We start from the raw sequence: 57,671 nt of genomic DNA on the forward strand, positions 1-57,671 counted from the left end.
TGAGCCGGCTCGGATAGCTCTGCAGCCCGCCCAGCTCGCGCAACCTCGGCAGATAGGAGACATCGAGGTCGTCCAGCAGGTAGTTGATCGCGTGCAGCACCGGCGAGGCGTGCGGTTTGACGGAGACCTGGTCGAGGTGGGTCAGCTCGGAGAAGTACAGCGAGACCATGATGTCGACCATCGAGGCGCTGGAGGCCTGGTGACCGCCGACTTTCACACCGGTGTCGTTGGGCCGTCCGCGGTTGGCGGCGTCGACGATGGCCGCGGAGAGCCAGAGCACCCGCTGCGCGATCTGCCGCAGCACCTCGGTCTGAGCGGATGCCCTCGCACGCTCGTCGGCGGGTGGGGTCAGGTGGATCGCCATCATCTGTCTCTTTCCTGCGGAGACGTTCATTGCACCCGGAGGTGCCTCACAGGGCAAGAAAGACGCAGGAACCCGCCCCCTATCGCGTGTTCAAGCGGTCAGGCGGCCTGGGGTGCGCATCTTTCCACCCTCTCGGCGCTACCATCCACTCATGCCTCCGAACGCCGAACTGGACTCGACCGACCGCCGGATTCTGGACCTGCTCGTCGAGAACGGGCGTCGGAGCGTGCGCGACATCGCCATCCGGGTGCGGCTCTCGCCGAGCCCGGTCAAGCGGCGGATCGAACGGCTGGAGCGGCTCGGCGTCATCGTCGGCTACACCACACTGGTCGACGAGGGCCTGCTCGGTGACACTATCGAGGCCTTCGCGGAGGTCCGCTTCAGCGGCAACACGGACGTCGAGTCGATCACCGCCTCGGCCAGCCGCATCCCCGGGGTCACCGAGGTGTTCACGGTGGCCGGCGACCCCGATGCCCTGGTGCACTTCCGGGTCGACAGCCTCCAGCACCTGCACCGGTTGATCGACCAGATCCGCCGCGACGAAAACGTCATCGGCACCAAGACCCTCATGGTGCTGGACTCCTGGCGCCGGGTCGAGCGACCGTTCTGACCCGCGCGGTCGTCTTCCCCGTGTCACCGGCCGGTGCACGGTTGGCCATCTGTACGGCGCGATCAGCTTCATCAACGCCAGCACATCAGCGGCGTTGTCCCGCCCCTCGGCCCCGATCTCCAGCTGAATGTTGATCTCTGCCTTACCTCGCACCAGCGTGGAGAACGCGGCGTTGTCCTCGCCACTGGGACGCCTGAAGTAGTAGCCGGTGACCCCGGGGAGGATCTCCGGCAGCGGTGTGGCACCGCCTTCGATCTGCTCCTCGACCGGCCCCGGATATCCTCCCGGCGTGAGGTTGATCAGCAGCACATTCAGCCGCTCGCCCTCTCGCTGGGAGACCACACAGCCTCCAATTTCTCCGCTGCGGATGCCTGTCAGGAAGTTGTTCCAGGCCATCGGGGAGAAGGTCAGCATCGGGCCGGATGGGTTCTTGCTGTCGCGTACGGCGATGAGGCCCGGAAGGTTCGTGGCTACTTCCACACAGTCGTCTCCGTTGGGGCCGCTGTAGCTGGACTCGCGGAACTCGGCGCCGGACAGGTCAGGGGAAATCATACTCACTCCTCACAAGGAGCCGATCGGCTACTTAGAGTGACAGAAGTACAAGGGTGTCCGACCGGCATCGCAGCCATCCATTGGTTACCTGCGGTGTGGTTCCTTAGCTCAAGGTGAGGATGTCATGACACTTGCGGACCGATCCACGCAACGGTTCCACCTGTTCAAGAAGGTCACAGTGGGCTCGGCCCGCATGAACCTCTCAGAGAGCTGATCAGTCGGCAGGCGGAACGTCTTCCGGACGCGAGGGTTCTGCTTGCGGGTCGATGTACGTCCCTCTTCCGACCACGGTCCTGATCAGGCCGCGCCCACGTAGTTCCCGCATCGCGCGCCGCACTGTCAGGTATGCCACCCCGTATTCGGAAGCAAGATCACGCTCTGCTGGGAGTCGCTGACCCGGCCGTAGGTCGCCGGCATCGATCAACGCCTGGATGTGATTGGCCAGCCGGACATACATGTATTCCGGGCTGTCCTCTTCTGGATCGAACGGCGAGACGCTGCTCATGACTTCACCGTATGGCTATGGTGACCTGCTGAAATCTATGGAAAGCCATGCATCGCTATACATGGCTATGCTCAATCGCGTAGCCTCTGGCCAAGTACAAAGTGGACGTCGGTACGCCGTCACGACGTTGCTGGAACCGGTCGCCGGACATCCCGCGCCGAAGGTTCGTTGACTGTTTTAGTTGATTGCTGGAAGTCGTTTCGAACTTTTTGCCGAGAATGGCAGGATATCGGCCATGCTTCCCCTTTATCGCATCGCGGCCGGATTCCTCATCACGTCCCTCGCGCTGAGGATCAACGGGTTCGACCTCCTCGTTGATGTCATTGGATGGGTTCTCGTGGTCTTCGGGCTGTCACGCATGGAGGCATCGGTCGATCCCGCCTTCCGCAGGGCCCGGGTAAGCGCCATCGTCACGGGGGTGATCTCATGTGCCGTACCCATCGGACTGACTGTGAACTCCGTGATCGGCCTGCTCTATACGCTCAGCACCCAGGTCACGATATGGCTGATCGCGGAGGGCATCATCGCCCGGGCGCGAAATGCCGGCGATGCCTCCACGGCCTCGACCTTCAACGTTCTCCGCTGGATTCTGGCCACGGTCATCGCCGTGGGATGGCTGGTGAGCTACGCGGTGACCTCGCCACAAGGCCTGGGAACCATCGCACTCATCCTTGCGGTCGTCGGATTCGTTGCGACCATCTGGTTCATCATCCGCCTCTACCGGTCGGCACGCCTGCCTTACCTTGCTTGACCTCTCAGTCACGTGCTGACACGAAGTCGGCTCTACCCTCGGGAGCCGGCCTGTGATCACGGTCCTCCGTGCTCCGTCATCCACACCCCGCGGGAACGGCTGCCGAAGGTGTTCGCCGAGTTTCACCGGGTGCCGGCGCCGGGTGGCCATGTGCTGCTCGCCTTCCAGGTCGGTGACGAGCCGCTGCACCTGGATCGGCCGTTCGGCCACCCGGTGTCGCTCGACTTCCACCGGCTGCAGCCGGACCACATCGCCGGCCTGTTGAGCCAGGCCGGGCTGGTCATGCGTGCCCGGCTGCTGCGCGAGCCCAATGAGAGCACGGATACAACACAGCAGGCCTACCTGCCGGCCCACCGACCGGCATAGCTCAGCCGAACGTCGTGAACAACCAATCGGGTGGTCACCGGCTCTTGGGGGGGTCTCCTTCCAGCGCGCTCCTGATCATGGCGAAGCTCTCCGTGATCTTCCCGGCGAGGCTGCGCGGAATCTCAAGGAAACCCACCGTGTCGGCGTCGGCCCAGTAGCAGTAGGTCCCGTCGTCGGTGTTCCGGCAGGAGGCCGCGCCGCGGAGCGGGCCGGTTCCCACGTAGACCCAGTCCGTCTGCGGGTTCTCCCTCTCACGGTCCTGAGCGGTCAGCCAGTCCACGGCGGCCTTGGGGTCGGTCACCTCGGCCTGCGCCCCGGTGGCGTAGAAGGATTTCAGACGCGGGGTGTCCTGGTAGAGCGTGGTGAGCTGGGTGCCGAGGATCTTGTGGTGCGGCCCGTCCGGGAGCTTGAAACGTTCCTCGGCGGGGGTCGCCGATACCAGGTCCAGCGCCCCGATCGCGGTGGGGAAGGGGGTCGCGAAGGTTCCCGGGGGTTTCGGTGGGTTCTGGGCCGATGAGGCATTCTCCTGATCCGCTTCGACGGTGAAGGTGCATCCCGCGAGAACGCCGGCCGCGAGCGTCATGAGGGAGATTCTTGCGATGTTCATGACGTGAAGATGATCCAGTGCACTTGTGCACTGGTTGGATCTCCCTGAGAGCCGCCACACTCAGGTGCCTCACATCTGCGGTCGGGAACGGAATTTCCCACTCTCCTGGCGAACGCAGGATGGAGCAGGACGTTCGGACCAAAGAGATCCACGTCCTGCTGTTACATTTGTGGGCTTTCGCCCAGATATCGATTCCCCGCTTACCTGGGTGCCGGGGAGAACCGGGTGGAGGCCAAGAGACCTACGGCCGAGACCCGAAGCCCGCAGGGCCTTGCGGGTGATGGTCGGATTTCTGAGCGGGATTCCAGGGCCGCGCCGCAAGGATCGCTCTATCCGCATGACCGGCCTCGCACAGCAGGAGGACCGCCCATATCAGGGCGTGGATGTCACCGGCCTCGGTACGGGCCCGCAGCCAGGTGATTGCCTCCTGGGCACGGCCTGTCTCGTACATCAGGTCGACCGCGTGCGCCAGGGCGTCGGGGTAACCCGCCTCGGCACGGGTCCGCAGCCAGGTGATCGCCTCCTCGGCCCGATCCAGCTGGTACAGCAGGACGGTGAGCCGCCTGAGGGCGTGGGTGTCGCCGGCCTCGGCGCGGGTCCGCAGCCAGGTGATCGCCTCCTCGGCACGCTCGGACTCCTGGAGCAACTCGACCGCCTTCCACAGGGCGTCGATGTCGCCGGTCTCCGCCCGGGTCCGCAGCCAGGTGATCGCCTCCTCGGTCCGGCCCACCCGCTGGAACAACTCGACCAGCCGCCAGCGGGCGTCGGTGTTCCCGGCTTCCGCGGCGTGCCGGTAGGCGGCGATCGCCTCCTCGGTCCTGCTCGTCTCCTGGAGCGGTTCGACCAGCCGGCGGCCGTCGCGGGTGTGTCCGGCCCCGGCGGCGCGGTTGTGCGCGGCGGGGTCCTCTCCGTGCTGTCCCGCCCCATCGGGGAAAGCAGCGGTCCAGTTGGAGATGTCGGGCGGCCGCCGGAGCTGACCGCCGCTCTCATCGCGGCTCATCACTCATTGCCACTCGTCGCAACATCATCACTCCGTATGGAGCCTGCGGACGGCGAAAATAGACAATATTAAGGTGGCATAAGTAATTCCACCATCTCGTGAAGATTGGTTTTCTGCCTCCCTTTTGGGGGGCAATAATAGATATTTAGGTGTTGTCTAATATGATTTAGGCGATATTCCCGGGATTAGCGGGTGGTTTTGTGGGTCTGCCGGGCCCGTCAAGTTGGCCGAACGCCCGCTTCACGACGCCACCCGAACCGAACACCCCCTACGGCGTGGTCGGGATCCGCGCGGCGCGGGCACGCTGACCGTCCTGGCGGGCTGCTCGAATCGTGGATCCCTGACCCGTGCCCGGGCGCCGGTTCGAGCAGCCTCGATCACGCAGAGCCAGTGACAGGGCCAGTGACGGGGCCGGTAACGGGGCCGGTGACGGAGACGAACCCGGAACCGGGACGGTAGTCGGGGGACTGGTGCCTGAAGTAGGTGTTGTAGACCTGGCAGTAGTGACCACCGCGAGCCAGCAGCGTGCTGTGGTCACCCTCCTCGACGATCCGGCCGTGATCCAGCACGATGATGCGATCGACGTGCTCGATCGTGGACAACCGGTGTGCGATGACGATGGAGGTGCGGTCGGCCAGCACCCGGTCCAGGCCCTCCTGGATCTGGGCCTCGGTCAGCGGATCGACACTGGCGGTGGCCTCGTCCAGGACCACGATCGCCGGATCCTGGATGAGCAGGCGGGCCAGCGCGACGAGCTGGCGCTGACCCATGGACAGGGCGCGGCCGTGTTCGCCGACGTCGGTCCGCAGGCCGTCGGGCAGGGCGTCGATCCAGTCGCCGCCGCCGACCGCCGTGGCGGAGGCGAGCACCTCCTCGTCGCCGGCCTCCGGCCTCGGGTATCTGATGTTGTCGGCGACAGTGCCGCTGAACAGGAACGGAACCTGCGGAACCGCGCCGATCTGCCGCCGGTACCCGGCCAGATCCAGCGTGCGGATGTCCCGATCGTCGATGTTCAACCGGCCGTCCTGGAACTCGTAGAACCGGGTGATCAGCTTGCTGAGCGTCGACTTGCCCGCACCGGTGTGACCGACCAGCGCGACGCTCTCGCCCGCCTCGATGGTGAGGTTGAAGTCCCGCAGGACGGTGCTGCCGGCTTCGTAGCCGAACCGGATGTCGCGAAACTCGATGCGGCCCGTCAGCCTGCCGACCGGCTGAGGGTCGGTCTGCACGACCCGGGATGGCGCGTCGATCAGGGCGAAGACCCGCTCCGACGCGGACAGGCCCTGCTGGAACTGGGACCAGAACGCGGCGATGGAGGTCAGCGGGAACCAGAAGAGCGCGACGCCCTGGAGGAAGAGGTACCAGTCGCCGGCGGACAGACCGCCGCCGAGCACCGTGGTACCGCCCAGTTGGATGAGCGCGACCGTGGCAAGCCCGGCGACGAGAAAGAGCACCGGGAAGATGCCGGAGAAGACGAAACCCTGCCTGAGCGTCACCTGGTAGCTCTGCTCGTTGATGGGCCGGAACTCGTCGTATACCCGCTGCTCCTGGCGGAAGTTCTTGGCGACGGTGATTCCGCCCATGGTCTCCTGCAGGGTGGTGTTCACCCGGCTCAGCGAGCGTTGCGCCCTGCGGGTGCTGCTGCGGGCGACCCGCCGGAACAGCAGTGCGATGCCCACCACCACCGGCACCACGAGAAGGGTCAGCAGGGCGAGCTCGACGCTGCGCAGGAAGAGCAGAATCGTGACGAAGCCAACCATCAACACCTGGCTGATCAGGTCCATCGTCAGGGTGGAGACGGTCGCGAAGTCATCGGTGTCGGAGGTGACCCGGCTGACGATCTTGCCCGACGGGTTCTCGTCGTAGAACGACAGGTCACGCTTGAGCACGGCGTCGAACGCGTCCTCGCGAAGACGCAGCACGATGTCTCCGGTGACCCTCGCGCTGTACCACTGGCGGATGAAATTGAACAGCCAGCCGAGCACCCCGGCGAGCAGCAGGCCGACGGTGAGCTGTCGGCTCACGTCGGCGATCGTGCCGTCCTCGATCCCGTCCACGCCCCAGCTGACCAGCAACGGCATGGCCGCCTGGGTCAGTGAGAAGAGCACGATCATGATCGCGACCAGGACCATCGCGCCCAGCTTCGGCCGGAAGTAGGAAAGGATCCGGCGGAGTAGATCACGATCGTTGTAGGTGCGGTCGTAGTCCTCGGCGTCGAGGCCGTCCATGATGAAGCCCATCAGCCCTGCCCTCCCTGCTCGCCCGCGAGGACCACGCCCGGGTCGGTGGTGCCTGTCAGGTCGACCTCGTCGTAGTGGGCGAAGATCCGCCGGTAGAGGCGACTGCGGGTGAGCAGTTCGTCGTGCGTGCCGTAGTCGACCAGCTCGCCTCGGCGGAGCAGCAGAACCTTGTCGGCCCAGCGGATCTGGGAGAGCCGGTGGGTGATCAGGAGCGTGGTGCGCCCGTCGAGAACGCGGTCGACGGCCTGTTGGATCCTGTCCTCCGTGGCGGAGTCGATCGCACTCGTCGAGTCGTCGAGCACGAGGATCGCCGGATCCGTCAGCAGTGCCCGTGCGATGGCCAGGCGCTGGCGCTGGCCGCCGGAGAGGGTGATGCCGCGCTCACCGATGACCGTGTCGTAGCCGTCGTCGAGCTCGCCGATGAACTCGGCGGCCTGGGCCTCCTCCGCAGCCTTCACGACGGCGCCCCGCTCCACCTGCTGGCCGACTCCGAAGGCGATGTTCTCGGCCACCGACCTGGAGAACAGCACGATGTCCTGCTCGATGGTGGAGATCTGGGAGCGCAGCGAGTCGAGGTCCCACTCGCGCACGTCCACGCCGTCCACCAGGATCCGGCCGGCGGTGACGTCGTAGATCCGGGGGACCAGCTTCGTCAGGGTGCTCTTGCCCGAGCCGGTCTCGCCGACGATCGCCACGGTCTCGCCCGGTTGCACGGTGAACGTCACCCCGCGCAACACCGGATCGTCCTCCCCGTAGCCGAACGTCACGTTCTCGAAGTGGATCGCCCCGCTGATCGGTGCGGCGTGGCCGTCGGCGCGCCGCCCGAATTCGGTCTCGGCGTTCATGATGCTCAGGATCCGGCGGGCGGACACGATGCCGAGCTGGACCAGCGAGAAGGTGAAGATCGACATACTGGTCGGGAAACCGATCATGCTCATCAGGCTCATGAAGGCGACCAGTTCGCCGATCGTGATGTCGCCCGCGGCCCGGAGGTAGAGGCCGTGCCAGAGCGACCCGGCCATCGCGAAGGCGAAGAGCAGGGTCGGCAGGTAACGGGCCTGGACCAGGCCGTTGTGGACGAAGGAGTCGCGATAGCGTCGCGCGCGTGCCCGGAACCGTCGCCGCTCCTGGTCCTCCTGCGCGGACACCTTGATCACCTCGATGCCGCGGACCGCCTCGTTCAGCCCGGCGTTGAGATCGCCGAACTGCTCACGCATGCGGGTCGCCACCGGGTTGAGCTGCCTCATGTAGTGCCAGAGCGCGAGAACGAAGACGACCGCGAAGACGCCGGGCACCAGCAGCAGCCGCGGGTCGATCGCGGCGATGAAGACCAGGGGCACGAGGCCGGTCAAACCGGAGTCGACGATCAGGTCGATGCCCGGGGAGATCATGATGGAGAGCTGCCGGATGTCGTTGGCCGCCCGCGCCATCAGGTCGCCGACCCGCTGTCTGTTGTGGAAGGCCTGGCTCTTGCCGAGCAGGCTGACGTAGAGCTCGTCCCTGGTGTCCCGCTCCAGCCGCTTGGCCAGAACCTCGCCGGCCAGGCGCGCGATGAGGTCGAAGGCGCCGCGGGCCAGCACGATCGCCAGTAGTCCCAGCGAGATCAGGCCCAGTTCCCGTGCCCCGCCGCCGTCCTCGCCCAGCACGGCGTCGAAGGCCGCGCCGGTGAGCCCGGGGACCGTGGCGTTGAGCACGACCATGATCAGCGATGCGCCGAGGAATCCGGTCAGCTGGAGCGGATGGCGGCGAACATGGGACCAGAACCAGCGCACCGGACCCCGCCTGTCATGCGGGCGGCCGGAGATGGAGAACTCCGAACTGCTGGTGGTCACAGGCCCGCTCCCGAGCAGGTCAAGGATGAAAGTCGAACTTGCTTTCTATCATCGGGCGCCGACACTTTCCCACGCATTTTCTCGGCCCCGCCCTGCTCGTCACGGGCGGACGCGCGGGCCGACCCGGATATCGGGAGGCCGTCAGGCGAAATCGGCGGGGGCGCCGCTCGGCCTGTTCCGGGACCGCCGCCTGCCGCCGAGCCGGCTCCTCGTTGCTGGAGGATGCCGCACTGCGCACTCGGGGGCGTCGGGTTGACTCTCCCCCGGGGGGAGAAGCGACGGTGGGTGGACCAAAGTGTGTGATTGGGGTTGGCGATGGCTCAGCTTGTGTTGATCGGTACGTTCTCGACCATGACCCGGCTGTCGGTCAAGGCATTGCGCCGCTACGACGAGCTGGGTCTGTTGCGGCCGGCGAAGGTCGACGCCTCCAGCGGCTATCGCTACTACGCGCTCAGCCAAGCAGGCAGGGCGGAATCGATCCGCAGGCTACGGGCACTCGATATGCCGATCGAGGAGATCAAGCGAGTGCTGGCCGCGTCCCCAGCGGACGTCTCCGGCTTGTTGGCCGAACACCGGCGACGCCTGCGGGTGGAGCGCGACCGCCACGATCACATGCTGGCCGTCATAACCCGATTGATCAACGGCGAGGAGAGCCTCATGCACTACGCGATCACTGTCGAAGCCCTGCCCACGCAGACCGTGGCCTCGGTGCGCTGCCATACCGACCTGGCCGGTATCAGCGCAACGATCGCCGAGGGCTTCGGCACCCTGATGGGGGTTCTCACGGAAGCCGGCCGGCACCCGGCCGGTTCCCCCTTCCTGGTGTTCCACGATGTCATCGACGCGGACAACGACGGCGACATCGATGTCTGCATACCGATCGAGTCGCCTGTTGCCGCGCCCCCTCCTGTGCAGGTCGGCCAGATGGCTGCGGCCACCGCTGCGGTCACCACCCACAGGGGCCGCTACGACGAGATCGCTTCCGCCTATCACGCCCTGACCACCTGGATCGCCGAGCACGGTCACGAGATCGCCGGTCCGCCCCGGGAAACCTACCTCAACGATCCGGCCGTGACCGCCGAGGCCGACCTGCTCACTCAAGTGGCATGGCCAATCCGATGACCAACGGAGTGATCATGCAAATCGACCGCTTCGCCGGAGGGGCTCATCGCCCCGGCTGAGCAGGCCGCGGGGCAGGTGCCGGGGGCCGAGATCGCTCGGCGCTGTGAGAATCCGCGCGGTGCGGTGTTCGTTCGGGCCCGTGCGGGGTGCGGCATGGCTGCGCCGTACGGGACCGCTCGGGCATGGCCGCCTGGTGTCGGGGCGTGAGCCAGATCCCAGGTCAAATGAACGACCGTGCCGCACGCCGGCCTGTGCACCGGCCATGACCTCTACGTTCGGTAAAGAACCGGTCTGGCGCGGGCCGGCCGGGGTGTCTACTCGGATGTCGGTCGTGGGTCCGTGATCTGCTGGTTTTTAATCCCGTCAAATGTCGGTGATTGATGTGCGATCTGCCGGTTTTAAGTGCCGCCAAGTGTCGGTTTGGATTTATGCTGGACTTAACCGTCGCAGAGGGGAGCCGCAGTGCCCGAGCTGGTCTCACGTCGTGTAACCGGTCATGCCGAGGAGTTCCTCGACGCCTTCAGGGTAGTGATCGTCAACGGACCGAGGCAGTCGGGCAAGACCACCCTGCTTCGGCAGCTCAACGGGGGAAGAGAGGGGACGTATCTCACCCTGGATGACGGCTCGTTGAGATCGGCGGCGCAGGCCGATCCCGCTGTCTTCATCGCCGACGGTGCGCGTCCGATGATGATCGACGAGATTCAGCGGGGAGGAGACGAGCTGATCCTGGCGATCAAGGCGGAGGTCGATCGGAAGACCGAGCGAGGGCAGTTCGTTCTGGCGGGTTCCACGAGGTTTCTGTCCACGCCGTCGTTGAGCGAGTCGCTTGCCGGGCGCGCGGGCATCCTTGAGGTCTGGCCCTTCGCCCAGGAGGAGCTTGCCGGAACGGGGGAGTCCTTTCTTGTGACGGCCTTCAACGATCCTGAGGCGCTGCGGTCCTCATCGCTCAGTGACTACGGCCGAAGGGACTACTTCGAACTGGTCTGCCGAGGTTTCTATCCGGAGGCGGTCGCGATGAGGTCGGAGTTCACCCGGGACAGGTGGTACCGGACCTATGTTCAGTCGGTCATCGACACCGACATCAGGGAGATGGCGCGAGTCGACGAGCCGAGTAGTCTCCGGCAACTGCTCAACCTCGCCGCGGCGAATACGGCGCAAGAGCCGAACACGGTCAAGATCGGCAGTGATCTCCAGCTCCATCGGAGTACGGTCAACCGTTATGTCGGCCTGCTGGAGACCGTCTTCCTGATCCGTCAGGTTCCAGCGTGGTCTCGGAACCTTGTGGCCCGGGCGGTTCGCCGTCCCAAGCTGCACGTCACCGATACCGGCCTCGCCGCTCATCTGATCGGTGTCGACGCGGACGGCCTGGCTGCCAGGGTCTCGCCCGCACGAGGCCCTCTCGTCGAGTCGTTCATCGTCAACGAGATCGCGAAGCAGGCCACGTGGGCGCCGTTCCGAGTCGGACTCCATCACTGGAGGGTCAGCCAGGGCGCTGAGGTCGACCTCGTACTCGAACGGAACAACGGACGGATCGTCGGTGTGGAGGCCAAAGCCACCGACTCTGTCAACAAGGACGACTTCAAGGGCCTGGTGGCTCTACGCGAGAGCCTCGGCGAAGATTTCGTTCACGGGTTCGTCTTCTACACCGGAGTGAGATCGCTCTCTTTCGGAGACCGGCTGACCGCGTTGCCCCTCAGTGCGCTCTGGGACAGGTAGTGCTTCGGGGGTGACCATGTGGGCCCCACGTCATACCGCGGTGAGGGGGCGCGGGGAAGGCTGCTCTGCGGTGAGGAAGGGGATCGAGTTCGGTGTCGGCGCCCTCGACCGTGACGCCCCCGGACGACGGCGTTCATGACCTGCCGGTGGCGGCGGGTGGTCGATCTCGGAGGCGGCTGCCGCGGCACCCTATGTCACTCCGTACCGGGGGAAATCGGAGTGCCCAGGAGAGAGAACAGCGGGTACCCTGCGCGAGGACCTGCGGAAGGGAATTGTCGTGGGGCACGTTGAGGTTGGCCAGCCCACTTGCAAACCGTGACCCCCATGAACCCCAGTGGTTTATCAACCTGATATGGGCTTCGTCCTTTCCAGCCGCGCGAGCCCTGTATTCCGCACGTGACCCCGATTGACCTGGGGTGATTACCCGCTGCACTGGATCATATATAGCTGCTGACCTGCGACGACGCGGCACGTGCGGAAAACGAGGCGAGCCGCCGTCTACTCGGTGGCGGTAATCCTGTGTCCGGCCGTAACAGGGTCGTACACTGCGGCTATGAGCGCGATGCGTGAGGAACTCCATCTGCTGGTGGACGAGTTGCCGGAGAGCCGGGTGTTGCCGGTGCTCGCGCTCGTCAGGGAGAACGTGTCGTCATCCCGTCGGCGGGAGAAGGCCGCGGTGGCTCTGGAAGCCATCCGTAACCGGATGCGAGGGGTGACCGAGGTGGACGAGGAGTTGGACCGGCTCCGGGACGAGTCACGTGGCTGACGCCTACATCGTTGACACCGGCGTCTTTCTGCGCTGGTTCGTCGATCAGCCTGGGTTCGAACATGCTCGCGAGATCCAGGAGGCCTTCTTGGGCGATCTCGTCGGGTTGGAGACAGCGGACTTCGCCCGGATCGAGGTGGCCGGAGTGCTGCGGAAGAAGGGGCTTCTGGCGGGCCGCCTGACAGCGGAGGAGTTCGCGATGGCCGTACGCGTCATCGACGATCTCGGTGTGACGGTTCACCCGATCGGTGCCGACCATCTGGAGCGGGCTGCCGGTCTGGCCGTACGGCTGACGTTGCGCATGTACGACGCCGTCTTCGCCCAACTGGCACTTGACCGGGGAGTCCCCCTGCTCACGACGGATGCCAAGCTCTGTCACGCGGTCGAAGGCGTGGTGAAGACCGAACTGCTCCGAGGCATGGGAGAGGTCTGATCTCGTCTGGTCACTGAGGCTGGTCGCGGAGCATGGGCTGGAGCGATCGCAGACTTTGGCGCCTCGTCGGCCGCGGGCTCCGGTCTGGTGTGAACGCGCGGTGCCGTGACGGCGGGAAACGAAGCGTTCTCGCTCCTCCTCCATGCGAACGGTTAGGCATTAACCGTTCGTATGGAGGTTCTGTGTGAACTCCTTGGGGTTGAGAGCGAATCAGCAGCGGGCAGTTCGGCTCACGTCGCCGGGTTACACCATGTCTCGCCCTACTCATGTCATGTTAGGAATTTCATCCCCGCATGTCCCGCTTGAGCTTGACGCAGAGGGTGACGGCGAAAATCGAAATGTCCGAGAGACCGGCTGGCGGGTACCCTGCGCGAGGACCTAGGAAGGGAATCGCAGTGGGGCACGTTGAGGTTGGGCATCTGACGTACGTTCTGCCGGACGGGCGGCCGTTGCTGGACGATGTGTCCTTCCGGGTCGGCGAAGGGGTCAAGGCGGCACTCGTCGGGCCCAACGGGGCGGGCAAGACGACGCTGATGCGGCTGATCGCGGGTGACCTGCAGCCGGTCGACGGGAGCGTCGCCAGTTCCGGGGGCCTGGGGATCATGCGGCAGTTCATCGGCAGCATCCGCGACGGCAGGTCCGTGCACGACCTGCTGGTCAGCGTCGCCCCTCAGCGGGTGCGGGAGGCGGCGGCGAAACTTGAGGCCGCCGAGCTCGTGATGATGGAGCGCGAGGACGAGAAGGCCCAGATGCGCTACGCGCAGGCCATCACCGACTACAGCGACGCCGGCGGTTACGACATCGAGGTGCTCTGGGACACCTGCACGATGGCCGCGCTCGGCATGCCGTACGACGGCTGCAAGTACCGCGAGGTCAACACGCTCTCCGGCGGCGAGCAGAAGCGGCTGGTGCTGGAGGCGCTGCTGCGCGGTCCCGACCAGACGTTGCTGCTCGACGAGCCGGACAACTATCTCGACGTGCCGGGCAAGCTCTGGCTGGAGCAGGCGCTCCGGGAGACTCCCAAGACGGTGGTGCTGGTCAGCCACGACCGGCAGCTCCTGGCCAACGCGGCAGATCGGATCATCACCGTCGAGTCCGGCAACATCTGGGTCCACGGCGGAGGGTTCGGCGGCTACGCCCAGGCGCGCAGGGAACGCAACGAGCGCCTCGACGAGCTGAAGAAGCGCTGGGACGAGGAGCACGCCAAGATCAAGCGGCTGGTCCTGATGCTCAAGCAGAAGGCCAAGTACATGGACACCATGGCCGCCGCCTACCATTCGGCCCAGACCCGGCTGCGCAGGTTCGAGGAGGCCGGACCGCCGGAGGCGGCGCCCAAGGAGCAGTTCATCAGCATGCGGCTCAAAGGTGGCCGGACCGCCAAGCGGGCGGTGATCTGCGAGCGGCTTGAGCTCACCGGCCTGATGAAGCCGTTCGACCTGGAGATCTGGTACGGCGAGCGGGTCGCGGTGCTGGGTTCCAACGGCTCGGGCAAGTCGCACTTCCTGCGCCTGATCGCCGGGGAGGAGGTCGGGCACACCGGCGTGGCCAGGCTCGGTGCCCGGGTCGTCCCGGGGCACTTCGCCCAGACGCACGCCCGCCCGGAGCTCATCGGCCGGACGCCCTGCGAGATCGTCATGACCGAGCACGCCCGGCTCAAGAACGAGGCGATGAAGGCGCTGTCCCGCTATGAGCTGGCCGGAACCATCGCCGAGCAGCGCTTCGAGACGCTCTCCGGCGGGCAGCAGGCCCGGCTGCAGATCCTGCTGCTCGAACTGTCGGGCACCACCCTGCTGCTGCTGGACGAGCCGACGGACAACCTCGACCTGGCCAGCGCCGAGGCTCTCCAGGAGGGGCTGGACGCCTTCGACGGGACCGTGGTCGCGGTAACCCATGACCGCTGGTTCGCCGATGACTTCGACCGGTATCTGGTCTTCGGGGCCGATGGAAAGGTCTACGAATCATCCGAACCGGTATGGGATGAGGCCAGGGTGGTCCGCCAGAGGTAAAGACTCGGGTCGTTCCCGGCGCGTCGGAGTGGGAGGGGGAGCGCCACCGGTTATCACGGCTAGGTGACGCACAGCACTCGAATCGTCGGCGCCCTCGCCCTCCTTCTCCTCATCGGAAGTGCCGGATGCACCGAGGATGAGGTGGAGAAGAAGCGGGCCGCCGCTCTCCAGCCGATCGCGGTCAGGGAACAGGCATCGTCCATCATCAAGGGTGACGATGGGTATGTGGTGAACTGGGCAGGAGTGCTGGCCAACACCAACCCGTGGCACTTCGGCGAGCACATCATGGCCACCGTGGTGGCCAAGAACGCCGAGGGCCGGGAGCTGGTCCGGCTGGAACAGCCGCTGGACGCGGTGCCTCCCGCCGGAACCCTGCCCTTCACGGGGCAGGTGGTGACCCAGGACAAGCCCGCCAACGTGAGCATCGCGTACCGCCCGGCACGCTGGCACCTGGCCGGCCGGATCGTCTCGGCCTTCCAGCCCTTCCCGGTCCGCGGTGTGCTGACCGACCGCACCGCCGACGGCAACTATCTCGTCACCGGCTACGTCGGCACCCCGTACGTGATGCCGACCCGGAGCCTGGCCGTCACCGCGCTCCTGCGCGACAAGCGGGGCAAGCTGCTCGGCGGTGGGAGCACGTTCGTGGACAACATCCAGGCGGGCGAGAACCGCCGGTTCATCCTGCAGATCAAGAGCGTCCAGAACACCCGTGACATCGCCTCCGCCGAGGTGACCGCGCGCACCTGGGGGTCGAGCAGCCGCCCCTTCGAGCAGCTCGCCCTCGGTGGCGCCCTGCCTCTGCACACGGTCAAGCCGAGGATGCCCCCGTTCGCCAAGGACCGGGGCAGGCAGGCCCCGCTCGCGAGCGTCGTCCGCCCGTGATCGGGACCCTTTCCCCGACATACCGGTAAGCGCAATTAATTCGACTAAATAGCCATTCTTTAGCATTTATGATTACGGATCGCGAGGGGCTGTTTACAGGATTGATTGACTCTGTGGAGACAGTTGCTGTCACCATGGAGAAAAGGCTGGAACTTATGGTCGCCAAGCGCTTACCTTCGGTCACATGACTGACGGTGTCCTGGTCGAAGCGCTGCGCGCGAGGGAACCTGCGGCTCTTTCCGGCCTCTACGACTCGTACGCGGAAAGCGTCTACCGATACTGCCATTCAATGCTCGGCGTCCCGGCGGGCGCGGAACTGGCGCTCCTTGACACCTTCGCCGCCGCCGAGGCCCATGTTCACGCGCTCGCCGACTCCCGTCGGCTGGAGGCGTGGCTGTACGCACTCGCTCGGGGGGAGTGCGTACGGCGCCGTCTCGCCGGGGAGTTCGACCCGCAGGTCGCCGTCCCGGTGGTCACCGGCGAGGTGGACCTGCGGGTGATGGCGTGGAACGCCACCCGGAGCCTGTCGCCCGAGGACCGGGAGGTCCTCGACCTGAGCTGCCGACACGGGTTCGGGCCCGTCGACCTCGCCGCGGTCCTGGGCGTCACCACCAAGGTCGCGGGCGCGCTGTACGAATCGGCGAGAGAGCACCTGCGCGACGTCGTCACCGTGGAGGTCCTCGTCCGCAAGGGGCCCCACGACTGCGCGAGCCGAGCCCGCATGCTGGCCGGCTTCACCGGCGAGCTCACCGCACAGACGCGCGAGCGGATGATCCGCCACGTGAACCGGTGCGACACCTGCGCTCCGCACCGGGTCAGGCAGGTCTCCGCGGCCAAGGTCTTCGACCTGCTCCCGGAGGCCACGCTGCCGCCGACGCTGCGCGCGCGGGTGATGGGCTGCTTCACCGACCCCGAGCGGATCCCCTACCGGCATGAAGTCGCCCACCGGGCCGGCCCTCTCGACAGTGCCGGGTTCCCCGCCGGTACGGCTCGCGGAGGTCGGCGCCGGCCCTACGCGACGGCCGGTACGGCGGCCGCGGTCGCCGCGGCGGCGGCGCTCGTTCTGCTCCTCACCCAGACCACGCTCGTCCCCGAAGGGGCGGGTCCCGGTGTCGCCTCGGAGGTGTTCTCGACGGCGGCGGAGCCCCCGGTCGCCCAGAGGCCGGATGAGCACCGGAGATCAGAGGAGCCTGGTCGGCTGGAGGAGCCTGGTCGGTCGGGGGAGCCTGGTCGGTTGGGGGAACTCGGTCGGTCGGGGGAGCCTCGACGGGGGGACCTGCCGCCGACGCCGGAGCCCGTCGGGCGGATCGGTTCGCTCGGGTCGACGGAGCCGGTCAGCGTCACCGGACCCGGCTCCGTGATCGACCGGCGGATGCCGGTGCCGGGCCCGACCGGTCACCCGGCGGAGACCCCGCCCCTACCGCCGGGCAACGGACCTTCGGGGCGTGGACCGGCCGGCAGGCCGGCTGTTCCCGCGGAGAGTCCGCCCCTGCCGGTGCTGCCGGGGGCCGGCGCGCCGGACCGGCACCCTCCGCACCGCGACCACCACGGACAGCGGTCCTTCCGCCCCTGCCGTGGCACACACCGATCGACGGACCCGGGCACTCCGCAGGCGATCCCGACGCCCTGGCGGGGGAGTCAGAGGCCTCCGAGAGAAGAGCACAGGCCACCCCGAGCGAACCCCCGGCCCCCGCAAGGCGACCCGAGCCCCCCGCGGGCGAATCCTCGGCCGTCGCTTGCCGACCCGCGGATTCCGTCCACCGGTTCCAGGCCGTCGCGGGGAGACCTGAGGCCTCCGTACCCCGGGCCGCGGAGAAACCTCAGCCATCTGATGCCCAGCCATCCGAGGCCCGGTCAGGGGTGGTCCCCGGACACTTCCCGACCGGCTTTCACCGGATCGAACACCGCCCCACCCCCAACGCCCGGCTCTCCCGCGTTCTCCGGGCCGTCCGCCTCCTCCGAAGGGCCGGTCGCGCCCCTCGCCGAGCGGCGGCCTCCAGGCGGTGACGGGACGCCGGCCGCCTGAGCGTCGAGACGCTTTCGGTATCCCGTCGACGGTAGGGGCCGAGCCCTTCGCGAGCGGCGGTATTGTGGCGGGCGATGACTACGTGGCGTGAGTGTCATGTGTGCGTAGAGTGACGAATGGGAATGTTGAGATAGGCCGCCTGGCAGGCGGCGACGCGCCGCGTTCTGCGGTGAGACCGCGGCAAGCGGTGTTTCACGGGGGACTCCGGGGGGAGACGCATGCATTCAGTCAGACGGCGCCGTCATGCCGCCGCGGTGGCGGGCCTGGCCTGCTGCCTGATCGCCGGTCAGGGGCTCCCCGCCGGCGCCGTGCCCGGCCGGTCGGGGCCGGCCGACGACGCCGCGCCTGGCGGCGTGTCGGGCCCGTCGGCCGAGGAGGTCGCCGAGGCGAGGGCCATGGCCCGCGAGCGTGGTGAGAGGCTCGGCGCGACCACGGTCCTGGTCGCCGAGGCACGGGCCAGGCTGGAGGAGCTCGTCGCCGACGCGGAGAGGCTCGTCGAGGCGTACAACGGTGAGCTGGTCAGGACGGCTCGCGCCAAGGAGTTCTCCGGGCAGGCGGCCGAGCGGGCGAAGATCGCCGGCTTCCAGGTCGGCAAGGCGCGTGAGGCGGTGGCCGCGATCACGGTCCGGAGCTACGGCGGGCTGGACATCGCCCAGCCCATGATGGCCATGATGACCGGCAACGGGGGACCCGCGGACGACGGCTACCTGCGCAGGGCCAGCATTCTGGCCCATATGGGCGGGGGGCAGGCGGAGACGCTCAAGCAGCTGCGGGAGTCCCAGGAGGTGCTCGCCATCCTCCAGGCGCAGGCGGATGACGCGTACGCCAAGCAGCGGGAGGCACAGGCGGAGGCCGAGGAGGCGAAGCAGGCCGCGGAGGAGGCCGTCGCCAGGCAGGTCGACGAGACTCGGCGGATCGAGGAGGAGCAGGCGCGGCTGGAGAAGCTGGCCGACGAGGCACGGAGCACGGCCGAGAAGCTCGCCAGGGAGCGCGAGGTGGCTCTGGAGCAGGCCAGGATCGCCAGGGAGAACGCCGAGCGGGCCCGGTTCCAGGCGGCCGCGATGCGCCGCGAGGCGGCCCGGATGGGGGTGGCCTCAGGGGAGCCCGCGTCGCGCTGGGCGCTCAACATGACCGCCGAGTCGGCCAGGGGCGACATCGCCGCCGACTGGGCGCTCACCCAGCTCGACAAGCCGTACGTGTGGGCGGCAGACGGGCCGGCCGCCTACGACTGCTCGGGGCTGACCATGCGGGCCTGGGAGAGGGTCGGGATCGTCATGGACCACTGGACCGGCACCCAGTGGACCTCGGGCCCGCACGTGCGGCTCAGCGAGCTCCGCCGGGGCGACCTGCTCTTCTACGGCCAGGCCACGGGGAATCCCGGCGACATCCACCATGTGGGGATCTACGTCGGCCGGGGGCTGATGGTGCACGCCCCGCAGACGGGGGACGTGGTCCGGGTCGCGCCGATGTGGCGCAGCGACCTCATCGGCGCGACCCGTCCCACGTGACGGCGTGAAAGGACCGACCCGTCCCGCGTGGTGGCTCAAGGGTGTTGAGCCATCCCGTGTGACGGCGTGAAAGGACCGACCCGTCCCGCGTGGTGGCTCAAGGGTGTTGAGCCATCCCGTGTGACGGGCGGAAGACCGGCCTGTCCGGTGGTGACGGCCCGGCAAGCACTGAGCCGTCACCCGTGACGGCTCAGTGCTTGCCGGGGTCCTCGTCCTGGGCGCGCTTGATGGAACGGACGATCTCCTCCTCGGCCTCCACCCTGCCGACCCAGTTGGCGCCCTCGACCGACTTGCCGGGCTCCAGCTCCTTGTAGACCTCGAAGAAGTGCTGGATCTCCAGGCGGTCGAACTCCGGCACGTGATGGATGTCGCGGATGTGCTCCATCCGGGGGTCGGTGGCGGGGACGCACAAGACCTTGTCGTCGCCGCCCTTCTCGTCGGTCATGCGGAACATGCCGACCGCCCGGCACTTGATCAGGCAGCCGGGGAAGGTCGGCTCCTGGAGCAGCACCAGGGCGTCGAGCGGGTCACCGTCCTCGCCGAGGGTGTTTTCGATGAAGCCGTAGTCGGCGGGGTACTGCGTGGAGGTGAAGAGCATCCGGTCGAGCCTGATGCGGCCTGACTCGTGGTCCACCTCGTACTTGTTCCGTTGCCCTTTGGGAATCTCAACGAGAACGTCGAACTCCACCGCGGTTCCTCCACTCAAGGCCCCCCGGGCACCCCCGGCTGGGCGTTAATGTCTCGTAGGCGCTTTATGCCTGATGGATACGATGATGAAAGGTCGACGAGATCATGCGGCGTGAGCAGTGGGTGGCCTTGGTCACTCTCTTCCTGCTGCAGATTTTCGTCGTCGCGGCCGGGGCACACCTGCTCACCAGTGATGTGCTGGTCAAAGGTGAATCCGCCGAGCGTGCCATGTCAGCGGCGCCGCCCCCCGTCCCGGTCATCACCGCGGGTCCGGTGCTGGCCGCTGGGGGGAACGGACCTCTCCCCGCCAAGGGTACTTTGGCAGGGCGGTTAACCGAAGCGTTGGGTGACCCCGCCTTGGGGGGAAATGTCGGGGCCACGGTCATCGACGCCGAGACGGGCGCCGTGCTGTTCGGCAGCCACGGGACCAAGGGCATCACCCCCGCCTCCACCACCAAGGTCGTCACCGCTGTCGCGTCGCTGGCCTCGCTGGGGCCCGACGCCAGGCTCAGCACCCGGGTGGTGCGGGGCTCCGCGCCAGGCTCGATCATCCTCGTCGGCGGCGGTGACCCCACCCTGGCGAGTCCGAGGACGGCGGCGAGCCAGGTCTATCCCAAGCCCGCATCTCTCGCCACCCTCGCCTCGCGCACCGCCAGGGCGCTGGCGGCGGCGGGGACGTCCAAGGTGACGGTGGCCTACGACGACTCCCTCTATATGGGGCCGCGCACCGCGGTGTCGTGGAAGCCCGGCTACGTACCCGAGGGCAGCGTCGCCCCCGTCACGGCGCTCATGGTCGACGAGGGCAGGATCTCCCGCGGCGGCCAGAGAGCCTCCGACCCCTCCCGTGCGGCGCACGCCGCGTTCGTGTCGCTGCTGTCGAAGTACGGCGTCACGGTTTCCAAGTCCGCCAAGCGGTCCAAGGCGCCGGCCGGTGCCAAGGAGATCGCCCGGGTCGAATCCGCGCCGGTCTACGCCCTGGCCGAGCGGGCACTCACGCTCAGCGACAACGACCTCTCCGAGGCGCTGGCCAGGCACGTGGCGATCAAGGAGGGTGAGCCCGCCTCCTTCGACGGCGGCGCCGCGGCCGTCGGCAAGGTGCTGGCCAGGCTCGGCGCGGAGAAGGGCGTGCTGGTCTTCGACGGCAGTGGGTTGTCACCCAGAAACCGCATCACCCCCCAGGCCCTGGCCCACCTGGTCGCGGTGGCGGCCTCCCCGGCCAACCCCGGCCTGAACCCGATCGCCAGCGGCATGCCGGTCGCCGGCTTCAGCGGCACCCTCGGGCACAGGTTCGACAAGATCCGCTCCGCCCACGGGCTCGTCCGCGCAAAGACGGGCACCCTGGACGGGGTCAACACGCTGGCGGGTATGGCCACCACGCGTGGCGGGCGCCTGCTGACCTTCGCCTTCATGGCGGACGAAGTCCCACCCGGCTGGGGCAAGGCGGAGGCGGCCCTCGACAGGCTCGCCGCGGTGGTGGCCGCTAGTTGATCATGGGTTCCGGGTGCGCGGCCCGGGAAGGGAGCACGTACGGTGGACGGTATGCAGGTGATCGACTGGGATCTTGCCGTAGCGACCGGAACGCGCCTGGTGCGCCCCGGGCCGCAAGTGAGCCGAGAGGAGGCCCGGCAGGCCGTCGCTGATTTGCGGCGGCTCTCGCGCGAGGCCGAAGGGCACGTCCGAGAGTTCACCCGAATCGACACCGAGACCGCGCCGCAGCCCGCGACCGTCGTCGACAGGCCCGGCTGGATCAAGGCCAACGTCGATGGGTTCCGGGTGGTGCTGGAGCCGCTCACCGAGCGGATGGCCGCCCGCGGGATCCAGACGCCGGCGATCGTGGGCGCGGTGGGCTCGCGCATCACCGGTGTCGAGGTGGGTGCGGTGCTGGCCTTCCTCGCCTCTCGCGTCCTTGGGCAGTACGAGCTGTTCCTGCCGCCGGATCCGACCGGCCAGGCGGCCACGGGACGCCTCACCCTGGTGGCGCCCAACATCGTCCACGCCGAGCACGAGCTCAACGTCAACCCGGGTGACTTCCGCCTCTGGGTCTGCCTGCACGAGGAGACCCACCGGGTGCAGTTCACCGGCGTCCACTGGCTGCGCGAGTACGTCAGGACGCAGACGACGGACTTCCTGCTGGCCTCCGACATCGATCTGCCCACCCTGCTGGAGCGGCTTCGCTCGGCCGCCGGCACGTTCACGGACGTCGTCAGGGGCGGCGAGGGCAATCTGATCGACGCGATCCAGACGCCCGAGCAGAGGGTGATCCTCGACCGGCTCACCGCGGTGATGACCCTGGTCGAGGGGCACGGCGACTACGTCATGGACGCGGTCGGCCCCTCGGTGGTCCCCTCGGTCGCCGACATCCGGGCCAAGTTCCACCATCGCCGTGAGGGTGGTTCCCGCTTCGACCGCACCATCCGCAGACTGCTCGGCCTCGACCTCAAGATGAAGCAGTACGCCGAGGGGTCGGCCTTCGTCCGCACGGTCGTCGGCCAGGTGGGCATCGACGGTTTCAACAAGGTCTGGACCTCGCCCGATACCCTTCCCACCCAGGGTGAGATCTCCAAGCCCGAGCGCTGGATCGCCAGGGTGATCGACGCCCCGGCCATCCCCAAGGTCGGCGGAACCGCCGGCTGATCGCGACCGGCTGAGGCGTCCGGCCCCCGCGACAACACGCGGGGGCCTTCTCCTCCTGGGGTCACGGTGCCGTGGCCCTGTCCGAGGCCGTACGACGGCGGGCAGCCGACCTTCACGGCGCATGCCGTCACGGCGGTCACGGTGCCGTGGCCCCGTCCGAGGCCGGACAATGGCGGGCATGGGTCCGCATCCCGCCGTCGCCGATGTCCGCCGTGCCGTACGGCACGTGCTGAGCGACCTGGAACCGGGCGAGCTGGTGCTGGCCGCGTGCAGCGGCGGCGCCGACTCCCTGGCCCTGGCCGCGGCGCTGGGTTTCACCGCGCCCAGGGCCGGGCTTCGGGCCGGCCTGCTGACCGTCGACCACGGCCTGCAGGCGGGTTCCGGGGAGCGTGCGGCCGACGTCGTGCGGCTGGCTTCAGCTCTGGGGCTCGATCCGGCCGAGGCGCTCGCCGTCTCCGTCGGCGTCTCGGGAGGCCCTGAGGCGGCGGCCAGAGCGGCCAGGTACGCGGCTCTGTCACAGGCGGCCGAGCGCCTCGGGGCGGCGGCCGTGCTGCTCGGGCACACCAGGGACGACCAGGCGGAGACCGTGCTGCTCGGGCTGGCCAGGGGGAGCGGCCCCCGGTCGCTGGCCGGGATGCCCGCGCGGACCGGGATCTACCGGCGGCCGCTGCTGGGGCTCGGTCGCGCGACGACGCTGGCCGCCTGCGCGGCGCTCGGACTCACCCCGTGGGACGACCCGCACAACCTCGACACTCGCTACACCCGGGTCCGGGTTCGCGAGCGGCTGCTCCCCGCCCTGGAGGACGAGCTGGGCCCCGGTGTCGCCGAGGCGCTCGCCAGGACCGCGGACCTCTGCCGTGACGACGCCGACGCGCTCGACGCCTGGGCCGCGGAGGCCTACGCCCGCATCGCGGTACGAGATTGCGCTCTTAGCGATATCGGCGCGGTGACGATGGCCGTCCGGGACCTGGAGGGCCTTCCTGCCGCCGTACGTCGCAGGGTGCTGCGGAGAGCGGCGATCGACGCGGGGGCGCCACCTGGCACTCTCGCGGCCTCGCACGTCCTCCAGATGGACCGTTTGGTCACGGCATGGCGGGGACAGCGGCGGATAGAGGTGCCCGGGGGGGTGGGGGCGATCCGACGGTATGACACCCTGATACTCGCCAGACAGTCAGTCAGCCCCGTTTCGTAAGGAAAATCCCAGGTGGACGCAGCCGACATGGGCAAAGACCTCTCGAAGGTCCTCATCCCCGAGGAAGAGCTCCAGGCCAAGATCAAGGAGCTCGCGGGCCGGATAGACGAGGACTACGCGGGCAAGGACCTGCTGATCGTGGGCGTGCTCAAGGGCGCGGTCATGGTGATGGCGGACCTGGCGAGGGCCCTGCACGTACCGGTGCAGATGGACTGGATGGCCGTGTCGTCCTACGGAGCGGGCACCAGGTCGTCGGGCGTCGTGCGCGTGCTCAAGGATCTCGACACCGACATCGCCGGGCGCCACGTGCTGGTCGTCGAGGACATCATCGACTCGGGCCTGACCCTGTCGTGGCTGGTGCACAACCTGAAGTCGCGCAACCCCGCCTCGGTGGAGATCTGCGCCGCGCTGCGTAAGCCGGAGGCGGTCAAGGTGCCGATCGACGTCAAGTACATCGGCTTCGACATTCCCAACGAGTTCGTCATCGGTTACGGCCTCGATTACGCCGAGCGCTACCGAAACCTCCCCTTCATCGGAACTCTCGCCCCGCACGTGTATGGAGCGGGCTGAAAAGTACGCCCTGCGCGAAGAGTGTCATTCACAAACGCGACATTGCCCATAGCGGCGGGGAACACGGACCTACCTGACGTACGTTGGTAGGGAAAGCCGGTGCTGTCCGCGCGGTGACCCCGCACGCCACGCCGGTGTACCTTCGGACGACCGAAGAGGTGGCCTCCGCCACTTTCGGACAGTCAGTTGGAGCGGTTAGGGATACCGCGAACCCCGGGTCCGCCCGGGGTTGCCAGGTTCTGGTCAGGAAGGGACGGGCCCGCCGGGGTTCCGCATCGGATGGATCTCAAGCGATTTACACGTGGGCCACTGCTGTGGATCCTGGGCATCGTCGTTCTGCTGCTTCTCGTCACCACCATGTGGGGCGGCGACGGCAACTTCGAGAAGAGAGACACCTCTCAGGTCATCAGCTGGATCGACGAGGGCAAGGTCTCCAACGCGAAGATCATCGACAAGGAACAGCGCATCGAGGTCACGCTGACCGACGGCAAGCGCTACTACTCCTCGTGGGTGACCGGCCAGGGCGTTCAGCTCGCCGACCAGCTCCAGACCGCCGTCGAGGCGAAGAAGCTGGCCAAGGGCTACACCGTCGACGTGCCCAAGGAGAACTTCCTCCTCAGCCTCCTGGTGAGCTTCCTGCCGATCGTCATCATCGTGCTGATCTTCCTGTTCATCATGAATCAGATGCAGGGCGGCGGCTCCCGGGTGATGAACTTCGGCAAGTCGAAGGCCAAACTCATCACCAAGGACACTCCGAAGACCACCTTCGCCGACGTCGCGGGTGCCGACGAGGCCATTGAGGAACTCCAGGAGATCAAGGAGTTCCTGCAGGCCCCGGCCAAGTTCCAGGCGATCGGTGCCAAGATCCCCAAGGGTGTGCTGCTCTACGGCCCGCCGGGAACCGGTAAGACCCTGCTCGCCAGGGCCGTCGCCGGTGAGGCCGGGGTGCCGTTCTACTCCATCTCCGGCTCCGACTTCGTGGAGATGTTCGTCGGCGTCGGCGCCTCGCGAGTCCGCGACCTGTTCGAGCAGGCCAAGGCGAACGCCCCGGCGATCATCTTCATCGACGAGATCGACGCGGTGGGCCGCCACCGCGGCGCCGGTCTCGGTGGCGGTCACGACGAGCGTGAGCAGACGCTGAACCAGCTCCTCGTCGAGATGGACGGCTTCGACGTCAAGGGCGGCGTGATCCTGATCGCCGCGACCAACCGGCCGGACATCCTCGACCCGGCGCTGCTGCGCCCCGGTCGTTTCGACCGCCAGGTCACCGTCGACCGCCCCGACCTGGAGGGCCGCAAGGGCATCCTCAAGGTGCACGGTCGCGGCAAGCCGTTCGCCGAGGGCGTCGACCTCGACATCATCGCCCGCAGGACACCCGGTTTCACCGGTGCCGACCTGGCCAACGTGATCAACGAGGCCGCGCTGCTCACCGCGCGGGCCGACGAGAAGCTGATCACGATGGAGCTCCTTGAGGAGTCCATCGACCGTGTGATGGCCGGCCCCGAGCGCAAGTCCCGCGTCATGTCGGACCAGGAAAAGAAGATCATCGCGTACCACGAGGGTGGTCACGCCCTGGTCGCGCACGCGCTGCCCAACTCCGACCCGGTCCACAAGATCACGATCCTGTCCCGCGGACGCGCCCTCGGCTACACGATGACGCTGCCGATGGAGGACAAGTTCCTCGCGACCCGCTCGGAGATGCTGGACCAGCTCGCGATGCTGCTCGGTGGCCGCACGGCCGAGGAGCTCGTCTTCCACGAGCCCACCACCGGCGCCTCCAACGACATCGAGAAGGCCACCTCCATCGCCCGCCGCATGGTCACCGAGTACGGCATGAGCGAGCAGCTCGGCGCCCGTAAGTTCGGCAGCGGCAACGGCGAGGTCTTCCTCGGACGTGAGATGGGCCACGAGCGTGACTACTCCGAGAAGATCGCCTCCACGATCGACGAGGAGGTCCGCCGCCTCATCGAGTCGGGCCACGACCAGGCATGGGAGATCCTCGTCGAGTACCGCGACGTGCTCGACAACCTGGTGCTGGAGCTGATGGAGAAGGAGACCCTCTCCCGCGAGCAGGTCCTGCGGATCTTCGCCCCGGTCGTCGTCAAGGAGAAGAGGCCCTCCTACTCCGGCTACGGCAAGCGGCTGCCCTCCAGTCGCCCGCCGATCCTGTCCCGCAAGGAGCAGTCGGGCAACGGCTCGCTCCCTCCCGGTGAGCAGGTTACCGAGGGTAACGGCATTCTCCCGAACGGATCGGGCCGGCCTGACTCCGTGCAGAGGGATGGGAACTGAGCGTGGGTGTCAAGCCGCTTCAGCTCGACACGGTCCGGCTGGAGAGTGCGGTCCGTGAGATCCTCATCGCCATCGGCGAGGATCCCGACCGCGACGGTCTCCGGGACACCCCGGCCCGCGTCGCCCGCGCCTACGCGGAGCAGTTCGCCGGACTGGGGCAGACCCCCGAGGACGTCCTGACCACGGTCTTCGACGTCGACCACGACGAGATGGTGCTCGTCCGCGACATCGAGGTCTACTCGACCTGCGAGCACCACCTCGTGCCGTTCCACGGCGTCGCCCACGTCGGCTACATCCCAAATGAGAAGGGGCAGGTCACCGGCCTGTCCAAGCTCGCCCGCCTGGTCGACGTCTACGCCAGACGTCCCCAGGTGCAGGAGCGGATGACCTCCCAGATCGCCGACGCGCTCATGGACGTGCTGGAGCCGCGCGGGGTCATCGTCGTGATCGAGTGCGAGCACCTCTGCATGACCATGCGGGGTGTCCGCAAGCCCGGCGCCAAGACGATCACCTCGGCCGTGCGCGGGGACTTCCGTAGCAGTGACAGGACCCGCGCCGAGGCGATGGCCCTGATCATCCGCTGATCTCGCAGAGCATCAACGAAACCCCGTCCGGACCTGGCCCGGACGGGGTTTCGCGCTGTCGCCCGGAGAAATCCCCCAAGCTGACCTTGATCCGGCTAATATCGCCATACCCGGCAGGGCCGGGTGCTCTGTGATCTTCGGATCGCGGCGGACACGCCCCAGGGTCCCCCCGGAGGAGGACGCATGCAGGCCGGACACCCCGACCGAAGGCCGTCCGCTCCGTGACGGGTGTACGGATTCGTGGTGGCACAAGCCGGACCCGCGAGACGGGCGGACGGTACGCAACGCCTAGGCTTGTCCGCATGACTACGTGGAGTGTGCCCGGACTGCCGGACGCGGGCCGGTGTCTCGTGATGGGCGTGGTCAACGTGACTCCTGACTCCTTCTCCGACGGCGGCCGATGGTTCGACCCCGCGGAGGCCGTGCGTCACGGCCTGGAGTTGGTCGAGCAGGGGGCCGACATCATCGATGTGGGGGGCGAGTCCACCAGGCCGGGCGCCGCGAGGGTGCCGCTTGAAGAGGAGATGGCCAGGGTCGAGCCGGTCATCAGGGAGCTGAGCCGCGCGGGGGTCGCCGTCAGCGTCGACACCATGCGGGCCGAGGTCGCCCAGGTGGCGGTGGAGGCCGGGGCGAAGCTGGTCAACGACGTCAGCGGGGGGCTGGCCGACCCGGCGATGCCCCGGGTCGTGGCCGCCTCCGGTGTGCCGTACGTGGTGATGCACTGGCGGGGGCACAGTCACGCCATGGCGGATCGGGCCGTGTACGGCGACGTGGTGAGCGAGGTCTGTGACGAGCTCACCGGGCGGGTCGCCTCCGTGCTGGCAGAAGGGGTGGCGAAGGAACAGATCGTGCTCGATCCCGGGCTGGGGTTCTCCAAGAACCCCGACCACAACTGGGCTCTGATCGCGGGCCTCGACAGGCTCGCAGAGCTGGGCTATCCGCTGCTCGTCGGGGCCTCGCGGAAACGTTTCCTGGGCCGCCTGCTGGCCGCCCCGGACGGCACGCCACGTCCTTTCAGCCGTAGTGACGATGCCACGCTCGCCGTTACCGCCCTGGCCGCGCAGGCGGGGGCCTGGTGCGTGCGCGTGCACGATGTCCGCCCGAACGCGGACGCCGTCCGTGTGGCTGCCGCAGTTCAGAGAGCGAGACCATGAGCGTCGACACCACCGCCGTCGAGACGGTCAACCAGGCGTTCTACACCGCCATCGAGGACGCCGACCTCGACAAGATGACCGAGATCTGGGCCGAGGACATCGAGGGCGAGCAGGTGAGCTGCGTGCACCCCGGGTGGCCGATCGTGAACGGGCGGCAGGAGGTGCTGCGCTCATGGGCGCTCATCATGGCCAACACGCCCTACATCCAGTTCGTGCTGACCGACGTCCGCGTCATGGTCCTGGGCGACGTCGCCATCCTCACCTGTGAGGAGAACATCCTCACCGCGGGAGACGAGGGTGATTCCAGCTTCGCCGCGGGCAAGGTGGTGGCGAGCAACACCTTCGTGCGCACGTCCGCGGGGTGGCGGCTCTGGCTGCATCACGGCTCGCCCGTGCTGCAGGGTGACGACGACGAAGAGGAAGAGGAGGTGGCGTGAGCGAGCGCACCGGCGAATGGCCCGACGGGAACGGTTCCCGGGTGGCCGAGGGGCGGGCCGGTGACGGATCCCACGGCCAGGAGCCGCTGCGGATCCACGACGGCGTCGCCGACCTGATCGGCGATTCGCTCCAGGATCGGCCGGCGGATCCGGCCGGTGCGGCGGCGTACGGCCTGCCGTCGGGCCAGGTGGCGGACCGGATCAGCCTGAAGGGGCTGCGGGTGCGCGGGCGGCACGGCGTGCTGGCGGCGGAGCGGGAGCTCGGCCAGGAGTTCGTCGTCGACGTCACGCTCTTCCTCGACACGGCGCCCGCGGCGGCCGGTGACGACCTCGGCAAGACGGTCCACTACGGCGAGCTCGCCGAGGATCTGGCGAGGGTCGTGGCGGGCGAGCCGGTCGACCTGATCGAGACCCTGGCCCAGCGCCTGGCCGATGTCTGCCTGGCCCGCGAGCTCGTCCGGTCGGCGGAGGTGAGCGTGCACAAGCCCGCCGCGCCGATCCCGATGCCGTTCGACGACGTGATCGTGACGATCACCCGGAGCAGGGCATGAGGGCGGTCCTGGCACTCGGCAGCAACCTGGGTGACCGCTTCGGCACCCTGCGGGGCGGGCTCGACGCCCTCTTCGCCAAGCCGGGGCTCACGCTCGTCGCGGTGTCGCCGGTCTACGAGACCGACCCGGTCGGCGGCCCGGAGCAGGGCGCCTATCTCAACGCGGTGGTGATCGCCGAGAGCACGCTGGAACCCCGGGCGCTCCTCGATCGTGCTCAAGGTGTGGAGAACGCCTTCGGCCGGGTCCGGGTGGAGCACTGGGGAGCGCGCACCCTGGACGTCGATCTGATCACCGTGGGAGATGTCGTCATGGACGACCCAGACCTGACCCTGCCGCATCCCAGGGCGCACGAGCGGGCGTTCGTGCTGGTCCCGTGGGTGCGGGCCGATCCGGACGCCGTCCTGTCCGGGCGTCGAGTGGCCGATCTGCTGGCCGGTCTCGACCAGGACCGTGTACGGCCCCGTCCCGAGTCGCTCCTCCAGGGGCCCGGGTGAGGCCCAGCCGTCCCGGCGTCCTCGTCGGGCTCTTCATCGTGGTCACGATCCTCACCTGGGCACTGCTCAAGCCGCTCTACGTGTCCCTGCCGACCATGCCGTGGACGGCGATCCCGACGGTGCTGGTGCTGGCGATCGGCGAGGCCTACAGCGGGTGGATGACGAAGGCCAGGATCGAGCGCAGGCCCGACACCAAGCCCGTCGAACCCCTGGCCGTGGCCCGGCTGGCGGCCCTGGCCAAGGCCTCCGCGTACGCCGGGGCGGCCTTCGCGGGCCTCTTCGCCGGATTCACCCTCTACACCGCCGAACTGCTTGACCAGAGGGTCCCCCGCCAGGACTTCTTCATCACCGGAGGGTCGCTGCTGGTGTGCGTGCTGCTGGTCTGCTCGGCCCTGTACCTGGAGTACTGCTGCAAGGTGCCCAAGGACTCCGGGGACGACGACCGCTGAGAGTTCCGGCCGCGTCGGGGTGTACCGCGCCGCGTGTGCCCAAGGACTCCGGGGACGACGACCGCCGAGAGTTCCGGCCGCGTCGGGGTGTACCGCGCCGCGCGTGTGCCCGGTTCTCCGTGGCGATGATCGTTCAGGGGGTGCGTCAGCGTCCTCTCGCACTCCACTTCCGGCCGAAGAGCATGATGACCGGGAGGGTGCACACCAGCGCCCCGGCGACGGTCAGGGGTCGTTCCAGCCACCAGAGCAGGTCGGGCCGGACCCGGCTGCCCGGCCCGCTGCCCGCCAGCCACCAGGTCAGTGCCACCCAGATGGCCATGCCGGTCGTGTGGAACAGGAAGAGCGGAAGCGCGAACCGGTTGACCGTCTCGTTCACACGCTGCCACCTGGGGCGATCGAGCAGGCGTTCCATGGACGGCCTCAGCGCCTCCACCAGGCCGATCTGGAAGATCAGCAACGCCACGATGACAAAGGTGGGCGGCGCCATGTTGGACAGCTTGTCACCCGGCACGCCCACCATCGAGCCCGGGTAGATGCCCGAGTAGACCAGGCCGAAGAGTGCGAAAAGCCCGGTCCACAGGATGGCGACGTCGAAGCGGCGGGGAAGCGCCACCACCCGGGCGTAGAAGAACCCGGCCTGGTGGGCCAGCCCCCAGACGATGATCATGTTGAGCCAGCCCACGGCCTCGTACCCGTAGCGCAGTCGCAGCACGTCGACGACGAGCGCCGCCCCCGCCAGCCAGATCAGGATCAGCACGTCGTAGTGCCGGTGCAGCCAGAGCGCGACCGGGAGCAGGGCGACCAGCATGAGGTAGACGCCGATGAACCAGAGCGGGCTGATGACGAGCAGGACCACCCGGTCCATCCACCTGATCCCGAACGCCCACGTCACGGCCGCGCCCAGCACGATCCAGGTGCCGGCCAGCGCCAGCGTCGGGATCGCGAGACCACGGATGCGCCGCCACACGAAGGTGCCGATGCCCACCCCGCGTCCGTAGGCACGCTCCCAGGACAGTAGGTGGACGTACCCGCCCACATAGAAGAAGAGCGGCAACACCTGGAGCAGCCATGTCAGGATCCACAGCCCTGAGGTGAAGCCCAGCGGGCTCGTCGGTGAGGGGCCGTCCGGCCCCCACTGGAGGATCGTGAAAGCCCAGTGCCAGACCACCACGACGAGCAGGCTGAACGCGCGCAACCAGTCGACGTACCGGTTCCGTTCCGGCCTGCCGTCGGCCGGAGGGGCACCGGGAGGCACGGAGCCGGTGGGGGGTTTCGAGGCCGCGAAGGTCTCGGGATCGACGGGGTCGACGGGATCGACGGGGGATGCGGGTGTCGTCGGAGGAGCCGCCTTCTTCTTGCCTCGCCTGGGTTCGATCATGAGGTCCTAACCGTGCCTCACTTGTCGATGTCGCCGACGACGAAGAACATCGAGCCCAGGATGGCGACCATGTCGGAGACCAGGTTGCCGGGGAGCATCTCGCGCAGCACCTGGATGTTGTTGAAGGAGGCCGAGCGGAGCTTCAACCGCCACGGCGTCTTCTCCCCGCGCGAGACCAGGTAGTAGCCGTTGAGGCCGAGCGGGCTCTCCGTCCAGGCGTAGGTGTGGCCCTCGGGGACCTTCAACACCTTGGGCAGGCGCTGGTTGATCGGCCCCTGGGGCAGCTCGTGCAGCCGCCGCACGCAGGCGTCCGCCAGGTCCAGGGAGACCTTCACCTGCTCCAGCAGCACCTCGAACCTGGCGTGACAGTCTCCGGCGGAGCGGGTGACGACCTTCACCGGCAGCTCGCCGTAGGCGAGATAGGGCTCGTCCCTGCGCAGGTCGAGGTCGACGCCGGAGGCGCGGGCGATCGGGCCGCTCACGCCGTACTGCATGATCGTCTCGCGGTCCAGCACGCCCACCCCGCGGGTACGGGCGAGGAAGATCTCGTTTCCGGCGATCAGATTCTCGATGTCGGGCAGCCGTCGCCGCACGTCGGCCACGGCCGTCGTGACCCGGCCCAGCCACCCCTCGGGCAGTTCCTCCTTGAGGCCGCCGACCCGGTTGAACATGTAGTGCATCCGCCCGCCGGCGATCTCCTCCATCACGGCCTGGAGGGTCTCGCGCTCCCGGAACGCGTAGAACACCGGGGTGATCGCGCCGAGTTCCAGCGGGTAGGAGCCAAGGAACATCAGGTGGCTGAGCACCCGGTTGAGCTCGGCCATCAGGGTCCGCGTCCAGACCGCCCTGACCGGCACCTCCATGCCGAGCATCCGCTCCACCGCGAGGACGACGCCCAGCTCGCTGGCGAACGCCGACAGCCAGTCGTGCCGGTTGGCCAGCACGATGATCTGCCGGTAGTCGCGTACCTCGAACAGCTTCTCCGCGCCCCGGTGCATGTAGCCCACGATCGGCTCGGCCGAGCTGATCCGCTCCCCGTCCAGGGTGAGCCGTAGCCGCAGCACGCCGTGCGTGGACGGGTGCTGCGGCCCGATGTTGAGGATCATGTCCTCGGTCGCGAGCTCCTTGCCGTGCGCTTCCCGCACGGCGGCGGCTCCTGCTCCCATCCCCACGTTCAGCTCACGGCGAGGCTCATTCATACGCCTATGCTGTCACGTCAGCCGCGCGAGGCAAGATCCCGCAGGGCGGCGATCAGCCGATCGACGTGCTCGGAGGTGGTGCCGATGCCGATGGAGGCGCGCACGGCGGAGGCGGTGAGGTCCTCGCAGCCGCCGTCCTTGGCATCCAGCAGGTGCCGCACGAAGGGGTGGGCGCAGAACTTGCCGTCGCGGACGCCGATGCCGTAGTCGCCGGACAGGGCCTCGGCGACCTCGCGGGCGGTGAAGCCGTGCACCACGAAGGAGACGATGCCGACGCGCGGGTGGTCAGGACCCCACAGGGACAGCTCCTGCACGCCGGGAACGGAGGCGAGGCCCGCGCGCAACCGGCCGAGGAGGCGCTCCTCCTCGCGGACCAGGGGGGACCAGCCGGTGGCGGTCAGGGCGTCGCAGGCGGCGGCCAGCGCGATGGCACCCAGCACGTTCGGGGTTCCGGCCTCGTGGCGGATCTCGGGGTCGTCGTGCCACTCGGTCTCGTCATCGTTCACCGCCTTCACCGCGCCGCCGCCCCGCAGGTACGGTTCGGCGTCGGCCAGCCAGTCGGAACGGCCGATCAGCGCGCCGGTGCCGAACGGGGCGTAGAGCTTGTGGCCGGAGAAGACCACGTAGTCCAGGTCGAGCGCGGTCAGGTTGAGGCGGCGGTGCGGGACGAGCTGCGCGGCGTCGACGAGGACGCGGGCGCCGTGGCGGTGGGCGATGTGGGCCAGCGCGGCGATCGGCCAGAGCTCCCCGGTGACGTTGGACGCGGCGGTCACGACCAGCAGCTTGGGGCCTTCGATCGAGGCCAGGGCCTCGTCGACGGCGCGGACCGCCTCGCCGGGGAAGGCGGGGACCGGCAGCCGCAGGGCACGCTCCCAGGGGAGCAGGGAGGCGTGGTGCTCGGTGTCGAAGACCACGGCGGTGGTGCCCTCGGGCAGGCTGCGGGCCAGCAGGTTGGTCGCGTCCGTGGTATTCCTGGTGAAGATCACCGAGTCGTCGGGACGGGCCCCGACGAAGGCGCGTACCGTCTGCCTGGCCTGCTCGTAACGGGCCGTGGTCAGCTGGGACGCGTACCCCGCGCCTCGGTGGACGCTGGAGTAGGCCGGGAGCGCGGCGGCGACGGCGGCGCTCACCGGCTCCAGACAGGGGGCGCTCGCGGCGTAGTCGAGGTTGGCGTAGCGGACGAGCCTGCCGCCCCTGACCGGAACCTCCAGGTCGGAGCCGAGCACGGCGGGGATCGGCCTGTCGTCGGACGTACGGGTCGCGGGGACGGTCGCGGGGGCGGCGGCTGTGGCGGTGCAGATCGTTGGTGCGGACATGCCAGGGCTCCTTCGAGGTCATCGGACCCCGACCCGTGACATGGGTGCCTGGAGCCCGCGCTTGCCCGGCACACCTCGTGCCGGACCAGGTCCTCACCCGGGGCACCCCGCCGCGGACGCGAGGGTTGCCGGCCAGCGAGCCGGGGCTTGTCACTGGCACTCATGACCTACGGGGGAACTATAACCGAGGTCTGGTGGGAGTCCGCAAGTGATGTCTCCCATATTCGGGAACTCGCGACGGGTTTCGTTCGTCTGGGCAGTGGGCCTGATAGAGCCAGGCGAAGGGTGATGTTTGTCCTGGTAGTGGGCTGAATAAAGCCGAATGTCGGGTCTCGTCGTGCCGGTGATGATCAAGTAGAACCAAGTGGAGGCGTAGATGTTGGATTGGGTGACCAACCCGGAGATCTGGATAGGGTTCGTCACCCTTGTCGCTCTGGAGATCGTGCTCGGCATCGACAACATCATCTTCATCTCGATCCTGGCCGGAAAGCTCCCGCCCGGACAGCGCGACAAGGCGCGCAGACTGGGCCTCCTCGCGGCCCTCGTCAGCCGGTTGGCGCTGCTGCTGGCGCTGGCGTGGGTGGTGAAACTCACATCGCCGCTCTTCGAGGTCCTCGGTCAGCCGATCTCGGGACGGGATCTCATCCTGCTCGCCGGCGGTCTCTTCCTGCTGGGCAAGAGCGTCATCGAGATGCACGACAGCATCGAGGGCAAGACCGGGCACGGCAGTGCCAAGGTCGCGGCCTCCTTCGGCTCGGTGATCGTCCAGATCATGCTGCTGGACATCATCTTCTCCCTCGACTCGGTCATCACCGCGGTCGGCATGGTCGACCAGATCGGCGTCATGGTCGCGGCCGTGATCGTCTCGGTCCTGGTGATGCTCTTCGCCTCAGGCCCGATCAGCCGCTTCGTGGACAAGCACCCGAGCATCAAGATGCTCGCCCTGTCGTTCCTGGTGCTGATCGGCGTCGTGCTGATCGCCGAGGGCCTCGGGCAGCACATCTCCAAGGGGTACATCTACTTCGCGATGGCCTTCTCGCTCATCGTGGAGCTGCTGAACATCCGCCTGCGCGCCAAGACGGCCCGGACCGAGGAGGCTGACAAGCCGGCCCGGACCGAGGAGGCTGACAAGCCGGCCCGGACCGAGGAGGCTGACAAGTCGGCCGAGGTGTAGCCGGACGGTGTTCCGGCTCGTCGTGGGGCTGTGGGCGTGCCACAAGATGCCCCCCCGGCGCGTGGCGCGATGGTGTTCTCGCTTGTCGTGAAGCCGTTGGACACCCGTCCGCACACCACGATGTTCCAGCTCAAGGGAGCGAACACGTCAACCAAGGAATATGGCGACATTACGATGTCTGTGTGCGCTTTGATCCTTGGAATCCGGAATTCGTCGCCCATCCGTACGACGTCTACGACGAACTTAGGCGGCAGCAGCCGGTCGGCTTCTTCGAACCGACCGGCCAGTGGCTGGTCGCCCGGCACGCCGATGTCAACGCGCTGCTGCGCGACCGCCGACTCGGCCGCTCCTACCTGCACGTGGCCACCCACGCCGAGTTCGGCAGGCCCGACGACCCCGAGTTCCAGGACCCGTTCTGGCGGGTGGTCAGGGCCGGGATGCTCGACGTCGAGCCGCCGGTGCACACCCGGCTCCGGCGCCTGGTCTCCAAGGCGTTCACCCCGCGCATGGTCGAGGCGCTCCGTCCCAAGGTCGCCCGGATCGCCGGGGAGCTGGTGGACCGCTTCGTCGAGCGCGGCGGCGGAGACCTGATCTCCGAGGTCGCCGAGCCGCTCCCGGTGACCGTGATCGCGGAGATGCTCGGCGTGCCCGAGGCCGACCGGCACCTGCTCCGTCCCTGGTCCGCCGACATCTGCGGGATGTACGAGCTGCACCCCTCCGTCGAGGCCCAGCACACCGCCGTACGCGCGGCCGAGGAGTTCTCCGCCTACCTCGTCGAGCTGGCCCGGGCCCGCCGGGCGAACCCCGGTGACGACCTGATCAGCGCGCTCGCCCTGGTGGCAGAGGAGGGCGACAGGCTCACCGAGGAGGAGCTGGTCGGCACCTGCGTGCTGCTGCTCAACGCCGGGCACGAGGCCACGGTCAACGTCACGGGAAACGGCTGGTGGTCGCTCTTCCGCAACCCGGCCGAGCTGGAGCGGCTCCGCGCCGACCACGGCCTGCTGCCCACCGCGATCGAGGAGATGATGCGCTGGGACACCCCGCTGCAGATGTTCGAGCGCTGGGTCCTGGAGGACATCACCGTCGGCGGGGTGGACATCCCGCGCGGCACCGAGGTGGCCCTGCTGTTCGGCTCGGCCAACCGCGACCCAGAGGTCTTCGCCGACCCCGGCCGCCTCGACGTCGGCCGGGTGGACAACCCGCACATATCCTTCGGCGCGGGCATCCACTTCTGCCTGGGTGCCCCGCTGGCCAGGATCGAGCTGATCGAGTCCTTCGGCGCACTCCTGCGCAAGGCGCCGAAGCTGGAACTCGTCACCGAGCCCACCTGGGGCCCGGGCTACGTCATCCGGGGCCTCACCGCCCTCGACGTGCGGGTCTGAACCGGCCCGTACGGAGCCCACCTGGGGCCCGGGCTACGTCTCCGGCGGACCAGCTCGTTCCCTCGGGTCCGTGCGAGAGCCGTCCAGAAGGCGGCGGAGTTCTGGACGGCCAGATGGAGAGAGGCCATGCGTTCGGCGGGAATGGCGTGCGCCGGGAGAGTGCTCATGGCGATAGACCCTATGAGGCGAAAGGATCTTTGTTCAGCTCCGTTTCCCCGCCGGCGGGCGGACCGCTTCGGAGACCGATGGTCGCCGGGCGGTCTTCTCAGAGGCGGGTCTGGGAGAGCCAGCCGAAGCCGCCGAGGCCGCCGGGGGCGATCAGCTCCGCCTCCTCGGAGGCTCGGGCGAGGGCTTGCAGGTAGCCGCGCGGGTCGCTTCCGGCCTGTTCGACCGGAGGGCGGTTTCCGGTGATGCCAAGGGCGCGCAACGCCTCCCGCTGGGTGGTCAGCGCCGCCGTGACGGCCCCGGCGCTTTCGCCGGCGGCCGCGCAGGCGTCAAGCGCCACGTGGGCCGTGATGTCGCACGAGCCGTCGGGCACCGGCGCGACCATCGCCCCGTCGCGGTATCCGGCCAGCGTGCCGTACGGCGGCCGGTCGGTCAAGGAGTGGGCGTAGTCGATCGCGATCGCCCGGCCGCGTGCCAGCCGTACGATCACCGACGCCCAGGCCCGGTCGCGGGGCCTGCCGATCTCGGCCCGCTCGCCGGCGGCCCGCATCGGCCACCAGCGGGCCAGCCACGCGAGATCGGCCTCGGCCGGCCTGCCACCGAGCCGCTCCTCGCCGTCGGTGACGTTGACCAGGACCAGCCGGGGTCCGTCGGCCGTCTGCTCCACGATGTCGACGGGAACGTTGTCCAGCCACTCGTTGGCGATCACCAGGCCACAGATCCCGTCCGGCGCGGCCCTTGCCCAGACGATCTCCTCGGGCAGTGTCGGCGGCCGGGTCGCCAGGTCCACCGCGGTCACTCGCAGCCTCGACCGCAGCGCGGGTGGTGCGGCGGCGAGCACCCCGGCCGCCAGCACGCCCTCGCCGGCGCCGATGTCGACCAGGTCGAGCACCTCGGGGCCGCCGAGCACCTCGTCAACGGCGGTCAGCTCGCGCAGCACGGCCTCGGCGAAGACGGGAGAGGCGCCGACCGAGGTCCGGAAGTGACTGGAGGGTCGTTCACGGAGGTAGAAACCGCTCTCGCCGTAGAGCGCGTGCTCCATCGCGGCGCGCCAGGTGAGCCACACGCTCTCAGACGCTACCCGTCGAGGCGAAGGAACGAGATCAACTCGCGCTGACGCTTCGAGTGAGTACATGACCGCATTCTGTCACCGGCTTGTACGATCGTTGTCGATGCCACGTCGGCGCGTCGTCACCCGGATCGCCGTGTGAGCCGGGTTTCCCGCTTCTCGGCAGGTCTCGCAGACCTGTGTTGCCCGGTGCGGGGCTCTCGGGGTGGGACGTTGACGCGCTGTCACCTGGATCGTGTCAGGAGCCGGGGCGTCGGCTCTCCGGCGAGTCTCGTACGCTCTCGGATACCCGGTTCGGGGCTCCCGCAGCGAACACGGCCGTCGCGAGCGAACACGCGCCTTGACTCGGTTGCGGCAGTGTGGCCCGTTACGCTGGTCAATCAGGCACGGAGCCCCACATGGTCGAAGGACGGGACGTCATGGACGCAGTCGATCGCCCGGCACGGCTGGCCGTCGGAGTGGTTGGAGCGGGCAGGGTCGGTTCGGCGCTCGGTGCGGCGCTCGCCAGGGCGGGACACCGGGTCGTCGCGACGAGCGGCGTCTCCGACGCCTCCAGAGAGCGGGCGGTCGAGCGCCTCGGACTCATCCCGATCCGGCCCGAGGACGTGGTGGCCGGCGCGGACCTCGTCCTGCTGACGGTCCCCGACGACGTGCTGCCCGATCTGGTCTCCGGCCTGGTGGAGACCGGTGCCGACCTGCGGGGCAAGCTGGTGGCGCACACCAGCGGCGCGTACGGCCTGGCGGTGCTCAATCCGGCGATCAAGGCCGGGGCGCTGCCGCTGGCGCTGCATCCCGTGATGACCTTCACCGGCCGTGACGACGACCTGCGCCGTCTCACCGGAATCTCCTACGGGGTGACCGCGCCCGACGGGCTCCGTCCGGTGGCAGAGGCCCTCGTCATCGAGATGGAGGGCGAGCCGGTCTGGATCACCGACGAGGACAGGCCGCTCTACCACGCGGCTCTCGCGGGAGCGGCCAACCACATGGTGACGCTCGTCGCGGAGTCCTCCGCGCTGCTGGAGAGGATCGGCGTGGAGCAGCCGGGCAGGATGCTCGGCCCGTTGCTCGGTGCGGCTCTGGAGAACGTGCTGAGGCTCGGCATCGCGGGGCTGACCGGCCCTGTGGTGCGCGGCGACGCCGGTACCGTCCGCAGGCACGTGGACGCGCTGATCCTCGCGGCCCCGGAGGCCGCGGACGCCTACGTGGCGCTCGCCAGGCTCACGGCCGACCGGGCGCTGGCGGCCGGGCTGCTCAAGCCCGAGGCCGCCGAACGCCTCCTGGACGCCCTGGGGGGCAACATCTGGACCTGAGACCCCCGGCCGATCTGGACCTGAGATCCCCCGGCCGCCGGTTCGACGGAAGAAACCGACACGATGGAGGAAACCGACCCGACGGAGGAGATCGGCCTGTTGAGGGGGCCGACCCGGCGCGGGAGCCGGTCGGTGTCGTCGGTTTCCCCCGGCCACCGGCCTGACGGAGGGGGCCGACCGGCAGGGGGGCCGGTCCGAAGGAGGGGGCCGACCGGCAGGGGGCCGGTCTGACGGGGGGAGCCGGTCGGTGCCGTCTCCTCCCTCCGTAGGCTTGGGGCGGGGGTCTCCACTCTCGGGGCGGGGGTCTCCACTCTCCAGGAATTTCGACTCTCCAGGAATTTCGATGAACGTCGCCCTTCTCCGGCCAGGAGGCCGGAGCACCCCCGGGAGGTTCCAGTGATCGTGGCGGACGACCGCGCAGGGCTGCTCAAGGCCCGCGAGACCCTGGGGATCGGCGCGGGTGCCTCCGAGGGCGGGAGCGCGCTGGCGCTGGTGCCGACCATGGGCGCGCTGCACGAGGGACACCGCTCGCTCATCCGCCTGGCCCGCCGGAGGGCGGCCCACGTGGTGGTGAGCATTTTCGTGAACCCGCTCCAGTTCGGCCCAAGCGAGGATTTTTCCCGCTATCCCCGTACATTCGACGCCGACCTGGAGGTCTGCGAGGCCGAGGGGGTGGACGTGGTGTTCGCCCCGTCCGTCGAGGACATGTACCTGCCGGACAGGCAGGTCGGCGTCTCCGCGGGACAGATGGGTGCGATCGTCGAAGGGGAGTTCCGGCCAGGCCACCTCGACGGCATGCTGACCGTGGTGCTGAAGCTGTTCAACCTGGTCCAGCCGGATGTGGCGGTGTTCGGGCAGAAGGACGCGCAGCAGCTGGCGATGATCCGCCGGATGGTCGCCGACCTGAACCTGCCGGTCTCCGTCCTCGGGGCGCCCACGGTCCGCGAGCCGGACGGGCTGGCGCTGTCCAGCCGCAACCGCTACCTGTCGCCGGAGGACCGGGTGGCCGGCCTTGCCCTGTCCCGCGCCCTGAACGCGGGGGCCGGGCAGCGCACGCCGGCGGAGATCCGCCGGGCCGCGCTCGCCGTGCTGGAGGCCGAGCCGTCGCTGGCCGTCGACTACCTGGTCCTGGTCGACCCCGCGACCTTCGCCGAGGTCGGTGACGACCACGTGGGCGAGGGGATCCTCGCGGTGGCCGCGCGGGTGGGGTCCACCCGGCTGATCGACAATGTCACGCTCACCCTTCGCTGACCTCTGGAAGCCCTCCCGCGACGCGGTGGCGCCCGGTTCCTCGCGTGTGGGTTCGTCGTGCGCCCGGCAGGCGGGGCGTGCCTCTCATCCGCGCCCCACCCCGGGGAACAGCCGCGCCGGGGATGGCGTTATCGTCACGCTGACGAAATGAACGGCCTCTATGACTCCGCGAGGAGGCGGCAATGAGCATCCCGGCCATACCCCAGAGGTTGACCGCTCCTGTTCCGGGCTGGACGGTCCAGGCGGACGTGGTCGTGGTGGGCTCCGGCATCGCGGGTCTCACCCTGGCACTGCGGTACGCCGGCCTCGCCCCCGAGGCGAAGGTCCTGGTCGTCACCAAGGATGTCCTGTCGTCCGGGTCCACCCGCTGGGCCCAGGGCGGCATCGCCGCCGTGCTCGACCCGCGGGACACCCCCGCCGAGCACCTGTCCGACACGCTCCTCGCAGGGGTGGGCCTCTGTGACGAGGAGGCCGTCCGGGTCCTGGTGACCGAGGGGCCCGACGCGTTGCGCGGCCTGATCGCGATGGGCGCCAGGTTCGACACCGACGATTCGGGGGAACTCCAGCTCACCAGGGAGGGCGGACACCGGCGTAACCGCATCGTGCACGCGGGCGGCGACGCCACCGGGGCCGAGGTGCAGAGGGCACTCGTGGCGGCGGTCAGGGAGTCGGGGATCGAGGTGATCGAGCACGCCCTCGTACTCGACCTCCTCAAGGACGCCGAGGGGCGTGCCGCCGGTGTGACCCTGCACGTCATGGGCGTGGGTGAGCGCGACGGGGTGGGCGCGGTCACGGCCGGGGCCGTGGTGCTGGCCACCGGCGGCATGGGCCAGGTCTACGCCGCCACCACCAACCCCGTCGTCTCCACCGGGGACGGGGTGGCGCTCGCGCTGCGGGCGGGCGCCGTCGTCAGGGACCTGGAGTTCGTCCAGTTCCACCCGACGGTGCTCTGGCTCGGCGAGGACTCCACCGGCCAGCAGCCACTGATCTCCGAGGCGGTCAGGGGCGAGGGCGCGGTGCTGGTCGACGCGGACGGCACCCGGTTCATGCGGGACGTCCACGAGCTCGCCGACCTCGCCCCGCGCGACGTCGTGGCCAAGGCGATCATGCGGCGGATGAGCGCCACCGGCGCCGACCACGTGTATCTCGACGCCCGCCACTTCGGCGAGGAGAAGTGGCGCACCCGCTTCCCGACGATCCACGCGGTCTGCCTGGAGCACGGCATCGACCCGGTCACCCGGCTCGTCCCCGTCGCCCCCGCCGCCCACTATGCCAGCGGCGGCGTCCGTACCGATCTGCGCGGCCGTACCAACGTGCCCGGCCTGTACGCGTGCGGCGAGGTCGCGTGCACCGGTGTGCACGGCGCCAACCGGCTGGCCTCCAACTCCCTGCTCGAAGGCCTGGTCTTCGCCGGGCGCATCGCCGAGGACATCCACGCGGGGCGCGAGGCCGCGGGCGAACCGGCCCCGGACGACCGTCCCGCCGGCCTGATCGATCCCAGGGCCCGGGTCAGGATCCAGGGGCACATGAGCCGGGGGGCGAGCGTGCTGCGTAGCCGGGAGTCCCTGAGAGAGGTCGCCAGGGCCCTGCTGAACCTCAGGTGGACCCCGGTGGCGGTCGAGCCGTGCACCGAGTCGTGGGAGACCACAAACCTGCTGACGGTCGCCTCCGCGCTCGTGGCGGCCGCCCGCGATCGCCAGGAGACCAGGGGGTCACACTGGCGTGAGGACTTTTCCGAGCGAGACGACACCTGGTGGCTGGGCCACCTCGACGTGACCCTGACAGCGGAGGGACCGACCATGACATACGTACCGCACGGGCAGCGCGCGACCGTGCTGCCGCCCCAGGTGGAGAACGACCTCACCGAGGCGGGCCTGGACCCGGTCGCGGTGGTCGCGGTCCTTGAGGCCGCGGCGGTCGAGGACGTGGCGGGGGGCGACGTCACCAGCATCGCCACCATCCCGGCGGAGCAACGCGACACCGCCGACGTGGTGGCACGCGCGGACGGCGTGGTCGCGGGGCTGGCCGTGGCCGAGGGCGCGTTCTCCTACCTCAGCGGGGGCCGCCTGACGGCCGAGCGCAGGGTCAAGGACGGCGAGTACGTCGCCAGGGGTGACGTACTGATGACCGTCACCGGTCCCACCAGGGACCTGCTGACCGCCGAGCGCACCGCGCTCAACCTGCTCACCCACCTGTCCGGTATCGCGACCCTGACCGGCCGGTGGGTCCGGGCCGTCGAGGGGACCGGGGCCCGGATCCGGGACAGCCGCAAGACGCTGCCCGGACTGCGCGCCCTGGAGAAGTACGCGGTCCGCTGCGGTGGTGGTATCAATCACCGCATGTCACTATCGGACGCCGCGCTGATCAAGGACAATCACGTGGTGGCCTCCGGTGGGGTCGCCGAGGCGTTCCGTGCGGTCCGTGACGCCTACCCCGGTCTGCCGATCGAGGTCGAGGTCGACCGGATCGACCAGATCGAGCCGGTGCTGGCCGAGGGAGCGGAGGAGATCCTGTTGGACAATTTCACGGTCGAGGAGCTGGCGCGGGCCGTACGGCTGGTGGACGGCAGGGCGCGGCTGGAATCCAGTGGAGGATTGACCCTCCAACTCGCTCGTGATGTGGCCGAAACAGGTGTTGACTACCTTGCCGTGGGCGCGCTCACGCACTCGGCACCGGCGCTGGACATCGCCTTGGACCTTCGGGGGAATTGATGCTGCTTGCCATCGACGTCGGCAACACTCACACCGTTCTCGGCCTCTTCGAGGGAGAGGACGTCATCGAGCACTGGCGGATCGCCACGGACGCCCGGCGCACGGCGGACGAGATCGCCGTCGTGCTCCAGGGGCTGCTCGGGCAGTCGCCGCTGCTCAAGGGCGCCGACGTCAACGGCATCGTGATCTGCTCCACCGTCCCCTCGGTGCTCAACGAGATGCGCGAGATGTGCCGCCGCTACTACGGCGACGTGACGGCGGTGATCGTCGAGCCAGGCGTCCGCACCGGGGTGCCGGTCCGGATGGACAACCCGAAGGAGGTCGGCAGCGACCGCATCGTCAACGCGCTGGCGGCCATCCAGCTGTACGGCGGGCCGTGCGTCATCGTCGACTTCGGGACCGCGACCTCCTTCGACGCCGTCTCCGCCAAGGGGGAGTACGTCGGCGCGGTGACCGCCCCCGGCATCCAGATCTCGGTGGACGCGCTCGCCGCGGCGGGGGCGCAGCTGCACAAGGTGGAGCTGGTCCGCCCCCGCTCCGTGATCGCCAAGAACACCGTCGAGGCGCTCCAGGCCGGCATCATCTACGGTTTCGCCGGTCAGGTGGACGGGATCGTCGAGCGGATGGCGGCCGAGCTCGCCACCGACCCCGACGACGTCACGGTGGTCGCCACCGGCAGCGCGGCGCCGCTGGTGGCCAGCGAGGCGCGCTCGATCGACATGCACGAGCCCTGGCTCACGCTGATCGGCCTGCGCCTGATCTACCACCGCAACGCCACCTGAGAGCGTCGTGACACCGGTGCCGCGACACACCAGGTGACGTGCACACCAGGCGACGTGACACCGGCGAGAGCGCCACGACGCCGCCCGGGAGCGTCGTGACGCCGTTGAGGGCGTGTGTCCCCGGAGAGCACTGCGGCGTCACCGAAGGCGTCGCGGTGCCGGACGGTCGGCGACCTCATGAGGTTCGCCACATCGGTACCCTTTGGAACTGTGACCGATGAAGTGACCAACCCCGCCGAGGATCTGCCCGAGCAGATGCGCGTGCGCCGGGAGAAGCTCGACCGTCTCCGCTCCGAGGGCGTCGACCCCTACCCGGTGAACTTCCCGCGCACCGCGACCAACGCCGAGATCCGCCAGAAATACGCCGATCTCTCCGCTGACACCGCGACGGGCGACAAGGTGGGTGTCACCGGTCGGGTGATGCTGTCCAGGACCGGCGGCAAACTCTGCTTCGCCACCATCCGCGACGGCTCCGGCGACCTCCAGGTCATGATCTCCCTGGACAGGGTGGGCGAGGAGTCCCTGGCCTCGTGGAAGCGCGACGTCGACCTCGGCGACCACGTGGGCATCGAGGGTGAGGTCATCACCTCCCGGAGGGGTGAGCTGTCCATCCTCGCCGACCGCTGGGCGATCACTTCGAAGTGTCTGCGCCCGCTGCCGGAGAAGCACGCCGGGCTCACCGACCCCGAGGCGCGGGTCCGCCAGCGCTACGTCGACCTCATCGTCAACGACGAGGCCAGGAAGCTGGCCTACACCCGCAGCGCCGTGGTGCGGGCCGTCCGCGACTTCTGGCACGAGGAAGGTTACCTGGAGGTCGAGACGCCGATGCTCCAGCCGATTCACGGTGGAGCCACGGCCCGGCCTTTCAAGACCCACATCAACGCCTACGACATGGAGCTCTACCTCCGCATCGCGATCGAGCTCTACCTCAAGCGGCTCGTGGTCGGCGGTATCGAGAAGGTCTTCGAGATCAACCGCAACTTCCGCAACGAGGGCGCGGACTCCACGCACAATCCCGAGTTCACGATGCTTGAGGCCTACGGCACGTATCTCGACTACAACGACATGGCCGACCTGACCCAGCGGATGATCCAGAAGGCGGTCGTGGCGGCTCTCGGTCACTCCGTGGTCGTCCACCAGGGGCAGGAGATCGACCTCGGACTGGCGAAGTGGCCGCGGATCACCCTCTACGGGTCGGTCTCGGAGGCACTGGGCGAGGAGATCACCACCGCGACGCCCCTGGAGTACGTACGCAAGCTCGCGGACGCGCGAGAGATCCACTGGGACCCCAAGTGGGGCCAGGGCAAGCTCGTCCAGGAGATCTTCGAGGCGCTCGTCGAGCACACGCTCATACAGCCCACGTTCGTCATGGACTATCCGGTGGAGACCTCCCCGCTGACCCGCCAGCACCGCGACAACCCGCTCCTCACCGAGAAGTGGGACCTGATCGGGTTCGGCACCGAGCTCGGCACCGCCTACTCGGAGCTGGTCGACCCCGTCGAGCAGCGCCGCCGTCTCACCGAGCAGTCTCTGCTCGCCGCAGGCGGGGACGCCGAGGCCATGCAGCTTGACGAGGACTTCCTCACCGCACTGGAATATGCGATGCCGCCCACCGGTGGCATGGGGCTCGGCATCGACCGCCTCATCATGGCCTTCACCGGCAAGAACATTCGCGAGACCATCCTGTTCCCGCTGGTCAAGCCGACCGGCTGAGCCTGACGGGCAGCGCCGCCGGGCCGTGTGGGACGAAGTCCCGGTCCGGTGGCGCGATCGTTTCCGCCAGGCGGTGCCGGCCAGGGCCGGACGACGGCCTGGGCAGACGACGGCCTGGGCGGTGCTCAAGGTCGAGCCGGTCGGGCTCGGCGAGCACCCTCGAATCCCGGTCGACGGTACCGGGCAACCGCCCTCACCGCTTCGCCCTCACCACCTCGCCCTCACCACCTCGCGATCACCGCTTCGCGCCCCCCAGGGCTCCGTGTCGGCGCGCGTGGGCGTGAGCACGGCGCGTGAGCACGGCGCGTGAGCAAGGCCTGGGCGTCAGCAGGGCCGGAAACCGTAGTCCGTGCTCACGCTCCCTCATGCGATTTCGGACGATTTTCTGCATAGCGCAGAAACTACCTTTTAAGCATGTCCAATATTGGGCAACGCCCAGTCGTCGCCATCCGATACTTCGCGAATGCCGCAAAGGTCATCTCGTAGGCTTCCCATTTCAGAGTTTTCCGCGAGGTGTCGTCAAGGCGCCAGGCGGCGTGGCCGTCGAAGAGTGCCAGGAAGAGAGCGGTTTTCCCGGGAAAACGGGTGACTCGCTTCCGTCGAGGATCCCGCCCCGCGGGTGCGCGTCGTCGCGACGGTTCCGGTGAAACCTTGTTCTGCCAGGACCTCTGTCGTCGCAGCTAGGGGGTGCCTACGGGCTCGTGCCGGGACTCGGTCGTGACTTAACCCCAAAGGCACTGACATATCATGAGTACTTCACGTATCGCCTACTATGTCAATAGTGGGCGCGCGCTATGAAGAGTAGAACTTGACGACCTTTGAACAAGGCGTTTACCGTTCCTGGCGGACGGTATTCATTTCCGGCGTCTGGGCGCCCGGTTTCCAGAGTGGGGGGAGTGACTCTTGATGGCATATCCAGAAGTGGATTCTCGCCATGGCGACAGCCCCCTGGGCATGAGCGATATCGGTCTCAGTGACGACGACCTCGTGCTGCTGGCTGAGCTCGCCAAGGGCGTCACCGTCGACAGGGTGGGCCGCCGCCTCGATATCAGCGGCCGGACCGTCAGGCGCAGGCTCAGGGGCATCTGCGACCGTATCGGTGTCGCCACGGCGATCGAGGCCGTGGCCTGGGCGGCCCGCCGCCGCCTGATCTAGGCCCTTGGATCTTCTGTCACCGCGGGTCGCGGCGGGCGTCTCGCCGCGTCGTCGTCGGTCACCGTCCCCGCGAGGCCCCGCCTGACCGGTCCTCGCCACGGCGGGATCCGCGGCACAGGACCCGGTGCGGGTTCTCACGTCCACGGAGTCCGGCGGCTCGCGACCTGTGAGGTCCGGTTCGGAGGCTCAGTCGGCGATTCGCACCCCGCCGGCGAAGGGCCGGTTGTCGATCGTGGCGATGTGGACGACGTCACCCGTCTGGGGCGCGTGGACCATCAGGCCCGCACCGATGTAGATCCCGACGTGGTGCAGGTCGCTGTAGAAGAAGACCAGGTCGCCTGGGCGCAGCTCGTTTTTGGAGATGTGGGTGCCCGCGGTCCACTGGTTGCCGGTGTAGTGCGGCAGGCTGATGCCGACCTTCTGGTAGGCCCACATGACCAGCCCGGAGCAGTCGAAGGAGTTGGGGCCCTCGGCGCCCCAGACGTACGGCTTGAGTTGCTGGGTGAGTGCCCAGCGGGCCGCCTCCGCCGCCTTTCCGCTGCCGACGATGGGCACGCCGACCTTCACCCGGGCTCCCCTGTTGCTGACGGCTCTGGTGCGCACCTCGCTGAACAGGTCGCTCTCGACCCGCGCGACCAGCCGCTCGATCTTGCTGCGCTTGCCTTCGATCTCCTCCAGAAGCGCCTTGACCTCTGAGGTCCTCGCCTTGGCGCCGGCCTGCGCCTGCTCGGCGGCCTCGATCGCCCGGCCGACCTGGGCGACCTCCTCACTCTGCTGCTGCTGGAGGGCGTAGTTGGTGGTGGCCTGGTCGAGAAAGGTGTCGGGGTCGGTCGCCTGGGTGAAGACGAGTCCGGAGTTCAGGCCGCCGGACATGTAGTTGCTCTGAGCGAGGAGGGTCGCCTTGATGCGCCGGGCCGCAAGTTCCGACTCGCTCGTCGCGAGGGTCTTCTTGGCGCTTTCCGCGGCTCGCTGGGCCTGCTTGAGCCTGACCCGCTCGCCGTTGTACTGCTCGGCGAGCGTGCCGATCTCCTCGTGCAGTTTCTCGGCCTGCTTGGCCAGTTGCCGGAGGCTGGGCTCCGGGTCCGCCGTGGCCGAGACCAGGGGGGTGCCGAGGGTCATGGTGGCGAATACCAGGCCGATGACCGCCATGCGGCGGCTCCGCCTCCGCGACGCGCGTTCTCGATGGCGGGCGTCGCCCCCCGCGTGCTTTCCTGCACGGTCGCGCGTGCGCTTCACCAACAGGCTCCTCTCTCGGCCGCCTACCGGGTTAGCTGACGGGTTCGGGCCGGAGGCAGCCCTACCGGGTGCGCCGGTGGCACTCGGATTCACCCCGAAGGACGTGGTGGGTCCCCGGTTCCCCGGGACGGGGGATTCGGCGGGTCAGGCTTTTTGCATCTCTGACATCGAGCACGGAGATTAGTGCACTCCTGGTTCCTGCTCAACCAGAACTGCGAACTTAGTGGAGGTTCCGCAACTTAAATGTCACGGAAAGATCACATGCCAATATGATCAACATGGCCATTACGCTGCCTTTGCCTTCCTTGAGGCGGGTGTGTCGCAGGTCTTCCCAGGTCCGGGACCGTGCCAAAGATGAGCTGGGACACATTAGAGGTGTCGCACGCTCAGCGTGGTAAACCGACTACCAAGGGTCATGTGATGACCTCGGGGCGAGTGTTAAGGATGAGCCGTAATTGAAGACTGAAGAGGACGTACGCTGATCGGTCATGGAGCAGCTTGCGGAGCATTCTCCCGGACCGTTCGCGAGTCCCCAGAAGGAAGGGGGGCGACGAGCCGGATCCGAGGGAGAGGAGCGGGGGTCGCCCGCCCCCGGCGCCACCTTGGTGGTCACGGTCCGCCGTGCCCGCACCCCGGACGTCCGCGCCATCAGGCGGCTCGTCGACACCTACGGTGGAGCCGGCCCGCGCCTGCTGGAGAAGGCCACCGTCACCCTGTACGAGGATGTCCAGGAGTTCTGGGTCGCAACCGACGCTGAAGGGTTGATCCTCGGTTGCGGGGCTCTTCACGTTCTCTGGGAGGATCTGGCTGAAATTCGGACCGTTGCCGTCGATCCGACCCTCAGGGGGATGGGAATCGGCCACCGGATCGTCTCTGTGCTCATCCGCACGGCCGCCGAGTTGGGTCTGCGCAGGGTCTTCTGCCTGACCTTCGAGGTCGACTTCTTCGCTCGGCACGGATTCCAGGAGATCCAGGGCACGCCCGTCGCTCCTGAGGTCTACGCCGAACTTCTCGCCTCCTATGACGAGGGCGTCGCGGAGTTCCTCGATCTGGAGCACGTCAAGCCCAACACCTTGGGAAACACCCGAATGCTGCTGCACCTGACACGTGAGCCCGACTCTGATGACTTTAGAGCTGACTGACTGGAAAGATGACTGTTGATTCCTATGTCGATACCTTGTGCAGCAGCAAGCATGTGCGTCTGACATTTGCCACATGCGTAGTCTAAGTGAGGTGACGCGGTGAGCAACGGACAGCCGCCGTATCCGCAGGATGATCCCGAGCGCAGTCGCACACCTTCGGGACAGCCGGATTACGGACAGCACAACCCGGGACGGGCCCCTGGCGAACTCGACCCCGACGTGACGGTCATGGGCTATCGGTCTGAGGTATCACAGCCGAACACCGGTCCCGGGCAGACTCAGCCCGGCTATGGCCAGCAGGACTACGGGCAGCAGCCTGGTTATGGCCAGCAGGGGTACGGGCAGCAGCAGCCGTACGGCCAGCAGGGCGGGTATGGCGGTCAGCAGGGCGGGACGGGCGCGTACGGTCAGCAGCCCGGCTACGGTCAGCAGGCGTCTCAAGAGCAGCAGGGGTACGGGCAGCAGCAGCCCGCGTACGGTCAGCAGGGCGGGACGGGCGCGTACGGTCAGCAGCCCGGCTACGGTCAGCAGCCGGGTTATGGTCAGCAGCAGCCCGCGTACGGACAGCAGGCGTCTCAAGAGCAGCAGGGGTACGGGCAGCAGCAGCCCGCGTACGGTCAGCAGCCGGGCTACGGTCAGCAGCCCGACTACGGTCAGCAGCCGGGCTACGGTCAGCAGCCCGACTACGGTCAGCAGCCGGGATATGGCCAGCAGCAGCCCGCGTACGGACAGCAGCAGTACGGCCAGCAACCGGGTTACGGTCAGCCCTACGGCGGTCCCCCCGGTGCTCCCGCTCCGCTCGCCGAGTGGTGGCAGCGCCTGGTGGCGCGGATCATCGACGGGATCATTCTGGCGATCCCGGCGGTGATCATCAGCACGGTGCTGACCGCCATGCTCGTGACGTCTTCCGGTTTCAACCTCGAGACGGGTGTCATCACGGAGGGGAGCGGCGTCTTCCTCGCGACTCTGCTCATCTCCCTGGTCAGCGCGGCGCTCTACTTCGCCTACGAGTTCTTCATGATCAGTAGGGGTGGGCAGACCGTCGGCAAGATGGTCATGGGCATCAAGATCGTGCCCGTCGGCAGCACGCTGTCTCCGGGCGGCCTCAGCTCCAACGTCGCGATCAAGCGCACCGGTGTGTTCTTCGGCCCGCAGTTCCTGAGCTGGATCCCCTTCGTGGGTTTGATCGCCAACATCTTCAGCCTTGTGAACACGCTGTGGCTGCTGTGGGACAGGCCCCTGTGGCAGGCGCTGCACGACAAGGCGGCCGGGACGGTCGTCGTCAAGATCAAGTAGTTCCGGGTAAATCGGGGCCGGCGGTTGAACCGCCGGCCCCGATTTCGTGCCCGGACCAGAAAAACGAGGGTCGTTAGGGGTGGGTAACCGCCTCGGGCGCGGAAGCCATGGAAGCGCAAAAATCATTTGCCATGCCATGGGCGGTGCGGGGGGACTTATGACCAGGCTCCGGCGGGCTCGGCGGAATATTCGTGTTTGAGGCCGGACAAGGGGCTCAGGAGAGCCCGCAAGCCGCTATGAGACGGCAATGCCGGATCTGCCCCCGTCGAGGGTTCGCACACCAGTCATCGAATGGCCGGACCCGCCCGCCTCCCGCATCCCCGGTGACGGCCCGCGGGTTTCTCTCCTTACCCCTTCCGCCGCGCGTTCAGGACGGCCGCTGAAGGTCTTCTCACGGAGCCGGATCAAGGGGGTGTGATGTTGCCTGGGTTGTCCTGGGGAGCCATCGTCTTTGGTGGTTATACGGCCTACGACTATGTACTCCGTGCCAGAGTGGGTCGTACTCTTGGTAAGAAAGCGTTGAAGATCCGTCTTGTTCTACGGGCTTGCGTCGCATCGGCTGCCGCCTGGGTGATGAAGCGAGCCGCGCTCCATCGGGGTGTTCTGCCGACGGCGGACATTCTCGCGATGAACCCGCCCGCAGCGACCTCCGGTTCCGTGACAAGGCGCCGTTCATCCCGACGGGCAGGCTCCCCTACCAGGAGCTTCGACCCTCCAAGGCCGGTGGCGCGGTGACCGGAGACCGGACGGGCATTGGTATTTCGAAGACAACGATGATCACTTGATCGTCCTGTCGGTTTTTCCCTGCGGCTTTACGACTGCAACCGGTAAGGCGGCTGGAGAGAAGCATTAGGCTGGCGAGTGACGGGCCTGGTCGCCCCTGCTGACGTGTGTTGCCGCCCGGTGGCGCTATGGTCGTCTGTGGGCGGTTCCAGACTGATCGGGTGGGCAGCCGCGTGGCTCGGGAGTCGTCGCCCAATTTCCATGGTCTCCAGAAAGCCACCTACGGTACGGAGCGAGGACGAATGTACGACGTATTGTCCGCGTTGATACCTCCGGCGGTCGTCGGCGGAGCCTTCATCTACGGAGTCGTCAAGCTACTTCGGAGTGAAGCCGCCGGTCGTCGGCCAAAACAGTCCGACCCGGTCGAGTCGCAGAACAGCTGATCCACCGGAGCGCCGACTGAGCTTCTCGGTTGCCTGTGAGAATCGCCGGGCTCCTGGAATTGCCGCTCTTCGATCGCGGGTATATGTTTAGCTTGCGAATGAAACAATACTCCGCGAAAGGATTGTGTAGATGGCCAAGCAGATCCAGGAGATTCTCATCGACGACCTCGATGGGGGCGAGGCCAATGAGACTGTCGCCTTCGCGATTGACGGCACCAGCTATGAGATTGACCTGAGTGACGTTAACGCGAAGAAGCTCCGCGACTCCCTGTCGCCTTTCGTGCAGAGCGCCCGTCGTTCCAGCGCGCTGGCACCCCGCCGCCGTCGTGCGGGCGGAGCGCGGGCGCTCACGCGAGAGAAGAGCGCCGACATCCGGGCATGGGCGAAGTCCCACGGCCTCAATGTCAGTGAGCGCGGTCGAATCGCTTCCTCGGTCGTCGAGCAGTACGAGGCGGCTCACTAGATCGGTCCAGCCGATCAGGTGAATCATGCGGTTATGGCGGTCACGGTGGGGTCCGGTGGCGGCCATGACCGCATGATGCGTTTGACTGGTCGACAAACGTCGTTCGCTTGCGGCGTAGCGGGAACATCCTGCCCCCCGTAAGTAGTTGGATGGAGGGTGAACGCCCTGCTCTCGGGGAACGTCTTCTGCATAGAGCGGTCGCCGGGTCGGGGCTACCATGCGGGATGACAGGGCCCGGATATCCCGGACCTGCCTGACCGCTCTGTGAGGAGCGACGAGATGTTCGAGAGGTTCACCGACCGCGCACGGCGGGTTGTCGTCCTGGCCCAAGAAGAGGCCCGGATGCTCAACCACAACTACATCGGTACGGAGCACATTCTTCTTGGCTTGATCCATGAGGGTGAAGGCGTTGCCGCCAAGGCTCTGGAGAGCCTCGGCATCAGTCTTGAAGGTGTGCGTCAGCAGGTCGAGGAGATCATCGGCCAGGGGCAGTCCGCGCCGTCGGGGCACATTCCGTTCACCCCGCGTGCCAAGAAAGTCCTTGAGCTGTCCCTGCGCGAGGCGCTGCAGCTGGGTCACAACTACATCGGTACCGAGCACATCCTGCTCGGTCTCATCCGTGAGGGTGAGGGGGTGGCCGCTCAGGTGCTGGTGAAGCTGGGCGCCGATCTCAACCGGGTCCGCCAGCAGGTCATCCAGCTGCTCCACGGCTACCAGGGCAAGGAGCCGACCGCCGCCGGCGGTCCGGCCGAGGCCGCTCCGTCGACCTCTCTGGTGCTGGACCAGTTCGGCCGTAACCTGACCCAGGCCGCCCGCGAGGGCAAGCTCGATCCGGTCATCGGCCGGGAGAAGGAGATCGAGCGGGTCATGCAGGTCCTGTCCCGCAGGACCAAGAACAATCCGGTCCTGGTGGGTGAGCCCGGCGTCGGCAAGACCGCCGTCGTGGAGGGCCTGTCGCAGAAGATCGTCAAGGGCGAGGTGCCCGAGACGCTCAAGGACAAGCAGCTCTACACCCTGGACCTGGGGGCCCTGGTGGCGGGTTCGCGCTACCGCGGTGACTTCGAGGAGCGCCTGAAGAAGGTCCTCAAGGAGATCCGCACCCGCGGCGACATCATCCTGTTCATCGACGAGCTGCACACGCTCGTCGGCGCGGGCGCCGCCGAAGGCGCGATCGACGCCGCCAGCATCCTGAAGCCGATGCTGGCCCGAGGCGAGCTGCAGACCATCGGCGCCACCACCCTGGACGAGTACCGCAAGCATCTGGAGAAGGACGCGGCGCTTGAGCGGCGTTTCCAGCCGATCCAGGTGGCCGAGCCCAGCCTCAGCCACACGATCGAGATCCTCAAGGGGCTGCGGGACCGTTACGAGGCACACCACCGCGTCTCCATCACCGATGGCGCCCTGGTGGCCGCCGCGCAGCTGGCCGACCGCTACATCAGCGACCGGTTCCTGCCGGACAAGGCGATCGACCTCATCGACGAGGCAGGCTCGCGCATGCGCATCCGCCGCATGACCGCGCCGCCGGATCTGCGTGAGTACGACGAGAAGATCGCCAACGTGCGGCGCGACAAGGAGTCCGCGATCGACGCGCAGGACTTCGAGAAGGCCGCCGCCCTCCGTGACCAGGAGAAGCAGCTCCAGCTCAAGCGCGAGCGCCGCGAGAAGGAGTGGAAGGCCGGCGACATGGACGTCGTCGCCGAGGTCACCGAGGAGCTCATCGCCGAGGTCCTGGCGACCGCCACCGGTATCCCGGTCTTCAAGCTCACCGAGGAGGAGTCCCAGCGACTGCTCCGGATGGAGGACGAGCTGCACAAGCGGATCATCGGCCAGGACGACGCCATCAAGGGTCTGTCCCGCTCGATCCGCCGCACGCGCGCCGGTCTGAAGGACCCGCGCCGCCCCGGTGGCTCGTTCATCTTCGCCGGTCCGTCCGGTGTCGGTAAGACCGAGCTGTCCAAGGCGCTGGCCGAGTTCCTGTTCGGGGACGAGGACGCGCTGATCATGCTGGACATGTCGGAGTTCATGGAGAAGCACACCGTCTCCAGGCTGTTCGGCTCGCCTCCCGGCTACGTCGGGTACGAGGAGGGCGGTCAGCTGACGGAGAAGGTGCGGCGCAAGCCGTTCTCCGTCGTCCTCTTCGACGAGATCGAGAAGGCCCACCCCGACATCTTCAACTCGCTGCTGCAGATCCTGGAGGACGGTCGTCTGACCGACGCCCAGGGCCGGGTGGTGGACTTCAAGAACACCGTCATCATCATGACGACGAACCTGGGTACCCGGGACATCTCCAAGGGTCAGGGGGTCGGTTTCGCGAAGAACAACGATGCCGAGTCCAACTACGACCGGATGAAGTCCAAGGTGCAGGAGGAGCTCAAGCAGCACTTCCGGCCGGAGTTCCTCAACCGTGTCGATGACATCGTGGTCTTCCACCAGCTCACGCCGAAGGAGATCATCCGCATCGTCGACCTGATGCTGGCCCTGGTGGGCCTGCGCCTGAAGGACCGCGACATGGGGATGGAGCTCACGCAGGAGGCCAAGCAGCTGCTGGCCGACCGTGGCTACGACCCGGTGATGGGCGCCCGACCGCTCCGCCGCACGATCCAGCGCGAGCTGGAGGACACCCTGTCCGAGAAGATCCTGTACGGCGAGCTCCGCCCCGGCCAGATCGTGAAGATCGGGATCGAGGGCGAGGGTGAGAACGCGAAGTTCACCTTCGTCGGTGAGGACGCGCCGGTCGACCGGGTTCCCGACTCGGCCGCCGCCATCGCGGAGCCGATCCAGAACTAGACCCCGTCCCGTGGATCGGTCGGACGGCACCTTGCGAGATGGAGGGAACCGCAGTGTGTCGCGGTGACCGACGACAACACCGCGAGGTGCCGTCCGACCGGCCGCGGTAGGCGGAAGATCCAAGGGCAGGCCACAGGGCCATGGCCTGATCAGACAGAAAGGGCAGACCCCGCCGTGAGGATGTTCACGGCGGGGTCTGCCTATTTGTTACCAAAGAAGGTGTATCGCCACGACAGGTAGTACTACACTTCGTAGAGCGAGTTCGATGAGTCTCACCACAGTGACCCGCGGGTCGTGCTGATCGCGGTGAGATCGGCGTCGAGGTCAGCCTGGCGGCGTACCGAGAAATCAACTTCGTGAGTGACGCGAAGATCGGTGTCCGCGCGGGATGCTTCGGACGGCCGGGTCGAGCTCCCGGCAGGAAGAGCCTCCGGCTCACGACGCTGGAACACCGGCGCGGGGCGATCGGAGAGGCTTACACGAAAGTATGTTTGGGAGGCACGCATGCGTTTACGGCATGAGGACGGGACGCTCGTTCACCTGGCCTACAACGCGGGCGTGCACCCCGCCGAGGACCTTGAGAACCTCATCGCGCACCTGACGAGATACGCGGTGCCGGTGCGCAAGCGCCTCGGAGTGGAGCGCATGGGCGTCGGCCTCTGGCTCTCCCCGAGCGTCGCCGACCATCTCACCGCCGACAGGATAGAGCTGGTGCGCCTGCGCCGCTCTCTTGAGGAGCGCGGCCTGGAGGTCGTCAGCCTCAACGGAACCGGCGGCAGGAACCAGGAATCCCCCGGTCCCGACTGGGCCAAGCCCGAGCGTTACCGCTACACGATGGCACTCGCCAAGATCCTGGCCTTCCTGCTCCCATCGGACGTCCGTTTCGGGAGCATCTCCACCATCCCCATCGGCTGGCGCCGTGACTGGCCGGCCGATCTGCACGCGATAGCCTCGCGCCGTCTGGAGCGCCTCGCCCGCGAGCTGCGCGGGCTGCACAGCGTCACCGGCAAGACGATCAGGGTCGGCTTCGAGCCGTGGCCCGGCTGCGTCCTGGAGACCACCAAACAGGCACTCGACAGGGTCGCCGGCATCGACTCCGAGCACCTGGGTGTCTGCCTGGACGCCTGTTACCTCTCCGGCGGCGCTGAGGAGCCCGGAGTCGCCCTGCGCGGCCTGGCGGACGCCGGAGCCCCCGTCGTCAAGCTCGGCCACGTGCACAACCATGTGGCCGCTGCCCGCCAGGAGTTGCCCAGCACCCGCTCGGTCCTGGAGGACACCCTCACCGCGATGCTCTCCGGCGCGGTGAACGGCACCGCCCACATCGAGGTGGAGACTCACGACCTGGCCGTGCCGCTTCGGGCCAAGGGGCCCGGCGCGCTGGTCAACGTGATCGCCGAGGAACTCGACTGGGCTCGCACCAGCCTCACCGCTCTCGGCCTGCGCCTCGCCGCCTGACTGACCGCCTCCGCCCCGTCGTGTCAATGGTCGAGTGTGTGCCGCCGCTGAGGCTGGATTTACGGAGCTCGGCGCCAGACAGATCTGAGAGGGGCGCCACGATCTCTCTGCGTCACAGCGCTCATCGCCCTCTCTGCGTCACAGCGCTCATCGCCCTCTCTGCGTCACAGCGCTCATCGCCCTCTCTGCGTCACAGCGCTCATCGCCGAGAAATCATCGAAGCCCTCGGCTCCAGCAAGAGCCAAGGGCTTCTGTGCCACCGAGATGGCACACCTCAGATGTACGAGAACTCCGGATGCGGGTGCATCAGGAAGTCGTGGTGGGAGATGTTCCAGGCGTAGGCGCCGGCCATGAGGAACTGCACGATGTCGCCAGTCGCCAAGGCCGCCGGGACTCGGCGGGTGAGGGTGTCCTTGGGAGTGCAGAGCTGGCCAACGATCGTAACCGGCTCGCCCTTCTCGGCAATGACCATCGGCTGGTCGTGGCCCTTGGTCGCGGGCGTGCGGATGTGGTGGGTCCCGCCTGCCACGATGGCGAACAGCTCGCCGTGGACCCGCTTGACGTCCAGCACACGGGTCACGTACCGCCCGCAGTAGACCGACACCGACCGGCCGGGCTCGATCCGCAGCGTCTCGCCGGGACGGCGCAGCCCCGCCAGGCCCTTGCCGTAGCTCTCCCAGTCGAAGACGGCGCCGGGGTCGGCGTAGTCGACGGCCATGCCGCCGCCAAGGTTGATCTCGGTCAGGCCGAGGCCGCGGGTGTAGTCGAGCACGCCCTCGGCGACCTCCAGCATGCGCGGGGCGTCCAGGCCGCTGGCCAAGTGGGCGTGAACGCCGCGCAGGCGTACCGCGTCCTGGCGCTCCAGAAGCGCGAGACATTCGTCGACACCGGCCGGGTCCATGCCGAAGGGGGTCGCGCCGCCGCCCATCGCCAGGGCCACGTCCCCCAGCGAGAGGGCGAGGTTGGCGCGGAGCAGCACGTCGGCCTCCCGCCCGGTGGCGATCAGGCGGCACAGCTCGTTCGGGCTCTCCACGTGCAGCCGTTCGACGCCGCGATCGAGGGCGAGCCGGAGTTCGCCGTCGGTTTTGCCGGGGCCGCCGAACGCGATCCTGGCCGAGGGGAGCACGCCCAGCACGTGCTCCAGCTCGCCGCCGGAGGCGACCTCGACCCCGTCCACGTGCCGGGCCAGCACCC

48 protein-coding genes, 2 pseudogenes and 2 riboswitches (2 of these 52 running past the window's edge) are annotated in these 57,671 nt (G+C 68.1%); of the genes and pseudogenes, 35 read left to right on the forward strand and 15 right to left on the reverse strand.

Features of this window, described 5'->3' with window-relative positions; all coding sequences use genetic code 11:
- Positions 1 to 367 carry the beginning of a transketolase-like TK C-terminal-containing protein gene (locus OIE13_RS31670; protein ID WP_326829150.1) on the reverse strand. 1,982 nt of this gene lie to the left of the window's left edge, so the window shows 367 of its 2,349 coding nt (coding positions 1-367); it begins with the start codon at positions 365 to 367; the stop codon falls past the left edge of the window.
- A 148-nt stretch (positions 368 to 515) separates the two neighbouring features.
- Between OIE13_RS31670 and OIE13_RS31675 the strand changes: the two genes are divergently transcribed.
- A complete protein-coding gene (locus OIE13_RS31675) occupies positions 516 to 974 on the forward strand; it encodes an Lrp/AsnC family transcriptional regulator (RefSeq protein WP_326645988.1) in 459 nt (152 codons plus the stop codon).
- Positions 975 to 1,349: 375 nt separating this feature from the next.
- On the opposite strand, the pseudogene OIE13_RS31680 reads toward OIE13_RS31675, so the two are convergent.
- Together OIE13_RS31680 and OIE13_RS31685 are read right to left on the reverse strand one after the other, a co-directional pair.
- Positions 1,350 to 1,526, reverse strand: a pseudogene (locus tag OIE13_RS31680) (DUF397 domain-containing protein); the annotation flags it as partial.
- 214 nt (positions 1,527 to 1,740) lie between these two features.
- A complete protein-coding gene (locus OIE13_RS31685) occupies positions 1,741 to 2,031 on the reverse strand; it encodes a winged helix-turn-helix domain-containing protein (RefSeq protein WP_326645987.1) in 291 nt (96 codons plus the stop codon).
- Between the two features lie 181 nt (positions 2,032 to 2,212).
- Between OIE13_RS31685 and OIE13_RS31690 the strand changes: the two genes are divergently transcribed.
- Both OIE13_RS31690 and OIE13_RS31695 read left to right on the forward strand, forming a co-directional pair.
- Complete coding sequence (locus OIE13_RS31690; protein ID WP_326645986.1) at positions 2,213 to 2,782, forward strand: hypothetical protein; 570 nt, start codon at positions 2,213 to 2,215, stop codon at positions 2,780 to 2,782.
- A gap of 108 nt (positions 2,783 to 2,890) precedes the next feature.
- Complete coding sequence (locus OIE13_RS31695) at positions 2,891 to 3,148, forward strand: hypothetical protein (RefSeq protein WP_326829151.1); 258 nt, start codon at positions 2,891 to 2,893, stop codon at positions 3,146 to 3,148.
- A 34-nt stretch (positions 3,149 to 3,182) separates the two neighbouring features.
- Here OIE13_RS31695 and OIE13_RS31700 read toward each other — a convergent pair whose 3' ends face one another.
- The 4 genes from OIE13_RS31700 to OIE13_RS31715 form a co-directional block, all read right to left on the reverse strand.
- Positions 3,183 to 3,755: a hypothetical protein gene (locus tag OIE13_RS31700; RefSeq protein ID WP_326829152.1), complete on the reverse strand. Its 573-nt coding sequence runs from the start codon at positions 3,753 to 3,755 to the stop codon at positions 3,183 to 3,185.
- Between the two features lie 241 nt (positions 3,756 to 3,996).
- Complete coding sequence (locus OIE13_RS31705) at positions 3,997 to 4,755, reverse strand: tetratricopeptide repeat protein (protein ID WP_326645983.1); 759 nt, start codon at positions 4,753 to 4,755, stop codon at positions 3,997 to 3,999.
- A 377-nt stretch (positions 4,756 to 5,132) separates the two neighbouring features.
- Positions 5,133 to 6,995 carry an ABC transporter ATP-binding protein gene (locus OIE13_RS31710; RefSeq protein WP_326829153.1) on the reverse strand — a complete coding sequence of 621 codons (1,863 nt, stop codon included), beginning with the start codon at positions 6,993 to 6,995 and terminating at the stop codon, positions 5,133 to 5,135.
- Positions 6,995 to 8,827: an ABC transporter ATP-binding protein gene (locus tag OIE13_RS31715; RefSeq protein WP_326829154.1), complete on the reverse strand. Its 1,833-nt coding sequence runs from the start codon at positions 8,825 to 8,827 to the stop codon at positions 6,995 to 6,997. The genes OIE13_RS31710 and OIE13_RS31715 overlap by 1 nt, the downstream gene beginning before the upstream one ends.
- Positions 8,828 to 9,142: 315 nt before the next feature.
- Here OIE13_RS31715 and OIE13_RS31720 point away from each other — a divergent pair, with 315 nt between their 5' ends.
- The 8 genes from OIE13_RS31720 to OIE13_RS31755 all read left to right on the forward strand — a co-directional run bounded on the left by OIE13_RS31720 (position 9,143) and on the right by OIE13_RS31755 (position 19,286).
- Positions 9,143 to 9,949 (forward strand): MerR family transcriptional regulator, encoded by an 807-nt coding sequence (locus tag OIE13_RS31720; protein ID WP_326645980.1) that lies wholly within the window; start codon positions 9,143 to 9,145, stop codon positions 9,947 to 9,949.
- Positions 9,950 to 10,411: 462 nt separating this feature from the next.
- Positions 10,412 to 11,665 carry an ATP-binding protein gene (locus OIE13_RS31725; RefSeq protein ID WP_326645979.1) on the forward strand — a complete coding sequence of 418 codons (1,254 nt, stop codon included), beginning with the start codon at positions 10,412 to 10,414 and terminating at the stop codon, positions 11,663 to 11,665.
- 553 nt (positions 11,666 to 12,218) lie between these two features.
- Positions 12,219 to 12,431: a hypothetical protein gene (locus OIE13_RS31730; RefSeq protein WP_326645978.1), complete on the forward strand. Its 213-nt coding sequence runs from the start codon at positions 12,219 to 12,221 to the stop codon at positions 12,429 to 12,431.
- Positions 12,424 to 12,864, forward strand: a complete 441-nt coding sequence (locus OIE13_RS31735) for a type II toxin-antitoxin system VapC family toxin (protein WP_326645977.1) — start codon at positions 12,424 to 12,426, stop codon at positions 12,862 to 12,864. Before OIE13_RS31730 ends, OIE13_RS31735 begins: the two co-directional genes overlap by 8 nt.
- 395 nt (positions 12,865 to 13,259) lie before the next feature.
- On the forward strand, positions 13,260 to 14,870 hold the full coding sequence (locus tag OIE13_RS31740) for an ABC-F family ATP-binding cassette domain-containing protein (protein WP_326645976.1): 1,611 nt from the start codon (positions 13,260 to 13,262) through the stop codon (positions 14,868 to 14,870).
- A gap of 63 nt (positions 14,871 to 14,933) precedes the next feature.
- Positions 14,934 to 15,752, forward strand: a complete 819-nt coding sequence (locus OIE13_RS31745) for a hypothetical protein (protein ID WP_326645975.1) — start codon at positions 14,934 to 14,936, stop codon at positions 15,750 to 15,752.
- A gap of 184 nt (positions 15,753 to 15,936) precedes the next feature.
- Complete coding sequence (locus tag OIE13_RS31750; RefSeq protein WP_326829155.1) at positions 15,937 to 17,778, forward strand: RNA polymerase sigma factor; 1,842 nt, start codon at positions 15,937 to 15,939, stop codon at positions 17,776 to 17,778.
- Between the two features lie 218 nt (positions 17,779 to 17,996).
- Entirely contained in the window at positions 17,997 to 19,286 is a 1,290-nt protein-coding gene (locus tag OIE13_RS31755) for a C40 family peptidase (protein ID WP_326645973.1), read from the forward strand.
- A 190-nt stretch (positions 19,287 to 19,476) separates the two neighbouring features.
- On the opposite strand, the gene OIE13_RS31760 is transcribed toward OIE13_RS31755, so the two are convergent.
- On the reverse strand, positions 19,477 to 19,974 hold the full coding sequence (locus tag OIE13_RS31760; protein WP_326645972.1) for an inorganic diphosphatase: 498 nt from the start codon (positions 19,972 to 19,974) through the stop codon (positions 19,477 to 19,479).
- A gap of 104 nt (positions 19,975 to 20,078) precedes the next feature.
- Between OIE13_RS31760 and dacB the strand changes: the two genes are divergently transcribed.
- From dacB to OIE13_RS31815, 11 genes are all read left to right on the forward strand, one after another.
- A complete protein-coding gene (gene dacB, locus OIE13_RS31765; protein ID WP_326645971.1) occupies positions 20,079 to 21,461 on the forward strand; it encodes a D-alanyl-D-alanine carboxypeptidase/D-alanyl-D-alanine endopeptidase in 1,383 nt (460 codons plus the stop codon).
- A 51-nt stretch (positions 21,462 to 21,512) separates the two neighbouring features.
- Positions 21,513 to 22,607 carry a zinc-dependent metalloprotease gene (locus OIE13_RS31770; RefSeq protein ID WP_326646931.1) on the forward strand — a complete coding sequence of 365 codons (1,095 nt, stop codon included), beginning with the start codon at positions 21,513 to 21,515 and terminating at the stop codon, positions 22,605 to 22,607.
- 178 nt (positions 22,608 to 22,785) lie between these two features.
- Positions 22,786 to 23,799 carry a tRNA lysidine(34) synthetase TilS gene (gene tilS, locus OIE13_RS31775; protein WP_326645970.1) on the forward strand — a complete coding sequence of 338 codons (1,014 nt, stop codon included), beginning with the start codon at positions 22,786 to 22,788 and terminating at the stop codon, positions 23,797 to 23,799.
- A 12-nt stretch (positions 23,800 to 23,811) separates the two neighbouring features.
- The gene (hpt, locus tag OIE13_RS31780; RefSeq protein ID WP_326645969.1) at positions 23,812 to 24,369 is read left to right on the forward strand and encodes a hypoxanthine phosphoribosyltransferase; all 558 of its coding nucleotides are present in this window, start codon (positions 23,812 to 23,814) and stop codon (positions 24,367 to 24,369) included.
- Between the two features lie 279 nt (positions 24,370 to 24,648).
- Positions 24,649 to 26,658, forward strand: a complete 2,010-nt coding sequence (ftsH, locus tag OIE13_RS31785; RefSeq protein WP_326645968.1) for an ATP-dependent zinc metalloprotease FtsH — start codon at positions 24,649 to 24,651, stop codon at positions 26,656 to 26,658.
- Between the two features lie 2 nt (positions 26,659 to 26,660).
- Positions 26,661 to 27,242: a GTP cyclohydrolase I FolE gene (gene folE, locus OIE13_RS31790; protein ID WP_326645967.1), complete on the forward strand. Its 582-nt coding sequence runs from the start codon at positions 26,661 to 26,663 to the stop codon at positions 27,240 to 27,242.
- Between the two features lie 302 nt (positions 27,243 to 27,544).
- Positions 27,545 to 28,396 (forward strand): dihydropteroate synthase, encoded by an 852-nt coding sequence (gene folP / locus OIE13_RS31795; protein ID WP_326645966.1) that lies wholly within the window; start codon positions 27,545 to 27,547, stop codon positions 28,394 to 28,396.
- A complete protein-coding gene (locus OIE13_RS31800; RefSeq protein WP_326645965.1) occupies positions 28,393 to 28,833 on the forward strand; it encodes a nuclear transport factor 2 family protein in 441 nt (146 codons plus the stop codon). Before folP ends, OIE13_RS31800 begins: the two co-directional genes overlap by 4 nt.
- A 188-nt stretch (positions 28,834 to 29,021) precedes the next feature.
- Positions 29,022 to 29,384, forward strand: coding sequence for a dihydroneopterin aldolase (gene folB, locus OIE13_RS31805; protein WP_326646929.1), 363 nt, complete (start codon positions 29,022 to 29,024; stop codon positions 29,382 to 29,384).
- Positions 29,381 to 29,878 (forward strand): 2-amino-4-hydroxy-6-hydroxymethyldihydropteridine diphosphokinase, encoded by a 498-nt coding sequence (folK, locus tag OIE13_RS31810; protein WP_326645964.1) that lies wholly within the window; start codon positions 29,381 to 29,383, stop codon positions 29,876 to 29,878. The genes folB and folK overlap by 4 nt, the downstream gene beginning before the upstream one ends.
- A complete protein-coding gene (locus OIE13_RS31815) occupies positions 29,875 to 30,327 on the forward strand; it encodes a DUF3180 domain-containing protein (RefSeq protein WP_326645963.1) in 453 nt (150 codons plus the stop codon). The genes folK and OIE13_RS31815 overlap by 4 nt, the downstream gene beginning before the upstream one ends.
- 145 nt (positions 30,328 to 30,472) lie before the next feature.
- Here the strand turns inward: OIE13_RS31815 and OIE13_RS31820 are convergent, their stop codons facing one another.
- From OIE13_RS31820 to OIE13_RS31830, 3 genes are read right to left on the reverse strand one after another with little or no spacing between them, the layout of a single operon-like run.
- Positions 30,473 to 31,705, reverse strand: a complete 1,233-nt coding sequence (locus tag OIE13_RS31820) for an acyltransferase family protein (RefSeq protein ID WP_326645962.1) — start codon at positions 31,703 to 31,705, stop codon at positions 30,473 to 30,475.
- A gap of 17 nt (positions 31,706 to 31,722) precedes the next feature.
- Positions 31,723 to 32,904 (reverse strand): NADH-quinone oxidoreductase subunit D, encoded by a 1,182-nt coding sequence (locus OIE13_RS31825; protein WP_326645961.1) that lies wholly within the window; start codon positions 32,902 to 32,904, stop codon positions 31,723 to 31,725.
- A gap of 17 nt (positions 32,905 to 32,921) precedes the next feature.
- Entirely contained in the window at positions 32,922 to 34,220 is a 1,299-nt protein-coding gene (locus OIE13_RS31830) for an aminotransferase class V-fold PLP-dependent enzyme (RefSeq protein ID WP_326645960.1), read from the reverse strand.
- Between the two features lie 52 nt (positions 34,221 to 34,272).
- A riboswitch (SAM riboswitch) is annotated at positions 34,273 to 34,388 on the reverse strand.
- A gap of 208 nt (positions 34,389 to 34,596) precedes the next feature.
- Between OIE13_RS31830 and OIE13_RS31835 the strand changes: the two genes are divergently transcribed.
- Together OIE13_RS31835 and OIE13_RS31840 are read left to right on the forward strand one after the other, a co-directional pair.
- Positions 34,597 to 35,394 (forward strand): TerC family protein, encoded by a 798-nt coding sequence (locus OIE13_RS31835; protein ID WP_326645959.1) that lies wholly within the window; start codon positions 34,597 to 34,599, stop codon positions 35,392 to 35,394.
- 182 nt (positions 35,395 to 35,576) lie between these two features.
- A complete protein-coding gene (locus tag OIE13_RS31840; protein WP_326645958.1) occupies positions 35,577 to 36,776 on the forward strand; it encodes a cytochrome P450 in 1,200 nt (399 codons plus the stop codon).
- Between the two features lie 265 nt (positions 36,777 to 37,041).
- Here the strand turns inward: OIE13_RS31840 and OIE13_RS31845 are convergent, their stop codons facing one another.
- A complete protein-coding gene (locus OIE13_RS31845) occupies positions 37,042 to 38,007 on the reverse strand; it encodes an SAM-dependent methyltransferase (RefSeq protein WP_326645957.1) in 966 nt (321 codons plus the stop codon).
- A gap of 422 nt (positions 38,008 to 38,429) precedes the next feature.
- On the opposite strand from OIE13_RS31845, the gene OIE13_RS31850 reads away from it, so the two are divergent.
- The 6 genes from OIE13_RS31850 to OIE13_RS31875 all read left to right on the forward strand — a co-directional run bounded on the left by OIE13_RS31850 (position 38,430) and on the right by OIE13_RS31875 (position 46,932).
- The gene (locus tag OIE13_RS31850) at positions 38,430 to 39,320 is read left to right on the forward strand and encodes a Rossmann-like and DUF2520 domain-containing protein (RefSeq protein ID WP_326645956.1); all 891 of its coding nucleotides are present in this window, start codon (positions 38,430 to 38,432) and stop codon (positions 39,318 to 39,320) included.
- A 423-nt stretch (positions 39,321 to 39,743) separates the two neighbouring features.
- On the forward strand, positions 39,744 to 40,571 hold the full coding sequence (gene panC, locus OIE13_RS31855) for a pantoate--beta-alanine ligase (protein ID WP_326646928.1): 828 nt from the start codon (positions 39,744 to 39,746) through the stop codon (positions 40,569 to 40,571).
- Between the two features lie 182 nt (positions 40,572 to 40,753).
- Positions 40,754 to 43,282 (forward strand): L-aspartate oxidase, encoded by a 2,529-nt coding sequence (locus OIE13_RS31860; protein ID WP_326645955.1) that lies wholly within the window; start codon positions 40,754 to 40,756, stop codon positions 43,280 to 43,282.
- The gene (locus OIE13_RS31865; RefSeq protein WP_326645954.1) at positions 43,282 to 44,064 is read left to right on the forward strand and encodes a type III pantothenate kinase; all 783 of its coding nucleotides are present in this window, start codon (positions 43,282 to 43,284) and stop codon (positions 44,062 to 44,064) included. The genes OIE13_RS31860 and OIE13_RS31865 overlap by 1 nt, the downstream gene beginning before the upstream one ends.
- A gap of 177 nt (positions 44,065 to 44,241) precedes the next feature.
- A complete protein-coding gene (lysX, locus tag OIE13_RS31870; protein ID WP_326829156.1) occupies positions 44,242 to 45,777 on the forward strand; it encodes a bifunctional lysylphosphatidylglycerol synthetase/lysine--tRNA ligase LysX in 1,536 nt (511 codons plus the stop codon).
- Positions 45,778 to 46,731: 954 nt separating this feature from the next.
- On the forward strand, positions 46,732 to 46,932 hold the full coding sequence (locus OIE13_RS31875; protein ID WP_030905642.1) for a LuxR C-terminal-related transcriptional regulator: 201 nt from the start codon (positions 46,732 to 46,734) through the stop codon (positions 46,930 to 46,932).
- Between the two features lie 186 nt (positions 46,933 to 47,118).
- On the opposite strand, the gene OIE13_RS31880 is transcribed toward OIE13_RS31875, so the two are convergent.
- A complete protein-coding gene (locus tag OIE13_RS31880; RefSeq protein WP_326645952.1) occupies positions 47,119 to 48,168 on the reverse strand; it encodes a C40 family peptidase in 1,050 nt (349 codons plus the stop codon).
- A 5-nt stretch (positions 48,169 to 48,173) separates the two neighbouring features.
- Positions 48,174 to 48,320, reverse strand: a riboswitch (cyclic di-AMP (ydaO/yuaA leader).
- 336 nt (positions 48,321 to 48,656) lie between these two features.
- Here OIE13_RS31880 and OIE13_RS31885 point away from each other — a divergent pair.
- Positions 48,657 to 49,310 (forward strand): amino-acid N-acetyltransferase, encoded by a 654-nt coding sequence (locus OIE13_RS31885; RefSeq protein WP_326645951.1) that lies wholly within the window; start codon positions 48,657 to 48,659, stop codon positions 49,308 to 49,310.
- A 249-nt stretch (positions 49,311 to 49,559) separates the two neighbouring features.
- Here OIE13_RS31885 and OIE13_RS31890 read toward each other — a convergent pair whose 3' ends face one another.
- Positions 49,560 to 50,060, reverse strand: a complete 501-nt coding sequence (locus tag OIE13_RS31890) for a hypothetical protein (RefSeq protein ID WP_326830340.1) — start codon at positions 50,058 to 50,060, stop codon at positions 49,560 to 49,562.
- Between the two features lie 63 nt (positions 50,061 to 50,123).
- Between OIE13_RS31890 and OIE13_RS31895 the strand changes: the two are divergent.
- The 4 genes and pseudogenes from OIE13_RS31895 to OIE13_RS31910 all read left to right on the forward strand — a co-directional run.
- Positions 50,124 to 50,606: pseudogene (locus OIE13_RS31895) on the forward strand (RDD family protein); the annotation flags it as partial.
- A gap of 1,296 nt (positions 50,607 to 51,902) precedes the next feature.
- Positions 51,903 to 52,235 (forward strand): histone-like nucleoid-structuring protein Lsr2, encoded by a 333-nt coding sequence (locus OIE13_RS31900; protein ID WP_326645950.1) that lies wholly within the window; start codon positions 51,903 to 51,905, stop codon positions 52,233 to 52,235.
- 279 nt (positions 52,236 to 52,514) lie between these two features.
- The gene (locus OIE13_RS31905; protein WP_326645949.1) at positions 52,515 to 55,022 is read left to right on the forward strand and encodes an ATP-dependent Clp protease ATP-binding subunit; all 2,508 of its coding nucleotides are present in this window, start codon (positions 52,515 to 52,517) and stop codon (positions 55,020 to 55,022) included.
- Between the two features lie 504 nt (positions 55,023 to 55,526).
- A complete protein-coding gene (locus OIE13_RS31910) occupies positions 55,527 to 56,477 on the forward strand; it encodes a TIM barrel protein (RefSeq protein WP_326645948.1) in 951 nt (316 codons plus the stop codon).
- A gap of 274 nt (positions 56,478 to 56,751) precedes the next feature.
- On the opposite strand, the gene OIE13_RS31915 is transcribed toward OIE13_RS31910, so the two are convergent.
- Positions 56,752 to 57,671, reverse strand: the 3' portion of a protein-coding gene (locus tag OIE13_RS31915; RefSeq protein WP_326645947.1) for an alanine racemase. Its footprint extends 169 nt past the window's final position; the window shows 920 of its 1,089 coding nt (coding positions 170-1,089); its start codon lies beyond the right edge, outside the window; it ends in the stop codon at positions 56,752 to 56,754.

The sequence above is a fragment of the Streptosporangium sp. NBC_01810 genome, assembly GCF_035917355.1.
Lineage (GTDB): Bacteria > Actinomycetota > Actinomycetes > Streptosporangiales > Streptosporangiaceae > Streptosporangium.

What these genes read in the sequence shown, in the direction of transcription:
- OIE13_RS31850 (WP_326645956.1), top strand. Translation starts at nt 38,430, where the DNA reads ATGGACGCAGTCGATCGCCCGGCACGGCTGGCCGTCGGAGTGGTTGGA.
- OIE13_RS31860 (WP_326645955.1), top strand. Translation starts at nt 40,754, where the DNA reads ATGAGCATCCCGGCCATACCCCAGAGGTTGACCGCTCCTGTTCCGGGC.
- OIE13_RS31900 (WP_326645950.1), top strand. Translation starts at nt 51,903, where the DNA reads ATGGCCAAGCAGATCCAGGAGATTCTCATCGACGACCTCGATGGGGGC.
- OIE13_RS31865 (WP_326645954.1), top strand. Translation starts at nt 43,282, where the DNA reads ATGCTGCTTGCCATCGACGTCGGCAACACTCACACCGTTCTCGGCCTC.
- OIE13_RS31730 (WP_326645978.1), top strand. Translation starts at nt 12,219, where the DNA reads ATGAGCGCGATGCGTGAGGAACTCCATCTGCTGGTGGACGAGTTGCCG.
- OIE13_RS31910 (WP_326645948.1), top strand. Translation starts at nt 55,527, where the DNA reads ATGCGTTTACGGCATGAGGACGGGACGCTCGTTCACCTGGCCTACAAC.
- OIE13_RS31830 (WP_326645960.1), bottom strand. Translation starts at nt 34,220, where the DNA reads ATGTCCGCACCAACGATCTGCACCGCCACAGCCGCCGCCCCCGCGACC.
- OIE13_RS31835 (WP_326645959.1), top strand. Translation starts at nt 34,597, where the DNA reads ATGTTGGATTGGGTGACCAACCCGGAGATCTGGATAGGGTTCGTCACC.
- folP (WP_326645966.1), top strand. Translation starts at nt 27,545, where the DNA reads ATGACTACGTGGAGTGTGCCCGGACTGCCGGACGCGGGCCGGTGTCTC.
- OIE13_RS31825 (WP_326645961.1), bottom strand. Translation starts at nt 32,904, where the DNA reads ATGAATGAGCCTCGCCGTGAGCTGAACGTGGGGATGGGAGCAGGAGCC.
- OIE13_RS31800 (WP_326645965.1), top strand. Translation starts at nt 28,393, where the DNA reads ATGAGCGTCGACACCACCGCCGTCGAGACGGTCAACCAGGCGTTCTAC.
- OIE13_RS31755 (WP_326645973.1), top strand. Translation starts at nt 17,997, where the DNA reads ATGCATTCAGTCAGACGGCGCCGTCATGCCGCCGCGGTGGCGGGCCTG.
- dacB (WP_326645971.1), top strand. Translation starts at nt 20,079, where the DNA reads ATGCGGCGTGAGCAGTGGGTGGCCTTGGTCACTCTCTTCCTGCTGCAG.
- OIE13_RS31700 (WP_326829152.1), bottom strand. Translation starts at nt 3,755, where the DNA reads ATGAACATCGCAAGAATCTCCCTCATGACGCTCGCGGCCGGCGTTCTC.
- OIE13_RS31710 (WP_326829153.1), bottom strand. Translation starts at nt 6,995, where the DNA reads ATGGGCTTCATCATGGACGGCCTCGACGCCGAGGACTACGACCGCACC.
- folK (WP_326645964.1), top strand. Translation starts at nt 29,381, where the DNA reads ATGAGGGCGGTCCTGGCACTCGGCAGCAACCTGGGTGACCGCTTCGGC.
- lysX (WP_326829156.1), top strand. Translation starts at nt 44,242, where the DNA reads ATGAGGTTCGCCACATCGGTACCCTTTGGAACTGTGACCGATGAAGTG.
- OIE13_RS31875 (WP_030905642.1), top strand. Translation starts at nt 46,732, where the DNA reads ATGAGCGATATCGGTCTCAGTGACGACGACCTCGTGCTGCTGGCTGAG.
- OIE13_RS31720 (WP_326645980.1), top strand. Translation starts at nt 9,143, where the DNA reads ATGGCTCAGCTTGTGTTGATCGGTACGTTCTCGACCATGACCCGGCTG.
- ftsH (WP_326645968.1), top strand. Translation starts at nt 24,649, where the DNA reads ATGGATCTCAAGCGATTTACACGTGGGCCACTGCTGTGGATCCTGGGC.
- OIE13_RS31905 (WP_326645949.1), top strand. Translation starts at nt 52,515, where the DNA reads ATGTTCGAGAGGTTCACCGACCGCGCACGGCGGGTTGTCGTCCTGGCC.
- OIE13_RS31820 (WP_326645962.1), bottom strand. Translation starts at nt 31,705, where the DNA reads ATGATCGAACCCAGGCGAGGCAAGAAGAAGGCGGCTCCTCCGACGACA.
- OIE13_RS31885 (WP_326645951.1), top strand. Translation starts at nt 48,657, where the DNA reads ATGGAGCAGCTTGCGGAGCATTCTCCCGGACCGTTCGCGAGTCCCCAG.
- OIE13_RS31770 (WP_326646931.1), top strand. Translation starts at nt 21,513, where the DNA reads ATGCAGGTGATCGACTGGGATCTTGCCGTAGCGACCGGAACGCGCCTG.
- tilS (WP_326645970.1), top strand. Translation starts at nt 22,786, where the DNA reads ATGGGTCCGCATCCCGCCGTCGCCGATGTCCGCCGTGCCGTACGGCAC.
- OIE13_RS31750 (WP_326829155.1), top strand. Translation starts at nt 15,937, where the DNA reads ATGACTGACGGTGTCCTGGTCGAAGCGCTGCGCGCGAGGGAACCTGCG.
- OIE13_RS31675 (WP_326645988.1), top strand. Translation starts at nt 516, where the DNA reads ATGCCTCCGAACGCCGAACTGGACTCGACCGACCGCCGGATTCTGGAC.
- OIE13_RS31685 (WP_326645987.1), bottom strand. Translation starts at nt 2,031, where the DNA reads ATGAGCAGCGTCTCGCCGTTCGATCCAGAAGAGGACAGCCCGGAATAC.
- OIE13_RS31705 (WP_326645983.1), bottom strand. Translation starts at nt 4,755, where the DNA reads ATGAGCCGCGATGAGAGCGGCGGTCAGCTCCGGCGGCCGCCCGACATC.